Annotated in this window: 53 protein-coding genes and 1 pseudogene (1 of these 54 running past the window's edge); 47 read left to right on the forward strand and 7 right to left on the reverse strand. The window is 46.2% G+C overall.

Annotation, left to right across the window (positions count from 1 at the left end):
* Positions 1-321, forward strand: a 321-nt coding sequence (locus tag OXH39_21600; GenBank protein MCY3553063.1) for a hypothetical protein, incomplete at its 5' end; no start/stop codon positions are given.
* 198 nt (positions 322-519) lie between these two features.
* On the forward strand, positions 520-2,901 hold the full coding sequence (locus OXH39_21605) for an NACHT domain-containing protein (protein ID MCY3553064.1): 2,382 nt from the start codon (positions 520-522) through the stop codon (positions 2,899-2,901).
* Here OXH39_21605 and OXH39_21610 read toward each other — a convergent pair.
* The 5 genes and pseudogenes from OXH39_21610 to OXH39_21630 all read right to left on the reverse strand — a co-directional run bounded on the left by OXH39_21610 (position 2,898) and on the right by OXH39_21630 (position 9,257).
* Positions 2,898-4,280 carry a hypothetical protein gene (locus OXH39_21610; protein ID MCY3553065.1) on the reverse strand — a complete coding sequence of 461 codons (1,383 nt, stop codon included), beginning with the start codon at positions 4,278-4,280 and terminating at the stop codon, positions 2,898-2,900. The two genes, OXH39_21605 and OXH39_21610, sit on opposite strands and share 4 nt — an antisense overlap.
* Positions 4,281-4,928, reverse strand: coding sequence for a DUF4145 domain-containing protein (locus OXH39_21615; protein ID MCY3553066.1), 648 nt, complete (start codon positions 4,926-4,928; stop codon positions 4,281-4,283).
* 5 nt (positions 4,929-4,933) lie between these two features.
* Positions 4,934-6,943: pseudogene (locus OXH39_21620) on the reverse strand (N-6 DNA methylase).
* A gap of 93 nt (positions 6,944-7,036) precedes the next feature.
* Entirely contained in the window at positions 7,037-8,332 is a 1,296-nt protein-coding gene (locus tag OXH39_21625) for a DNA methyltransferase (protein ID MCY3553067.1), read from the reverse strand.
* Positions 8,333-8,522: 190 nt separating this feature from the next.
* Complete coding sequence (locus tag OXH39_21630) at positions 8,523-9,257, reverse strand: type II CAAX endopeptidase family protein (GenBank protein MCY3553068.1); 735 nt, start codon at positions 9,255-9,257, stop codon at positions 8,523-8,525.
* A gap of 33 nt (positions 9,258-9,290) precedes the next feature.
* On the opposite strand from OXH39_21630, the gene OXH39_21635 reads away from it, so the two are divergent.
* From OXH39_21635 to OXH39_21645, 3 genes are read left to right on the forward strand one after another with little or no spacing between them, the layout of a single operon-like run.
* Entirely contained in the window at positions 9,291-10,412 is a 1,122-nt protein-coding gene (locus OXH39_21635; GenBank protein MCY3553069.1) for a glycosyltransferase family 9 protein, read from the forward strand.
* Positions 10,406-11,893: a hypothetical protein gene (locus OXH39_21640; GenBank protein MCY3553070.1), complete on the forward strand. Its 1,488-nt coding sequence runs from the start codon at positions 10,406-10,408 to the stop codon at positions 11,891-11,893. Before OXH39_21635 ends, OXH39_21640 begins: the two co-directional genes overlap by 7 nt.
* Positions 11,883-12,557: a TVP38/TMEM64 family protein gene (locus OXH39_21645; GenBank protein MCY3553071.1), complete on the forward strand. Its 675-nt coding sequence runs from the start codon at positions 11,883-11,885 to the stop codon at positions 12,555-12,557. Before OXH39_21640 ends, OXH39_21645 begins: the two co-directional genes overlap by 11 nt.
* Position 12,558: 1 nt before the next feature.
* Here OXH39_21645 and OXH39_21650 read toward each other — a convergent pair whose 3' ends face one another.
* Both OXH39_21650 and OXH39_21655 read right to left on the reverse strand, forming a co-directional pair.
* Positions 12,559-13,890, reverse strand: a complete 1,332-nt coding sequence (locus OXH39_21650) for a hypothetical protein (GenBank protein ID MCY3553072.1) — start codon at positions 13,888-13,890, stop codon at positions 12,559-12,561.
* Positions 13,890-14,501, reverse strand: a complete 612-nt coding sequence (locus OXH39_21655; protein ID MCY3553073.1) for a hypothetical protein — start codon at positions 14,499-14,501, stop codon at positions 13,890-13,892. The genes OXH39_21650 and OXH39_21655 overlap by 1 nt, the downstream gene beginning before the upstream one ends.
* Positions 14,502-15,019: 518 nt before the next feature.
* Here OXH39_21655 and OXH39_21660 point away from each other — a divergent pair.
* The 42 genes from OXH39_21660 to OXH39_21865 form a co-directional block, all read left to right on the forward strand.
* Positions 15,020-15,469: a ribosome maturation factor RimP gene (locus OXH39_21660; protein ID MCY3553074.1), complete on the forward strand. Its 450-nt coding sequence runs from the start codon at positions 15,020-15,022 to the stop codon at positions 15,467-15,469.
* A 126-nt stretch (positions 15,470-15,595) separates the two neighbouring features.
* A complete protein-coding gene (gene nusA, locus OXH39_21665; GenBank protein ID MCY3553075.1) occupies positions 15,596-16,894 on the forward strand; it encodes a transcription termination factor NusA in 1,299 nt (432 codons plus the stop codon).
* 442 nt (positions 16,895-17,336) lie between these two features.
* Positions 17,337-19,376, forward strand: a complete 2,040-nt coding sequence (infB, locus tag OXH39_21670; protein ID MCY3553076.1) for a translation initiation factor IF-2 — start codon at positions 17,337-17,339, stop codon at positions 19,374-19,376.
* 107 nt (positions 19,377-19,483) lie between these two features.
* Positions 19,484-19,768 carry a DUF503 domain-containing protein gene (locus OXH39_21675; protein MCY3553077.1) on the forward strand — a complete coding sequence of 95 codons (285 nt, stop codon included), beginning with the start codon at positions 19,484-19,486 and terminating at the stop codon, positions 19,766-19,768.
* A 39-nt stretch (positions 19,769-19,807) separates the two neighbouring features.
* Positions 19,808-20,167 carry a 30S ribosome-binding factor RbfA gene (rbfA, locus tag OXH39_21680; protein MCY3553078.1) on the forward strand — a complete coding sequence of 120 codons (360 nt, stop codon included), beginning with the start codon at positions 19,808-19,810 and terminating at the stop codon, positions 20,165-20,167.
* A gap of 20 nt (positions 20,168-20,187) precedes the next feature.
* A complete protein-coding gene (locus OXH39_21685) occupies positions 20,188-21,219 on the forward strand; it encodes a bifunctional oligoribonuclease/PAP phosphatase NrnA (GenBank protein ID MCY3553079.1) in 1,032 nt (343 codons plus the stop codon).
* Entirely contained in the window at positions 21,204-22,196 is a 993-nt protein-coding gene (locus tag OXH39_21690; GenBank protein ID MCY3553080.1) for a bifunctional riboflavin kinase/FAD synthetase, read from the forward strand. Before OXH39_21685 ends, OXH39_21690 begins: the two co-directional genes overlap by 16 nt.
* 236 nt (positions 22,197-22,432) lie before the next feature.
* Positions 22,433-22,711, forward strand: coding sequence for a 30S ribosomal protein S15 (gene rpsO, locus OXH39_21695; protein MCY3553081.1), 279 nt, complete (start codon positions 22,433-22,435; stop codon positions 22,709-22,711).
* Between the two features lie 152 nt (positions 22,712-22,863).
* Positions 22,864-25,197, forward strand: coding sequence for a polyribonucleotide nucleotidyltransferase (gene pnp / locus OXH39_21700; protein ID MCY3553082.1), 2,334 nt, complete (start codon positions 22,864-22,866; stop codon positions 25,195-25,197).
* 451 nt (positions 25,198-25,648) lie between these two features.
* A complete protein-coding gene (locus tag OXH39_21705) occupies positions 25,649-25,903 on the forward strand; it encodes a hypothetical protein (protein MCY3553083.1) in 255 nt (84 codons plus the stop codon).
* Between the two features lie 94 nt (positions 25,904-25,997).
* Positions 25,998-26,513 carry a hypothetical protein gene (locus tag OXH39_21710; protein MCY3553084.1) on the forward strand — a complete coding sequence of 172 codons (516 nt, stop codon included), beginning with the start codon at positions 25,998-26,000 and terminating at the stop codon, positions 26,511-26,513.
* 29 nt (positions 26,514-26,542) lie between these two features.
* Positions 26,543-27,586, forward strand: coding sequence for a hypothetical protein (locus OXH39_21715; GenBank protein MCY3553085.1), 1,044 nt, complete (start codon positions 26,543-26,545; stop codon positions 27,584-27,586).
* A gap of 185 nt (positions 27,587-27,771) precedes the next feature.
* Positions 27,772-28,524 carry an amidohydrolase family protein gene (locus OXH39_21720; GenBank protein MCY3553086.1) on the forward strand — a complete coding sequence of 251 codons (753 nt, stop codon included), beginning with the start codon at positions 27,772-27,774 and terminating at the stop codon, positions 28,522-28,524.
* Positions 28,525-28,559: 35 nt separating this feature from the next.
* Positions 28,560-29,657, forward strand: a complete 1,098-nt coding sequence (gene gcvT / locus OXH39_21725; protein MCY3553087.1) for a glycine cleavage system aminomethyltransferase GcvT — start codon at positions 28,560-28,562, stop codon at positions 29,655-29,657.
* Positions 29,658-29,687: 30 nt separating this feature from the next.
* Entirely contained in the window at positions 29,688-30,029 is a 342-nt protein-coding gene (locus OXH39_21730) for a hypothetical protein (GenBank protein MCY3553088.1), read from the forward strand.
* An 18-nt stretch (positions 30,030-30,047) separates the two neighbouring features.
* Positions 30,048-30,347: a hypothetical protein gene (locus tag OXH39_21735; protein ID MCY3553089.1), complete on the forward strand. Its 300-nt coding sequence runs from the start codon at positions 30,048-30,050 to the stop codon at positions 30,345-30,347.
* Positions 30,348-30,430: 83 nt separating this feature from the next.
* Positions 30,431-30,817: a glycine cleavage system protein GcvH gene (gene gcvH / locus OXH39_21740; GenBank protein MCY3553090.1), complete on the forward strand. Its 387-nt coding sequence runs from the start codon at positions 30,431-30,433 to the stop codon at positions 30,815-30,817.
* The gene (gcvP, locus tag OXH39_21745) at positions 30,810-33,722 is read left to right on the forward strand and encodes an aminomethyl-transferring glycine dehydrogenase (protein ID MCY3553091.1); all 2,913 of its coding nucleotides are present in this window, start codon (positions 30,810-30,812) and stop codon (positions 33,720-33,722) included. Before gcvH ends, gcvP begins: the two co-directional genes overlap by 8 nt.
* Positions 33,723-33,762: 40 nt before the next feature.
* Positions 33,763-35,169, forward strand: a complete 1,407-nt coding sequence (trkA, locus tag OXH39_21750; GenBank protein MCY3553092.1) for a Trk system potassium transporter TrkA — start codon at positions 33,763-33,765, stop codon at positions 35,167-35,169.
* 141 nt (positions 35,170-35,310) lie between these two features.
* Positions 35,311-36,816 (forward strand): TrkH family potassium uptake protein, encoded by a 1,506-nt coding sequence (locus tag OXH39_21755; protein ID MCY3553093.1) that lies wholly within the window; start codon positions 35,311-35,313, stop codon positions 36,814-36,816.
* A 120-nt stretch (positions 36,817-36,936) separates the two neighbouring features.
* Positions 36,937-37,581 carry a pyridoxamine 5'-phosphate oxidase gene (pdxH, locus tag OXH39_21760; GenBank protein MCY3553094.1) on the forward strand — a complete coding sequence of 215 codons (645 nt, stop codon included), beginning with the start codon at positions 36,937-36,939 and terminating at the stop codon, positions 37,579-37,581.
* Between the two features lie 181 nt (positions 37,582-37,762).
* Entirely contained in the window at positions 37,763-38,443 is a 681-nt protein-coding gene (locus OXH39_21765; GenBank protein ID MCY3553095.1) for a DUF1080 domain-containing protein, read from the forward strand.
* Positions 38,444-38,674: 231 nt separating this feature from the next.
* On the forward strand, positions 38,675-39,043 hold the full coding sequence (locus OXH39_21770) for an NADH-quinone oxidoreductase subunit A (GenBank protein ID MCY3553096.1): 369 nt from the start codon (positions 38,675-38,677) through the stop codon (positions 39,041-39,043).
* Entirely contained in the window at positions 39,034-39,549 is a 516-nt protein-coding gene (locus OXH39_21775) for an NADH-quinone oxidoreductase subunit B (protein ID MCY3553097.1), read from the forward strand. Before OXH39_21770 ends, OXH39_21775 begins: the two co-directional genes overlap by 10 nt.
* A 29-nt stretch (positions 39,550-39,578) precedes the next feature.
* Entirely contained in the window at positions 39,579-40,124 is a 546-nt protein-coding gene (locus OXH39_21780) for an NADH-quinone oxidoreductase subunit C (GenBank protein MCY3553098.1), read from the forward strand.
* Positions 40,125-40,291: 167 nt separating this feature from the next.
* Positions 40,292-41,488 (forward strand): NADH dehydrogenase (quinone) subunit D, encoded by a 1,197-nt coding sequence (gene nuoD, locus OXH39_21785; protein MCY3553099.1) that lies wholly within the window; start codon positions 40,292-40,294, stop codon positions 41,486-41,488.
* A 37-nt stretch (positions 41,489-41,525) separates the two neighbouring features.
* Positions 41,526-41,870 (forward strand): VOC family protein, encoded by a 345-nt coding sequence (locus tag OXH39_21790; GenBank protein MCY3553100.1) that lies wholly within the window; start codon positions 41,526-41,528, stop codon positions 41,868-41,870.
* A gap of 61 nt (positions 41,871-41,931) precedes the next feature.
* Positions 41,932-42,303: a type II toxin-antitoxin system HicB family antitoxin gene (locus OXH39_21795; protein MCY3553101.1), complete on the forward strand. Its 372-nt coding sequence runs from the start codon at positions 41,932-41,934 to the stop codon at positions 42,301-42,303.
* Between the two features lie 157 nt (positions 42,304-42,460).
* Positions 42,461-42,985: an NAD(P)H-dependent oxidoreductase subunit E gene (locus tag OXH39_21800; GenBank protein MCY3553102.1), complete on the forward strand. Its 525-nt coding sequence runs from the start codon at positions 42,461-42,463 to the stop codon at positions 42,983-42,985.
* A 78-nt stretch (positions 42,986-43,063) separates the two neighbouring features.
* Positions 43,064-44,539, forward strand: a complete 1,476-nt coding sequence (nuoF, locus tag OXH39_21805) for an NADH-quinone oxidoreductase subunit NuoF (GenBank protein MCY3553103.1) — start codon at positions 43,064-43,066, stop codon at positions 44,537-44,539.
* Positions 44,540-44,571: 32 nt separating this feature from the next.
* Positions 44,572-44,874: a hypothetical protein gene (locus tag OXH39_21810; GenBank protein MCY3553104.1), complete on the forward strand. Its 303-nt coding sequence runs from the start codon at positions 44,572-44,574 to the stop codon at positions 44,872-44,874.
* Positions 44,875-44,970: 96 nt separating this feature from the next.
* Positions 44,971-46,620, forward strand: coding sequence for a molybdopterin-dependent oxidoreductase (locus OXH39_21815; GenBank protein MCY3553105.1), 1,650 nt, complete (start codon positions 44,971-44,973; stop codon positions 46,618-46,620).
* Between the two features lie 37 nt (positions 46,621-46,657).
* The gene (gene nuoH / locus OXH39_21820; protein ID MCY3553106.1) at positions 46,658-47,842 is read left to right on the forward strand and encodes an NADH-quinone oxidoreductase subunit NuoH; all 1,185 of its coding nucleotides are present in this window, start codon (positions 46,658-46,660) and stop codon (positions 47,840-47,842) included.
* Between the two features lie 11 nt (positions 47,843-47,853).
* Positions 47,854-48,381, forward strand: coding sequence for an NADH-quinone oxidoreductase subunit J (locus OXH39_21825; GenBank protein MCY3553107.1), 528 nt, complete (start codon positions 47,854-47,856; stop codon positions 48,379-48,381).
* A gap of 142 nt (positions 48,382-48,523) precedes the next feature.
* Positions 48,524-48,823, forward strand: a complete 300-nt coding sequence (gene nuoK, locus OXH39_21830) for an NADH-quinone oxidoreductase subunit NuoK (GenBank protein ID MCY3553108.1) — start codon at positions 48,524-48,526, stop codon at positions 48,821-48,823.
* Between the two features lie 110 nt (positions 48,824-48,933).
* The gene (nuoL, locus tag OXH39_21835; protein MCY3553109.1) at positions 48,934-50,823 is read left to right on the forward strand and encodes an NADH-quinone oxidoreductase subunit L; all 1,890 of its coding nucleotides are present in this window, start codon (positions 48,934-48,936) and stop codon (positions 50,821-50,823) included.
* 77 nt (positions 50,824-50,900) lie between these two features.
* On the forward strand, positions 50,901-51,329 hold the full coding sequence (locus OXH39_21840) for a DUF5069 domain-containing protein (protein MCY3553110.1): 429 nt from the start codon (positions 50,901-50,903) through the stop codon (positions 51,327-51,329).
* Positions 51,330-51,456: 127 nt separating this feature from the next.
* On the forward strand, positions 51,457-53,019 hold the full coding sequence (locus tag OXH39_21845) for an NADH-quinone oxidoreductase subunit M (protein ID MCY3553111.1): 1,563 nt from the start codon (positions 51,457-51,459) through the stop codon (positions 53,017-53,019).
* Between the two features lie 33 nt (positions 53,020-53,052).
* Entirely contained in the window at positions 53,053-54,543 is a 1,491-nt protein-coding gene (locus OXH39_21850) for a sodium:proton antiporter (GenBank protein MCY3553112.1), read from the forward strand.
* Positions 54,544-54,668: 125 nt separating this feature from the next.
* Positions 54,669-56,099: an NADH-quinone oxidoreductase subunit N gene (locus OXH39_21855; protein ID MCY3553113.1), complete on the forward strand. Its 1,431-nt coding sequence runs from the start codon at positions 54,669-54,671 to the stop codon at positions 56,097-56,099.
* Between the two features lie 174 nt (positions 56,100-56,273).
* Complete coding sequence (locus OXH39_21860) at positions 56,274-57,242, forward strand: Gfo/Idh/MocA family oxidoreductase (protein ID MCY3553114.1); 969 nt, start codon at positions 56,274-56,276, stop codon at positions 57,240-57,242.
* 184 nt (positions 57,243-57,426) lie between these two features.
* On the forward strand, positions 57,427-57,671 hold the beginning of the coding sequence (locus OXH39_21865; protein ID MCY3553115.1) for a heavy metal translocating P-type ATPase. Its footprint extends 1,981 nt past the window's final position; only the first 245 of its 2,226 coding nucleotides appear in the window; it begins with the start codon at positions 57,427-57,429; its stop codon lies off the right edge, out of view.

Below are 57,671 nucleotides of genomic sequence, written 5' to 3' on the forward strand. Positions count from 1 at the left end.
CCGATGAGAGAGATGGGGAACTGGCGCGAGTATTTTATTGGATACCTTGCCGCCGACCGCGAGGCAGCAATTGATTATCTGCAGTTGACATTGGAAGAATACCTTGCTGATGGCGACCTGCCTTTCTTTTGGAAGGGCATTCGGACTTTTGTAGAATCGCAAGGTGGCGTTTCCAAACTTTCCAAACGAACGGGTATTGAAACTGAAACACTTTCAAACATGCTCTCTAACGAAGGTGCACCGCGGTTAGATACGTTCCAAAACTTATTGACAGCACTTAAGCGTTGTCTGAAAAATAAGGATTATCCCAATTGTACTTGAGCATTGCACTTGGCTAAATCATAGAATCAAGGATTTTGAAACTCTTCCCCACAAAGGCAAAAGGGAGCGAATACGTTAGGCAAAAATGTTTGGCCCCACGAGTAGTTCTGTTAATAGAACACCCACCGGCATGCGCGCGATCTTTCACAGGTTTTTGTTCAACTAACACTGACACTAATTGGAGCAGAAGGGTAACCGATGTTTGTGAAAATTGGAGCATGGATTTTAACAAAAGCGATTCCAGTATTTTTAAAAGAAGTCGGGGAGTGCGTTAAGAAGGGATACCAAGATTCAAAAAGTGCCGCCCATGATTACGATACTCCCTACAAGGAACGTCACGATCAACCTCAGGTCTTTTGCGTTGGAATGGAAGCACAAAGATCGCTTGACAACTTTTATGTAGTCGTTCAGTTCCTAGATAAGAGGAGGGCAACAAGGCATAACTCTATCGAAGACGTTAAAAAAACACTCCGAGAGAAAGGTAAACAGTATTTCAATGCAACTTCAGATAAACGCCAGGGTGGGATGAGGATTGCCACTAACGAACAGTATCTGATGGTGCTTGGGGATCCCGGTGTCGGAAAATCGACCTTTCTCCGCAAGGTTGGACTTGAGGCACTGAAAGGAGAGGATGGGAACTTTGAACATCAATGTATTCCGGTTTTTCTTGAACTGAAAAGATTCACCAAGGATTCGATTGATATTGAGGAATGGATTACCGAGGAGTTTAAGATATGTGGTCATCCATATCCCGAGCAGTGGGCAAATTCTAAGTTGAAATCTGGTGAACTGCTAATACTTTTTGATGGTCTTGATGAGGTGCCGGAGTCGAACCTTAACAACGTCATCAATAAAATTAAGGATTTCGTCCATCAATATAGCCAAAACCGCTTTATTGCTTCCTGCCGGGTAGGAGCGTACAAAGGAGGACTTACAGGTTTCGCAGTAGTGGAGATAGCAGATTTTGATGATTCACAGATTCAGGCTTACATCAATAATTGGTTTGCATCAGCGTCCAATCAAAAGATGAAAACTGCTCAACGGTGTTGGCAAGCATTGAATGATCCAGAGCATCAAGCAACCAAAGCATTAGCACAGAATCCTTTGGCACTCGCGCTGCTGTGTCAGGTTTATGAAAAATCACAAGGTTTTTCATCAAGTCAAGCAAACCTGTATGAAGACATTTTTAACATTTTTCTGAAAAAATGGGCAGCAGAGAAAGGTGTTCATAGAGATCCACCAATGAGTCCGTATTTGGCCATCCCGACTGTAAAGGATCTACTTTCTGAAATTGCAGCAGAGAACTTTAAGGCAGACCGTCTAGTTTTCAGTGAAAACGAACTCATCAATCAGATTCAAGAATTCTACCAACAGAGGACCGATATATTCTCAGGATTTGATGCTTCTGAGATCTTAGATGCAATTCTTGTGGATCCAGGGCTTTTCGTTGAAAGTGCTAGGCGTATCTACACTTTCTTTCATTTAACATTTCAGGAGTATTTAACGGCAAATCATTTTGTCAAAACACAATCAATTCAGAATTTGGTATCCAATCATTTACATGACGAACGGTGGCGAGAAGTTTTCTTATTCGCTGCTGAACTGATGGCTGGTAAAGCAGGCAGCTTACTTGCGCTGATGGAAGCAGAAGCCTCTAAGTGCGTCAACACCAATGGACTCAGAATACTGTTCCAATGGGCAAAACGTATTACAAATCCTTCAGACAACCGATATGACAAAATTGCCAAACAAATTTTTGCGATCCGCCAATACTTTTCTCTATGGTTTTTGAATGAAACTTATAAGGCAGTCAACAGCGACATTACTCAACTCCCATGTCTCGGACAAAACTTTGATCAAGATCGATACCTAGACCTTTATGTAGACCGGGACCTTGACATGTATTTGTATCGCAAATATCCCAAAGGCTACCGAGATATCTACCAACGCCGAAAGCACTATCGCTATCAAGAATTCGATCGTTACCTCGACTTCTACCTGAACTTGAATCTGTACGCGGGTCACCAGCTCGACAGGGGGATCAACCAAGCCCTTGGATACGATCTGGACCGAGAACTTGATTCAGAAGACCATTGCTACCAAGAACTCAGTTGCTACTTCAACTACCATGAAAAAATTAACAACTATCTTGATCCCTACTTTTACCAAGATCCCTATCAATATATGGATATGGATTTCTATCGTCTTGTTTCCGATCGATTAAGAGATCGATTGGAAAGTGAATTGCGGGGACGAACAATGCTTCTCAGACGTATGAAACAGATGAAAATTTTCAAAAAGGCGAATTTACAGCGGATGATGGATCGGTTTAATTTACAAAGAGAGATCATCAAAGCAGTGAATAAAGGAGAAGATGTTGAACTGCCAGCGGAGTCTATTCACGACACATGGCTTTCCGTTTTCGGTATCACCAGCGACATGCTTTCGATTTCACACGAAGAATTAGAGAACTATCTTCAGTATCTCCGGGCAGTGGAACTCCTCCTTGCATGCAAAGAAGAGGCTGGTCGTGTTTCGCCTGAAGTATGGCAGAAAATTGAGAAGAAGCTGTTGGCTTAAGAAACAGATTCCAACCAGTCAATAGCCGTCTGTTCGTCTTGTTCAATGGCGATTTCGACTGCGCGTTTGGCATGTTCTAAGAGGTCTTTAGCGTGCTTGCGTAGATTAAAGGATTCGATGACTTTCTGTTGGATTTCAGACTGCTTATCGGCTGTGATGAATGGGACAACGATTCTACCGAATTCCCCTCTATTGATTGCGGTAAGGATTGTCCCGCTACACCCTTTTTTGAGTTGTAACTGACCGACGCTACTTTTCAAAAGCACCAATAAAGTTTCCGAATTAAGCGCATCCGAATTGATAGCATGAAACCCAGTTGAACAGAGGGCATTATCATATTCCTCTGTTACCAAGGCTATGCTTTCCAGTGAGCCTTCAATAGATGAAGCAATTACATCTCCTGTGTTTACCTTGCATCGCGCTCTACTTGGCAAGTCTTGTCCTTGCGCTACCATACAATCCTTTATTTCTCCACTGCCCCCAATATCGGCAAGTTCAATATAGTTGTATCCCGTTTCAGGTTCAGGTTTGAAACTGCTATCCTTTAAATGGACTTGATTCGCAATCACATCCCAACCCCCCGAATAATTTTTAATGGCACTGATAATGTCCTCGTATTTTGGCTGGAAGTAATCCGCGTCAATGCGTTCTGCACGTTGCATGTTTGCATAATCCGTGGTAAAAGCTAACGTGTGCTTGGGTTGCCAATCGGCGAGTCCGAGTTCACGCAGAAGAAGGGTTTGGGTCTCGGCATACCGCGTCTTTGATAATTCCGTTAGTTTTTTTGAACGGAGATAGGTTTTCTCTATCTCGGTTTGAAGGTGTTCCCAATTCGGAACAGGAATTTGATACAAAAAAGGCGGAGCAATATGAGGCTGTGCACTACCATATTTACCCCTTTCTATCAATGCTTTACCATACCTACCGTTGAGGAAAATAGCGAGAAAGAAAGGATTTAAGATGCTGCTTCGGACAATAAGGGTATCGGACATTGATATAGCAGGACTATCTTCAAGGTAGATAGCACATTGACCGACATTTGCACCTGATCGCATTATCAAAATGTCTTTATAATGTATAGTGTTTTCCTTTAAACGTTCTGCATCTTCTTCCGATATATAAACTGGATTCGCTGTCAAATCAATGGAGAGCGGACGCACATTTTGCCCTCTTAATAACAAAACGCCATCATCCACATAATTTCGCTTTATCTCTTTAGGATGTCTGATATTGGCTTGAAAATCAATGAGTTTGCGCGAACCAATTGCTTCAAGTCGGCGTTGCACCTGTAGATAATCAGGCCGAAAAAACTCTGCATCAAATCGCAGAGAATGGGAGGCATCCACTATGGATTGGTAATCAACGACAGAATACTGCATTTATTCAGTTTTACCATCCCTTTTTTCTATCGCTTCCTTAGATTCCTTGGGAAGCCGAGCATAAAGTGCCTCAGTCTGTTTAGGTCGTGTGATTAAGAACTCAGCAATTACATTGATTAAGTTAAAAAGTCCTTGAACATCGGTAGTGTCGTCAAATATGATCTTTCCATCGTGAGCAGCATTGTTGCCTATCACTCGGACAATGTCAAGTGATTGTTGAATTTCTTGCTTAATAATATCTTTTTCTACCAATTTTTTTATGTTGGTATTAAGATTCCCGGTCCTACCGAGGTGTTCGAGAAGCATTTCTACAGCCAACCTCAACAAAGCACAAGCGGCCCGGGGAGATTGATCGGCTATAGCGGCAGCTTCCTCATAAACTTGTTTTACATTGTCCGGTAAATCTCCATTTGCTTGCGGAGCAGAGTGCGTTGGAGGGTAGATAATTTTTTCTGCTAACCAAAAAGTTGCGCTCTCACAGTGTGAACAGATGGAGATTTCCACGTCCGCCTTTTCAATACGAATCCTTATCTCATCATCGTAGTCATCGTAACCTATAATAGGTATCCAACGTTGCGATGCATAGACCTGACAATAAGGACAATGGAATTGCTTACTTTGATAGTGTGGTGGATAATATTCAGACATGTTTACCTCCAGAAACTCAAATTTTCACGTTTTGCCCATTCAATAAAGGCTTCTGCGATACCGTCGCGGAGCTCCTCGTTGTGGTTGTGGAGGTCGTGATCGACAATCAGGTGCCCGTTTTTGTCCAATTTGTGCTGCCCATCGCTATTTTCAAGAAAAATATAATCGCCAGAATTATCTTTACCACCCTTCTCACTCACTGCCAAAAAGACAGAATAGTTGCCCACTTTTCGACAAAGGGGTCCCACACTTGGGTCATCGTTCCACTTTTGCACGAACAGAACGCTCGTTTTGGTACCAGTATGCGGTTTGAAGGTGTTCCCGTGCAAACTGACGATAGCCAAGATACGGGCGCGTTCCGCGATAAATTCACGGACGTATTTGTCAGATGTGTTGTTAAATCTGCCTTGCGGTAGTACAATCGCCATACGGCCACCGGGTTTGAGGAAGTCAAGGTTGCGTTCAATGAACAAAATATCTCGCCCAACTTTAGTGTGTGCTTTGCCGTTCTGCTTAAAGGTGAGGTTGTATTGATGAAGGATGCGACTCTCCTTGATGTCACCGGCAAAAGGTGGATTTGCCATCAGAATATCAAAACCATAAGACTTGTTCTCGTCTTGTTCCATCCTTAACGCTTTAAGGCGATCAAAACCATCGCCATAAGTGCGGACCCACCTGCTATTTCTCTCTGTATTGTCGTCCCACCGCTCATAGTCCAGTGTGTTGAGGTGCAAGACGTTGGTCTCACCGTCACCCGCAATCAGATTGAGGGTTCTCGCCACCCGGACGGTCTTTTCGTCGAAATCAATCCCAAATACCTTGAGGACATGCTCCTTGTCTGCTGCCGGGATTTCTGCATTGGTGAAGAGTGTCCCTGTCAGTTTGAAAACGGTATGCACCGGAAATCCGCAACTTCCAGCGGCGGTGTCAATCATATATTCCCCTGACTGAGGATTGAGCATCTTGACACACATATCTATAACATGGCGTGGTGTGAAGTATTGCCCCTTTTCGCCTTTCGCAGATTTACTCACCAGATACTCAAACGCTTCATCGACAATCTGCAAATTGGAGTTGAATAACTTTATATCCTGCAAACTGGACACACAGACTGATAGATGGCTGTCAGAAAGTTCAAACGCGGAATGTTCGGGAAAAACACCTCTCCACCGATCTCTTGCATCGTCAAAAAGTCGTTGAATTTTGGTTTTGAGTTGGGAGTCGGTTTGTCCTGTGTTTCTAAACTCCATCGCGCGAAAATCGTCATCTGGGATTTCTTCAACCGCTTTCTTCAAAACCTCATAATCTGGATTCTCAACGTCGTAAGATTGATCTGTTTCCTGAACAATCGTGCTGATTCTGTGTCGTAGGAGACGGTTGATAAACGTTTTATCTTCCTGACTCTTGAATTCGTCATAGAGTTTGGTGAAGATAAGTTTAAAAACCTCCTCAAAGACATCTACGCCTGCATTGGCGAGCACCTCATCCTCTAATTCCAAAATGACATCCTTTAAGGATTTATGCTCTGTGGCGAGTTTATCCTTAAGAATGAGATCTTTGAGCGTAAAACGTTCGTTGAGGATATCCGCCAAAGTCTGATCAGCGTTAGGAATATCGGTAATGTCTTCAAAGTAGTTTGGGTCTCTGCGGTGGTAGTGCGAAATCTGTTGTCCGTTTGTCCATACAGTAATGGGCGCGCCAGTGGCGTTGCAGTAAGAACGGAGTTGTGCCTTACCATCTTGGAGTTTTGGCTTTTTTACTTCAACGATAATATAAGGGGTATCGGCTCTGTCCTTGTCAAGGATAACAATGTCGGCGCGTTTCTTTTCTCTACCGAAGTTGACAAGATGCTCAAACCGCAAACGTTCTCGGGGATAATGATACCGGTTCAGGAGGCGTTCCACATACAGTTGGCGGATAAGTTCTTCAGGCTTTAGTTGGACTGCCTTCCCTCGAATAGGGCAATAGGTGATGGGTGTTTTTTTGCCCTCTATCCGTTGACGTAAGCTCTGAATTTCAGATGTGTCGAATAGGTCAAGATGGTAATTGCTGTCTTTGAGAATAATTTGAATGATGTCGGGTTGGGTCACAGATTGCTCCGTTTTGATTTATTTTTTCAGGACTAAAATCCAATCCGTGTGGATTCGTTCCTTTCTCGGCATTTTAAGGAAGTGTTTAATAATCTCTGAGCCGAAGTAAGTTTCGATCTCAAAACCAATATCTTCGGCAATTGGCATGAGATATTTCCAATTCTCAAATAGCTGCCCTCGGATACGATTATTACCAACGACGATGACGTATCTACCACCCTCTCGGAGAACCTTGTAGACTTCAGTAAGGTTTTTCCGCATATCGTCAAGATATTTAAAGGCAATGTAGGCACGCCTGGGATCATTCTCAAAAATGTTCGCTATAACCCTATCCGCCTCAGGTCCCCCGATTTCATGCCGGACTTTATAATGGACAGCTGAAACGCTTTCCGTCCCGACATTCTGCTTTTTCAAAGCCGTTAGAGAATCCTGCGCGAAACCTAACCAATACATCTCTAATTGGTGGGTTCTTGGATAGTCAACGGCATTGACATACGGTGGTGAGGTTACGGCGATGTCAAAGTAATTTGCTTTGTATTTGATATTCCGTGCGTCCATGTCGGCTGGAAAATCGGTGGTTATCCCTTTTGGATAATTTTGAGAGAATGCTATCATTTTTGGGACTTTGACGTGGAGTGCCTTCACGAATCGGTTGAGAGCATCAGAAGGGCGGACCAATTTTTTCAATTTTTTCCGAATCACCGTACGCGTACAATTGTCGTCGGCGTTGGAAACGGCACGGATGATAGACGAGAGGCAAACCTTAAAGAAGTCTTTAACTGCATCATAGGAATCAAGTTCTTGGATTCGCTTTTTTAAATAGGTTAGTTCCAAAAGAATTTCTTTGTTGAACCAATTATCTCTATAAGGGAAATCTGGTAGATCGGATTCAGCGACGAGCGAAGGGCGGTAATCAAGGATAGCCTCCAGAAGTATTTTTTGCGAGGACTTGAGTTCTTTTTCCACTAAAGGCGTTACTTTCACTTTTGAAATAAAACGTGAAAATGGATCCACATCAATTCCAACGGAGTGGCGCCTTGAGAGGAGTGCCTCAACATTTGTCGTGCCGCTTCCAGCAAATGGGTCGAGAATCCAATCGTTTTCTTGAGAATATCGTTTAATGAGCCAACGTGGTAATTCCGGGAAGAATTTGGCAGGGTACTTATGCAAACCGTGTGTCAGGAAGCTTTGGTCATGGCTGATGAATAGGAACCTATCGCCGTCCTTTGCTGGCAAGTCAATAGGGATGTCGCCGTCTACTCGAACAATGCTTTCGCCAAAGTTGTTTACAATTTTTTTAGTAATGTTTTTCATTATTTTTTCTGTGGTTTAGTGGTGGCCTTCTCAATAATCAAGAAGGTCTTGAAAAAGGCTTCTTGTGCTTTCGCTTATTTTTAGTTAGGGTAGAGAATAAGAAAATGACACAGAATATTTCCTATTTTGGACTGTTTTTATCAAACGTCATGAATTATAGCATAGTTGCTGACTGTTCGCAATGAAATTCTTAACCCAAAAACCGCGGCAAGATAACAGCCACCACATCCATTGTCATCGCGACAAGCCAGTGGATCGCCGCTCCATAGATAAATGAGCGAGTTTCCAGTGCCAGCACACCGAGCAAAACACCGGCAATGATTGAACCGAGTGCCTCCGGCAGTGGCTTGGAATAGTGCATCACAGCAAATGGAATCGTCTGTATCAAGATGCTGTAGTTCCCGAATTTCCGTTCCAATCCAAAGAGCATAAACCCACGGAAAAAGAATTCCCACGAGAACATGTAAACACCATAGGCGAGTTGGTACGGTAGGAATGTCTGCCAACTATTTGCGACTACCTTGCAGAGCGGATACTTTGCTACAAACGGTGGATACGCGATGACCGCGAGAATGACCACTGGAATCATCAGAATCCACGCGATACCCGTCACACGCCAGCCGAGTTTCTGGTTTCCGAGTTGGATTCCGTAGTTACCCAGTTTCTCTTTTGTTCCAAATTTCGCGACGAGGGCAGGCACGAGTAACAACGTGAATGCCGTGATTAGAAACCAGTAGTAGTATGGGTAGCTTTCTGCCAGAGGTCCAGTTCCAAGGTATTCTGCGAAGTGGCGTTTGAAAAAACTCCGTCGACTGTAATACCTATGCAGTGTTAGCAATAACGAAGAGGCAAGCAGGATAACAGTCGCCTGCTGTTCCCAACCGCGTAGATACTTTTCTTTTAAACTCTGAAGGTGGAAGATCATCTTGACATCCCGTCAGTTTTACGATATTATATCGTGACTCGCAAAAATTTACAATTGATGGATGAGAGCGTGTACTACGGCATTTTTCGGTGTTCTGTGAGCACTGTTGGTGTCAGTGGATATGGTAGAAGTTTCAGTATGCTACAACCTGAGCAGGTCGATCGCATCTTAATCATCAGGCTGGCACCGCTCGGCGAAACGGTTTTAACAACGCCTGTTATCCGTGCCTTACGTCAGCATTTCCGAGATGCCTATATTGCTTACATGGTGGCACCGACGCGAGAGGATTTGGTATCTGCAAATCCACATCTGAATGAGGTGCTTACCTATCAGGCTTCGATACCGAAGTTGATTTATCAACTTATTCAGCGTAAATTCCAAATAGCGATTGTGCTGCAACCGACGTTTCGTTTGGTTCTTCACACGTTTCTTGCGAGGATTCCGTTCCGTGTTGGATTTGAAACGAACACCGGCAGGAAGAAATTATTGAGTCTCGCAGTGCCGAATAACACAGCACAGCATGAAACACAACGCTATCTTGATGTGGTTCGCGCAATGGGCATTGATGTAACAGACGATGAGCCGGAAGTGTTTGTTGACAGTGCAGGGAGGTCGTGGGTGAATGACTTTCTTGCAAATCAGAGGCTTGGTGATAATAAGCCTATTATTGGTCTCAATCCCGGAGCCGCGACTGCTTATCGCCGTTGGCATGCAGCGAACTTTGCTACCCTCGGAGATCAACTCTACGAGGCGTACGGTGCGCATATCATCATCACAACCGGACCACGGGAGAGCGAGTTGGCAGCTCAGGTGGCGGAGCAGATGGCGTATTCGCCTATTATTGTCAATCAGGTAACCCCGATGCAACTTACGGCACTCCTGCAGCGGTGTGATCTCTATATCAGCAACGATACGGGACCGATGCATCTCAGTACCGCTGTGAAGACCCCAACGATTGCCCTGTTTGGCGCATCAAACCTGATTCAATGGGCACCGCCGTGGGGTAGACACGCAGTGGTTGCGCGCGAAGCGTGTGAGTTTATGAGAACATTATCTTCCAAGGAGTGGGACGACCACCCAGAGCGGGCACGCGAAAATCTTGAGACAATCACCCCGGATATGGTCATGAGGACGGTGGAGGAATTAACATGGTGAAGTCTGAACGGGACCAGATTGAGGATTTGGATGCACAATCCATCAGAAATTATCTTGTCTATATCCGCACCAGAATGTATCGGCAGACACTTTTGCAGACAATCACATCTGCTTTGTTCTGTGGGCTTATTCTGCTTACGATTCTGTTTTTTTTTGACCGAGTAATCTTACTGCCGATGCAGGTGTCAACTGTCAGTTGGCTTACCATGTTTGTGGCGGTAATTATAGGTATCTGCCTCAGTGTCAGACATCGGACGGATTTGCTATCTGTGGCGCGTACGGTTGATCAAAAAATGGAGCTTGATGAACGACTTAGCACAGCATTCGAGTTAATGCAAACCAATCCTCAAGGCGAGTTCGCGCAACTTCAAATCCAAGATACTGCGGAGGCAGTATTGACCTTAGACGTCGCAGAGATAAGTCCGTATGGTATTCCAAAGTTCTTGAAACTATTTCCAGTTCCACTTTTGCTGATTGGACTCTCTTTCACCGTTCCCACCTTTTATGAGGTGCCGAAACCACTGACGGAGGCACAGCAGCAGGCGTTGGATAGAACAACTCAACGTCTTGAAGGGAAACAGGTTGAAAATTCTACGCTACAGGCGCGAATCAGTGAAACAGTGAATAAGTTAAAAACCGCAACAGATCTTGACACAGCACAAAGACATCTCAGCAGCCTCAAAAAAGAAGTTCGCAAACAGCAATCAACGCAGAATACTATCACCGAAGCCACAGAAGCGAGCCAAAGTTTTCAAGGTATGGCTGCCGACCAGTTCGCAGCAGAACTGAAAGCACTCATTGAACAGGATGAGATACCACCAGAACTTCAAGCGGAACTTATGAATATTTTTGAACGTTTGGCTGAGAGACTACCGAAGGGTACCCTCAGCGATTCACTAAACCAGATTCAAGGGAAGGCAGTCACGCCAGAGACGTTGCGGGATATCATTGCTGCACTTGAGGATATGGAAAAATCGGTGGACTTGGCGCAATTGGAGGCGCAGCTCGCGGCAAGTCAGAAGGATTTAGCATTGGCAACTATTGCACCTGAAACCTCAGAAGGTGGTGTTGCCAATACCGATGGTGCACCTGGACAAGACGCAGGGACAAGCGAGGTGCAAGGTACTCGTGAAAATGCCTCAAATTCGGAAGCACAGACAACCGATGTGGGTGAAATGGGGAACGAAACAGACACTGAAAATTCTACAACACCGTTGACTGGTGAGGAAGCATCTGCCTCACCAATTGACGGAGAACAATTGACACTTACGGCAGAGACCTCTGGCACCGCTGAGAGTTTTTCTGGTGTCTTTACGGGTGAGACTCGTGACAATGCGCCTGTCTATTTACCTTTCAGCGATGTGGTCCTCAACGCTGAGCGTGCGTATGCTGAAGCCATAGAAAATAACCGTATTCCTGTCCGATATCAGGCACAGATTAAAGCCTATTTGGAGGCACTTTCCAGAGACAATGAAAAATAACATCATTAAAATTGTAGTTACTGTCGGCATCGTTGCGATCGTTTATCTCGTGTTGAGGCACTATGGCATAACAGACGATATTCGGTTGGAAAACGTACCAAAAATCAAAACATGGGTGGCGAGTTTTGGAAGGATAGCACCCTTCGTCTACATCGGACTCTACCTTGTATCTACTGTCTTTTTTCTCCCTGGCACTCCGGTAACCGTATTAGCGGGGTTCGTCTTTGGACCCTTGTGGGGTGTTTTCTACGCTTCTATAGCCTCTATTATCTCCGTCTCTGTTGCTTTTCTCATTGCACGCTATGTTGCCCGCGGCATTGTTGAGAATTGGGTCAAGGACAACGCACAATTCCGAAAAATAGATGAACAGGTTGAGGAACAGGGATGGCGCATCTTGATGTTTACACGTTTGGTCCCCATATTTCCGTTTAACCTTCAAAACTATGCTTATGGACTCACCAGTATTCGGTTCACCACTTATGTCCTTGTCTCCGCGATTTTTATGTTACCGGGAACGGCGGTGTTGGTCCAATTCGGGGGCGCGTTTGTCAGTGGTGAGGGCAATATTGGTAAGACGATCCTCTATCTCGGAATTGCTGGTGTGTTGATGCTCTTACTCTCGTTGATTCCGAGATTTCTACGAAAAAACCAAACGAAATTGTAGTTCAAAGCAAGCGATTAGACGATTGAATTAACGCTGCTACGGCAGCGAGTGCTTCCTCACGAGTTCGGATTTCGCCATCAAACTGACGTTCTTCAATCTGTTCTAAGAGATCGCCAATCTGTTTACCTTCTTTCAATTGGAAAATTTGAATCAAATCCTTTCCGGTGATGAGCCTACCCTGTTTACAGACCGGTAGGATATGTTTATAGTAAATGTTAGCGATCTCTTTGAGAAGTGCTGCATTGATTGAATCTGATGCTGCCGCATAGAGAAGCACACCACACCAATCCGACCTATAACTTCTGAGAAAGCGAATAATCTGTTTCTGTGTCAGATGTTGGCTTGCCTCTTTAAGTTGTTTGCCGCCCACGATGAGATGTCCTATGAACTGGGTCGCTTTTTGGCTCAGTCGGAGGCGTTTGCCAATATTACCTGGGTCATCTGCTAAAAGAAGACTGAGCTTAATCAGTGAACCACGGTTGACCCCCATGCCTAATTCCGCTTTGAGATAGCCATTAATTTCGTTGTAATAAGGGCTGAGTGCCTTCGGAATTGGGGTTTCCTCGAAAATCTCAAGTGGACTCCAAGATTTATTTATGTTCGGAACGACTTGTGTGAGTAGTTCGGCTGCTTCCATTTGCTGTAGATACAGATGTGCCCCCTTAACATTGAGAATTTTCATTAATTCATCACGGCATCGTTCCGCTGCTATGTTAGAAAGTAAGGAGCTGTGCTTTTTTACCAGATGTATTGCGTTTTGAGATATTTTGAAATCCAACTGCGCCGCGAATCTGTAAATTCGTAGAAGGCGGATCGGATCCTCGCGCACTACCTTCTCGCTCGGAAATTGGAGCAGCCCTGCCGCTAAGTCGTTCATACCACCACACGGGTCAATTACATGAAGCGGGTTTTGCTTACACGCACTGTTTGCAGCTGCCTCCGCATTTTCAAACGCAATAGCCATCGCGTTGATTGTCAGATCCCGCAAACATAGATCCTCGGTAAGCGATGCAGCGCGGAATTGTACGAAATCCATGCTGGGTTGTGGTGTCTGTGGAATGTCGTGCTGCTTGACAATCACGCGGGCAGTGGATGGGTTCTCTTCCAGCGCAATGCAGGTTGCTCCGATACTTGTCGCAAAGGCTTTGGCAAATTGGATTGCATCCGAAGCCAACGCAAAATCAACATCTGTTGTCTGCCGTCTCAACAATAAATCCCTCACGCTGCCACCAACAAAATACAGTTGCACGTCTCGTTCTTTTGCGAAAGTACTCAGTGCTTGTATGGTGTGATTGCTAAATAGTTCTTTGAGGAACTCTACTGTTGTCCGCATTAGTTTGTTTGCGCCTTTTTTCGTTGTGCTTTTCGGGAACGAAATAGGATACCATCGAGGTGGAGATGCGACGCATAGCCGATGAAACTTGCTACATAGAATGGCACCCCGCTCCGCAGGGTGTCCGTGAGTCCATCCCATTCTACCAATGCATTGAATAGGTCTACGAGATTACCATTTGTTGCCCATTCTGAATGTGCGGAATAAATCGGAATTAACAGAAACACGCTGGGGAGCAAAATCATCGTAATTCTGGCGTGTGTCCATCCACGATGTTTGCTCATAATCGGGAGCATCGCGAATAAACCTAATAACGCAGATTCCAGATACTTTTGCAGAAAAACGATCAGAACCAGATTCACTGCAAACAACACACTATAAAATATCTTTTGGCTCTTGCTTTTGATATCGACATCTGGCCACAATCCGAACAGCACTGCGACAGCAAAACAGCCGATGATTTTTAAAGGTGCTGCTATCGGTGGAATAGTCAGGTTCCACCCTTGCGCTACGCCATCATGAAAGATTGGAACGGCGAAGGTAGCGATAAGCGAGATGACGAAGAAGGTACTATAGGCGACTAATCCACCGATCCAGTGTTCACGAAACATGCTCATGAAAGATATTATAACGTAACTTATGCAAAAATAAAAATCACTTTCTGGACATCAGGCAGAGTGATTCAGTTTTCTTATGATTTTATGTCAGAAGTCGCGATCAGGAAATTGCTCCTACAGAAAGATTGAATACCATTGGAGTGTTATTATTTTAAAATTTGACTTTTCGTACACAGTATGATACAATTGTACTATATCCTGTTGGGTGCGGGCGTTTGAAGGATTGCAGTTTGTGTTTGTCATTGAGTTTTTTCAAACACGCTGATTTTTGCTCACAAAATTGAGTTGACTGACTAATTGGCTTGACTAAAAGAAGGAAAACGGGTATTATGTAACAATATGAGGTAGATGGGCGAGAATTAATACCCCTGTTGCTTTGACATCGGTAGTAGTCGTAAAGTGCAGTCCTTGGTTTACCTATTCCTCTCAACTGTGCGCTGCGACATTAAAATGAACCGCGAAGAACCTCTGCTGTTGGGATGTATCGCGTTTTTTTTATATTTTATATAAATATGACAACAGCTGAGAAAAACGCTATTATTGAGATGTTAGCACCAATGCTTGATTTGGATGGCATTGAGCTTGTAGATGTTGAAGTACATGCGCAGACATTGCGCCTCCTCATCCACAAACCCGATGGGCTTTCGGTGAGGGATTGCCAAATGGTGAATCAAACCGTACGTCCAGTTTTAGAAGTGCATGAGCATTTGGCAAGTTACGCACAGTTAGAGGTTGCTTCGCCGGGCATAGATAGACCTTTAAGAACTGCTAAAGATTTCCAGCGAAATTGCGGGCGAGCGGTTCAGATAGAAGTCATCTCAAAGGACGGAGGGAAGCGTGAGGTACAAGGCACCGTTGTAGAAGTACACTCTGGGAAGGTAGTCTTGGAGGTGTCTAACGGAAAGTCTATCTCCGTTAAGATTTCGCAAATTCTCAATGCACACATACAACTGATGTGGTAATCAGCAAGAGTCAAGGGTGTAGACTGCAAGCCGATATAAGAAAATTGGAAAGGAGCACGCGGACTGAACCGATACAGGCTGCTATTCGCTAGCCTGTATAGAAAGGTGCCGCGGATATCAATTATTATGTTAGAGAACCTCCAAAACGCTATTCGTCAAAATACAGCGCAGACGGATCTGCCAGAACAAGTCTTTGTTGAGGCGATAGAAGAGGCACTTCGCGCTGCTGCACGCCGAGTTTACGGTGCCGATGCCAACATTTCTGTTGAAGTTAATTTAGAAAAAGGGGATATACGTTGCTATGTTCCTAAAAAAGTCGTTAATATTATGCGCGATTTCTCCACAGAGATTCCGATTGAGGAAGCCGTGAAACTTCAGGAAGATGTTGAACTCGGTCAGATGCTAAAGGTCGAAATCAACCCGAGTGATTTTGGACGGATCCCCGCACAATTGGCAAAGCAAATCCTTTTCCAAAAAATAAAGCAGGCGGAACGAGAGAAAATCTATGAGGAATTTGCTGGACGAGAAGGTGAGGTTGTCACCGGTTATGTCCAGCGTTTTGAACGCGGTGGTATCGTCTTGGACCTTGAACAGACAGAGGCATTTTTACCACCGCGAGAGATACCGCGTTCACAAAATTACGAACGTGGTAAGCGGTTGCAGTGTTTAATTTTGTCGGTAAAAAGTGAAACGCGCGGTGCTCCTATCATCGTATCCCGAACACATCGCGATCTTGTCACAATGCTCTTTGAACAAGAGGTACCCGAAATCTATGAAGGGCAGGTCCGTGTTATGGCGGTTGCACGTGATCCGGGCAATCGCGCAAAAGTTGCTGTCTTAGCAACTGAAGAAGGTATTGATGCTATTGGGACGTGTGTTGGGGTCAAGGGAATTCGGGTCCAAACTATTACTGGTGAGCTTGATGGTGAAAGAATAGACGTGCTTGACTGGAGCGAGGATCCGAGTGTCTTCATCGCTAACGCTTTGGGGCATGTTTCTGTGCGTAGGGTGGAACTCAATGAGGAAGACAGAAGTGCTCGCGTGGTTGTACCGGACAATGAACTCTCCTTGGCGATCGGGCAACGCGGGCAGAATGCAAGGCTCGCTGCAAAATTAACGGGTTGGAAGGTTGACATAAAGGGTGAGTCCGAAACAACTGTTTCGATTGACGAACTTTTTAAACCTGTTGAGGAAGAAGAGAATCCTGATGTAGCAGCTGAGAGTCCACCGGATACCTCGGAAGAGGAGGCAGATGCAAGTACGCTTACGCAGGAATCTGAGGCAACAAATTCTGAACAGGTAGTAAGTTCAGCAGAGGATGACCAAGAAGATGCCGATACGGAGATTTTTGAAGCGGAAGCAGCGGACGTAACCAGTGAAAATGTGCCTGTCGTTGATGCCGACGAGGATTTTGAAACAGAGTGAGTTGGCACTGCTGAAGGTGATGATGCCGATGTTAAGTCTGAATAATCTTCAAAGGTGTCCCTTGTTGCCTCGGCTATCTGGATGTGACTATGAATAGGTTGATTGATTCGGAGCAAGTTGAAAAAAGTGGGTGAGGATGTTGAGGAATGTTATTCGCACTTGCATTGGGTGCCGTCAGAAGTTTCCACAGAAAACATTGATTCGATTCGTGTGTCAGCAGGACAAAGAATTGCAAATTGACTGTCGAAAACGGTTACATGGGCGTGGGGTTTACGTTTGCCTTTCTCAAGCCTGCATTCAGAAAGCGTTTAAGTCTCCCAGACGGATTAATTCTTTATTACGTGTGCAGCTGACGAATAAGGTTATAATGCGGTTTGAACAGGTGCTTCTTCAATGGACCCAGCAATCCGCACGCACAACAGAAGAGTAAGGAGGAATTACTATGAGGGAATCCGCACAAGAGCGGCAGAGGTCCCCTAAAGGTGACCGTAAAGAAAATAAAAGCCGGAATATACGGGTTTATGAATTAGCAAAGCAATACGACTTAACAAACAAAGAGTTGATCGCACTGCTTGAAGAGCATGGTGTTCGTGTTAAGAGTGGTATGAGTGGTCTTGATCCAGATACTGTCGCGCTTATTGAGTCGGAGTTGGTTGATGACCTCGTGGAGGACACTGTCTCTACAACCGAAGATTCCGTTGAAGATATCTCAAAGCCAGAAACTGACATGACCGATGGTTTGCAGATCCCGGAGGGGACAACTGTCGCTGATCTTGCTGCATCGCTTGAATTACAACCTTCAGCATTGATTATGCAACTTATGAAGTTAAAGGTGATAGCGAATATCAACCAACGGCTTGATTACGATACACTTGTAATGCTTGGGGATCACTTGAAGTTTGAAGCAGTTAAATTGAAAACACTTGAAGAAGAACTGTTAATCGATACACCAGATGCCCCGGAATCTTTACAACCTCGTGCTCCAGTTGTTACAATTATGGGCCACGTTGACCACGGTAAAACTTCTCTTCTGGATTCTATTCGTCAATCAAATATCAGTGAGTCTGAAGCGGGGAATATAACGCAGCATATCGGTGCTTATCACGTAACGTTGGAAAATGGAAGTGTTGTTTTTTTAGATACGCCCGGACACGCGGCTTTTACCGCGATGCGAGCACGTGGCGCACAAGTGACCGATATTGTGGTACTGATTGTCGCTGCTGATGACGGGGTTATGCCTCAGACAATTGAAGCGATCAGTCACGCAAAAGCTGCTAAGGTTCCAATCGTGGTCGCTATTAATAAAATAGATGTCCCCGGTGCCCGACCAGACTATGTCAAACAGCAATTGGCAGAGCAGGAACTCGTTCCAGAAGAATGGGGCGGACAAACAATTTGTGTTGAAACCTCCGCAACGGAAGGGACAGGCATTGACTTTTTGCTTGAAATGCTTCTTCTGGAAGCGGCTTTACTTGAACTCAAGGCGAACCCGAATAAACCAGCACGAGGTATTGTTATTGAGGCACAGGTTGATAAAGGACGTGGTGCTGTTTCGACCGTCCTCGTCCAGTCTGGGACATTGAGGGTTGGCGATGTGTTTGTTTCAGGTAGGTACTCTGGAAAAGTTAGGGCAATGATGGATGATCACGGGAAGCGGATGAAGGAAGCCGCTCCCTCGTGTCCTGTTGAGGTACTCGGTTTTACCGGCGTGCCAGAAGCTGGCGACAGATTCTATGTCGTTGAGTCCGATAAGGATGCCCGTGCAATCAGTGAAACTCGCCAAGACCAGTACCGCAATGAGCAGCTTGGCGCAAACAGCCACGTCAGTCTGGAAAACTTGTTCCAACAGATTCAGGAAGGTGAGATTAAAGAGTTAAACGTTGTTCTTAAAGGTGATGTGCAGGGTTCTGTGCAAGCAGTTGCCTCGTCACTGCTTGAGTTAAGTACGGATGAAGTTAAAATCAACATTATTCATCAAGCAGTCGGCGGAATTACCGAAACCGACATTTTGCTCGCTTCCGCATCTGATGCTATTGTTGTCGGTTTCAACGTTCATCCTACCACAGAAGCAGTGCAAGCTAAGGAAACCGAGGGAATTGATGTTCGGACCTACAACGTTATTTATAACCTCATTTCCTATATCCATTCTGCTATGGAGGGCTTGCTTGATCCTGAGGTGCGGGAAGTCGTTATCGGACGGGCAGAGGTGCGTGAGCTGTTTAGAGTGCCACGTCTCGGTTTAGTTGCTGGTAGTTACGTCAATTGGGGGCGGATTTCCTATAACCAACCCCTCCGTATCCTTCGCGATAATAGATTGATTCACGAAGGCAAAGTCAATTCGCTCCGACGGTTCAAGGACAATGTAAACGAGGTACAAGCGAATTATGAATGCGGGATCGGTATTGAGACATTTGACGATCTACAGATTGGTGATGTGCTTGAGTGTTATGTTCACGAGCAGGTGGCACGCTCACTTTCGTAGACTGTCTTTGTTTATTTGATAGCCTGTTGTCATAGCAGGTGCCGTTAATTTAAATTTTAAACGCCATAAAAGCGCGCCTACAATTAATTAACTGATTAACATTTTCTATGCACATCGGTGTTTGTAAAATCCGTCTCCGTATCCCGGATAGCCACTCGTTGAAAGCGAAACGCCGGGTTGTAAAAAGCCTTATCGCGAAGCTCAAAAATCGTTTCAATATTGCTATTGCCGAAGTTGAAGCGTTGGACGCACATCAAGTCGCGATATTAGCCGCCGTTTCAGTTTCCAATGACGTAGTGCATCTTAATAAAATTATCTCACATGTTGTCGCTTTCGTTGAGGCAAATATAGATGCTGAGTTAGTGGATTACGAAACGGAATTTTTCTTTTAATAAGTTCTCCCAGAACTTGCTGCTAAAGATAGGAACATCATGATAGATAATAGAAGGCAAGATCGAGTCGGAGCCCTCATCCAACGAGAGTTAAGCGAGATTATCCAACGTTCTGTCAAAGATCCGCGTATCACATTTTGTACTGTTACGCAGGCTTCTGTATCACCGGATCTAAAATATGTAGATGTAAAAGTCAGTGTTATCGGCGATGAGGCGCAGAAAAGTGAAACACTCGCTGGGCTAAAGAGTGCAGCGGGGTTTCTTCGACGCGAAATCGGGAACCGCCTGACGCTGCGCTATTCGCCTGAGCTTCGGTTTGCTATAGATGAATCCGCTGACTACCTCTTTAAAATAGATGGACTCCTCAAGTCTGTTAAGTCCGAGGACGAAACAACCTAAAACCATGCAGCGGACATTTCATGGACACCCAACAGATGGTTGATATGCAGAACTATAGCACTCTTTGTAATTTATTTGACCGGTATCATAACTTCGCGCTCTCGACACATATTAACCCTGATGGCGATGCAATCGGTTCCGAACTGGGTCTTTACTTGTTTCTCACGGGACTCGGAAAGTCTGTTAAAATGTTTAATACAGACGCGGTGCCCGCTAATTATAGATTTCTCCCGTTTTGGGATAGTATTGAGAGCACCCATTCTGTTGGAAGCTATTGTCCAGAGGTGTTGATCGTATTGGATGCCAGCACACTTGAGCGAATCGGCAAAGCACTGTCCAAAACCTTGCTGCCTACACACTGCCTCATTAACATTGACCATCACGCCACCGCAGAGACGTTCGGCGATATCAACCTCATTGTGCCCTCTGCCTCTTCCACCTCAGAGATTGTTTACAAACTCATTAAATACCATCAGACCCCAATAGACAAAGCGTGCGCGCTTTGTCTCTATACAGGGTTGATGTTTGATACTGGCTGTTTTCGCCATAGTAATACCACAGCCGAGACACATCAAATTGCCGCGGAATTAATTGAAATAGGCGGGTTCGCTCCAGATGAGGTCTATCGAAACGTCTATGAGCATGTCCCTGTTGCGAAGATACACCTCTTGAGTGAAGTCCTCCGCACATTGGAAGTGACGGATGATGGGAAGATAGCATCGGTGTATGTAACACAGACAATGTTTCGCAAAACTGGAACGACTGCTGACGCTGTCGAGGGTATTGTAAATCAAATTCAAGCGATTGCCGGTGTTGAAGTGGCACTCTGCGCGTCTGAAATGATGGATCGAAGTACGAAAGTAAGTCTGCGGAGTCAGGGGTGTGTTGATGTCAGTCAACTCGCTGCAGAGTTCGAGGGTGGAGGGCATGCGCGCGCCGCTGGCTGTCGCATTACTATGCCTTACCTCTTGGCGATTGCTGCCCTTATTCAAGCTGCACAACGCTATATCCATCCAAGTCACGCGGAACAAGCTGATTGCCAGAAGGATTGAACGCCGTGGAAAACGCCTGTAGTAGGAGCGATCTACAGGTCGCAACTACAATTTATAGTTTAGACGACATAGTTGAATTCGGCAGAGAAACCGTTGTTACTTTTGGTGTGTTTGATGGCATCCATGTTGGTCACCAAGCGGTTATTAACACCCTTCTTCAGCGGGCTGCGCAAGATAAGTTAATGAGCGTATTGGTTGGTTTCTACCCCCATCCGCTTGCCTTCCTTGCCCCAGAACGATGTCCCCCCGTTCTGACGCCTCTCTCTAAACGCGTTGAAGTCCTTCAACAGTTTCGCATTGACAAAATCATCATGCTTAGTTTTGATGCCCAAATTGCATCGATGTCTCCCGAATTCTTTGTGGAGCGGGTACTCTTAGAGAAATGCCGAGCCAGACATGTCGTCGTGGGGTATGCTTGTCAGTTTGGTAAAGACCGCGCCGGCAATGCGGAACGGTTAGCCGAGCTGAGTCGAGCGTATCCGTTCAATGTTTCCATTGTTCCTCCTACCGAAGTAAATGGGGCACCTGTTCATAGTACCCGTATCCGCGAAGCACTCGCGCGAGGGGATCTTAAGTGCAGTTCTCAGTTATTGGGGCGTCTCTATTCCTTAATGGGTAATGTTGTTCGCGGCGATGGGCGTGGCAGAACAATTGGATTTCCGACTGCCAATATAGACTTTCAGAATCAAGTCTGTCCTCCTAATGGTGTTTATGCTATCCGGGCAAAGTTAGAGGAACGATTGTTAGACGGCGTATTGAATGTCGGGACCCGCCCTACATTTAACGGCAGAGATGTTCAGGTAGAAGGACACTTCTTTAATTTTGATGAAATGATTTATGACGAACCTATAGAAATATTTTTCGTAGAGAAAATTAGAAGTGAGCGGAAGTTTCCGAATCCAGAACTTTTGATTCAACAGATACAACGCGACATTGCAAATGCTGTGGACATTCTTTCGGTGTCTACCTCTTTGTAGGAACTACCCTTTAAATCTAAATACTACTTGGCGACGTGAGTTTAATTTGAATTTTGGGTTGATTTGTGGTATTATATATGTATCAAATGTCGGGAAAATGGAAGCGATGTCCTGAATGTGGCTTAGCCTCCTTCTCATGCAGTGTTGTAGAATTTCGTTTATGGGATTATTTTCTCGAGTTTCGCAAGTTTCTAAACCTTGCTGTTAGTTGTACAACTTAAAGGAGGTGAACGCAATTGGCAATTGATGCAGCAGAGAAGAAGGAATTGATCCAACAGTACCAGATACACCAACAAGACACCGGTTCCCCGGAGGCTCAAGTGGCAATTTTGACTGCGCGTATTCAACAGTTAACTGAACACTTTCAGACGCACCGGAAAGACTACCATTCGCGTCATGGACTTTACCGACTCGTTGGCAAACAGCGCCGCCTGTTACGGTACCTTTACAAAAAAGACGTTACGCGCTATTACCGTTTAATTAATGAACTCGGAATTCGTGACACTATTGGATAGAGGAGCAGTTAGATTTTGTACTGGCACCAATCCAGTTTCTGTTTGGTGTCAAGCGGAAGATGAATAGACGCTAGCTATTCTTCAACCGTCTTTTTAGTGTTCATATTTAGTGACACGGCGAAAAAAATGGAAATATAGGAGTAGCATATAGAATGAAAGTTGAAATGCAACTTGGGAGCGAGAAGTTATCAATTGAGACCGGAAAAGTTGCGAAACAGGCAGACGGTGCCGTTTGGGTACAATACGGTGGAACGGTTGTCTTAGTCACGGTGGTAGCCGATGATGGCGATCATGACCTCGATTTCTTTCCGTTAACAGTAGATTATCGCGAGAGGGCTTACGCTACAGGACGTATACCGACAGTCTATGGTAGACGCGAACCACGTCCCGGAACATCAGAACAGTTGGTGGCTCGTTTAATAGACCACTGCATCCGTCCCCTCTTTCCAAAAGACTTTAAGGCTGAAGTCCAAATTTTATGTAACGTGTTTTCATCCGATGGCATTCATCCCGCGGATGTTCCGGCTCTTATTGGGACATCTGCCGCATTATCAATTTCTGATATACCCTTTAACGGACCTGTAGCTGCCGTTACTGTTGGAAAAGTTGAAGACCAGTTAATCATCAATCCAAGCTACGAAGAGTTACATGCCTCTGCGATGGAGTTGTTCGTCAGCGGTAAAGCAGACGCTGTAATGTCTGTTGAAGGCGGTGGGCATGAAATTCCTGAAGATGAAGTCATTGATACAATTATCACCGCCCACGAACAGATAAAAGAAATTATAAAACTTCAAGAAGGGCTAGCTGCGGGGTGCAGTAACACAAAACGAGACTATGCATCCAAGAGTGTTGAATCCGACCTCAGTAGCCGTGTCCGACATCTCGCTACGTCACGCATTCGAGAATCTATCGGGATGGCAGATAAGAAAGTGCGTGAAGATTATCTTGAACAGGTACAAGAAGAGGTCCTCTCCGAAATCCTTGAGGATATGCCTGAAGAGGTCGATCCGAACGCGACAAAAGATACTATCTCTATCTTGAGTGAAATTGAAAAAGAAGAGATGCGTGAAGCGATTCTTACCCAAGGGAAACGTGTTGATGGTCGCGGTGTAACCGACATTCGTTCCATTTCGGGAGAAGTCGGGTTGCTCCCGCATACCCACGGTTCCTCCCTATTTAGCAGAGGGCAGACACAGGCACTCTGTGTAACAACACTCGGCACATCTGGCGACGAAGACGTACAACGTGGGCTTGATGGCGAGGCAAGGCGTGCCTTCTTCCTACACTATAACTTCCCTCCGTTCAGCACTGGTGAGGTCAAACGTATGATGGGACCCGGGCGTCGAGAAATAGGACACGGTGCGCTTGCAGAAAAGGCACTTGAACCGGTTATCCCAAATAAAGACGAATTTCACTACACCATCCGAATCGTCTCTGAAATTTTGGAATCCAATGCATCATCTTCAATGGCAACCGTTTGTGGTGCAACTCTCGCACTATTAGATGCGGGGGTCCCCATTAAAAGACCTGTGGCTGGGATTGGTGTCGGTCTTATCAAGGAAGGTGAGCAGGAAGCGATCCTGACCGATATGCTCGGTACCGAAGATTTTCTCGGCGATATGGACTTCAAGGTCGCTGGGACTAGTGACGGTGTCACTGCCATACAGATGGATATCAAGATTGAAGGTGTCACACCTGAGTTGATGCGCCGTGCGATTCATCAGGCAAAAGAGGCACGTTTGTCGGTCATTGAACAGATGAACGCGGTCATCGCTGAGCCGCGTGCAGAACTTTCACCTTACGCGCCGCGAATTTACTCTCTCCAAATTGCACAGCAGAAAATCAAGGACCTCATTGGACCGCGTGGTAAAACTGTGCAAGGTATTCAGGAAGAGACAAGCACAACTATCAACATTGAAGATGATGGCACTGTGGAAATCGCCGCAACGAGCGCGGAAGATGTCAAACGTGCAGAGGAAAAAATTCGGGCGATCACTGCTATGCCTGAAATTGGCAAAGAGTACACTGGTAAAGTCGTCCGAACTGCACCTTTCGGAGCGTTTGTGGAGATATTGCCGGGTAAGGATGGACTTGTTCATATTTCGCAGATGGGCGACGGATATGTCCGCCGCGCTGAGGACGTTATGCAGGTTGGCGACGAAGTCACCGTCCGTATCCTTACGATTGACGAACAGGATCGCGTAGATCTAACGCTCGTTGCTGCAGGTGGCGTGCCGGTTGAGGAACTGAATATCGAGTCGTCGGATGAGGATCGCGAGTTCTCATCTGATTGGAATGCTGGTAGAGACTCCCGCGAGGGTGGACGTTCTAACAACTACCGTGAGAATCGAGACTCGCGCGAATACCGTGACAGGCGTTCCAATGACTCCCGCGAACGGCGTGGAAATCGGTATGATCAACGAGATAATTCTCGCGATTTCCGTGATCGACGTTCACCACGGATTCCCAAAGGACGCTCTCGATAGTAGGAACGCATCGTAACCAGCGATTTACAAAAGACATGAAATGGGGTGAAGGATAATTCCTTTGCCCTATTTTTATTTCGACTTACGCAAAATGAGCAGAAAAGGGACGCAAAAATGCTTTGCGGTGAAAGTATCTCGGTATTTTTAACCTCCTAAATCCGCTTTATCAGGGGACTTTATAGTAGAATCCGAAAATATGTTTACAGTTCGTCTGGAAACAAACCCTCCACCGCTGCTGGCGAGGATTGTATCCTCGCCCTTGTGTTGGTGTATAAATCATTACGGGTTTTACTATAAAAGGAAATGCGTAAGTCCTATTAAAATTTTGCATGTTATCTGTTTTTGTGCTATAATTTTGAATATTGAGAAGTCAGCGAATCTCTAATAAAAGTAGTAGGGCGAACCTCTATGAATAAAGTAAAATATACCAGTGAAATGAGGAGTTAAACTGATGAAATCACGACGTATTATTGCCAGACAAGCCTTTAATAAAGGGGATCTGCTCGATCAAAGATGGCTAACCTATTTACTCGCTATTGTTCTTATACTCCTTGTTCTTATTTTCGTTGTTCTATTGACCCCTGAATATAAGCAATATGTTGTTGATACCGTCAGATCTATATTTTATGGTGGGAAGCAGGAAGCACCACGTCCGAAGGCTGCTCCGGTAAAGTTTCAAGTGCCTGTGCTGTTAGATGGATTCTAAACGGAGCACACGAAATGAGCGCGGCGAGAAGCGCGAAGCCTAACCTTAGAATACCAGCTGGATTACGTTTTCCTATGAAATTTGGGAGAAGAAAATGTCTAAAACGATGTTCATGTTAGCACTACCGATATGGCTGAGTTTAATCTCTGGATGCGGTTATGTTTCCAAGTCAGAGTACTTGGAACATATCAACACCATTCGTATTCCACCTATTGATATTCTGGATGCAGATTTCGCTTACGATGAGACATCACAGAGGGGCTATGATGAAGTCATTCATGAGAAATTAATTCAACGCTTTAATCGGAAATGGCGAGACGGAAACGATGCTGAATTTACGATGCGAATACAGGATTACGAACTAAGGGAGCACGGATTTGGACCGAACGGTGAACCCGAATTGTTGCGTATGAGCCTACAGATAGAATATCAGTTTATAGACCGGGTTCGCAATACTATAATTGATGAAAGTGATAACTACATCCAGGTCCATGATTTCTATATTGTACCAAATCGGTCTGAACCTATGGAAAGCGTTCCACAGGCAAAAAATCTTATTGTAGACGAATTGATAGAAGACCTTTACAATCAACTTGCTGAACAGTGGTAACAGGACGCATCACGGGAGCTTGCACGCGAATGAAACGCAAGGCAGGACGTATTCTTCATAAACTCTACTATTGCTTGTTCGGTATGCCGCTTTTCTTAAGTTTGATGTTAATTTCGTGTAGTGGGCAACAGGGGGACTGGACAGTAGTTCAACAGGAAGGTGAGTATATCTACGGTGTCTGGCACAGTGCTACAGTGAAGAAAGCAGAGCAGACGATGTTGAAGGTTGTCAAAAACATTAAGAGCGCGTCGATACTGTCGGAGGAACCGCCAACGATAGAAGAAATAGAGCAAGCAGCTATTTCGCCGGAGCATCTCTTGCCGGGTGATGGTGAATTCTTGGATTGGGTACAGTCGCGTGCACCATCAACATATCAGGGTAAAACCCTCTATCGGGATAGAGCCGCCTCACCTGATCTTTACCACGCTTACGGTTTCCAACGACAAGCGGAGGTGGAATATCAGGCACCTCAATTCGGTTCAAAACCGCTGATACTGCTTGAAATCTTCGATATGGGCATGCCAGAAAATGCCTTCGGAATATACAACTTTCACACTTATCCGCAAGCCAAGTTTGAATGGGTGGGCAGCAAGGCGATGCTTTCAGGCGGGTATCTCCGGTTTTCAAAAGGGAGGTATTTCGTTCAGATTGAGGGCTATGAGTTCGCAACGGGTATTCGTGAAGCGATGATTGCAATTGCAAAGGCTGTTGCTTCAGAAATTAAAGACCCTCCCCCAGAACCACGAATCCTTACGCTACTCCCACGCAATAAGGTGAGTGGAAGTGTCAAATTGTTCCGCTCAAATTGGGCACTGCGCCAAATCTATAGTACATTACCTGTCAATGTGCCACAATTAAGTGATCCAGCACTCGGTATCTCCGCTCGCTATCGGGATAACGCTGATTCGGCGAATTGGCTGGATGCCCAGATTGTTTTTATTATCCGTTTTTCTGATACCTCTGCGGCGGAATCTGCCTACACGCTTTACCGGGATGCTGTCCTCAAGGACGCGGTACCTTTTGAAGCAGGAACCAGTGGAGCGATTCTTACCAACCAAGGGGATGCTCGGTAACAGAGATAAAAGGAGGTCAGTTGTCGGTTATCGGTAAGGATGGGCGTTTGTAACAATCTATCCTATTTTAGAATATTCTATTCTTACCGTCAATTGTTAACTCAGGACCCCTTAACTCTCACTGCGAGGCAAACTGATAAATCTCACTGCGATGCAAACCGATAACTATTAAAAGGAGCTTTCTCATGCGAGGCGATTTTGAAGCCTATCTCAACGATTCTTTCCGTGATGAAAATGGCAAACTTGATTTAACGGCATTGTTGGCGTTGGAAGACGAAGCCGACATGGATGTTGCTGTTATCATGCCGAATACCCAACCGCTTCCCCAAAACGATGAGCTTGCCGATGCGATTCGTGGCAATTCGCGCGCCCTTGGTTGCGCACTTGTACATCCGACAGAACCAGAGCCTACTGAACAGGTCAGATTGGCTGCCGAGGCGTGGGGGATGCGTGGGATTAAACTGATGCCCGCTGTCCACAACTACAATGTCGATGACCCAATCGTGCGTCCCGTTGTTGAAGCCGCCCGCGACTATGGTCTTATCGTCTCAATTCATTCAGGACCTAACAATTGTCATCCCAACCGGATCGGCACTGTCGCAAGTTGGGTACCAGAGACCCCTATTATCATGGATCACATGGGGTTTCCTGACGATTTAGACGCGGGTATCTCTGTCGCAAAAGCGAATAAGAATGTTTCGCTCGGAACCACTATCTTAAGATTTCATCGCCGTTGGGGGACCGATCCGGACACCGTTGTGCCAACTGAAGTGAAAACGGCAGTTGACGAACTCGGACCCGAGCAGATCGTCTTCGGTTCTAATTTGCCTGAATACCGTCCTATTCAGGTTATCAACGCCCTCAAACGATTGGAACTCGGCGATGATGCGGAGGCACTGATCTTCGGTGGAAATCTCGCGCGCATTTATGGGCTTTAAATACGCGCAATCTTCGGCGTGTTTGGTGACTACAAATGAAGAGAACACCCCTTTATCAGGTTCATGAATCCCTTAATGCGAAATTCACCGAATTCGGTGGCTGGGAGATGCCGCTTCAATATAGTAGTATTGTTAAGGAGCATCTATCTGTTCGGACGAATGTGGGCTTATTTGACCTGTCGCACATGGGAGAGATTGAAGTTTCTGGGCAGGGTGCGAACGAATTGGTACAGAAACTCAGCACGAACGATGTCGGACGTTTAACTGATGGTCGTGTGTTGTATACGCTATTCTGTAATGAAACGGGCGGAATCGTTGATGATCTTCTCATCTATCGGTACACTGATAACCATTATATGCTGGTGGTCAATGCTGCCAATATTGACAAGGATTTGACATGGGTAGAAACCCACAACAACACAGGCACGGACATAAAAAATATAAGTGAGGACACGGCTCTCATCGCACTACAAGGTCCAAAGTCAATAGACATTCTGAATCCTTTCGTTCCCGAACGGGATGTTTCTGAAATTTCGTTTTTTCGCTTTGTCGTAGATGAAGTTGCTGGTATCCGTACCACCATTTCACGAACTGGGTATACGGGGGAAGTCGGTTTTGAGTTATACGTTGATGCAAGCGAGGCGGAGGATTTGTGGAATGTGCTCTACCCTGTTGTGATAGAAGTAGATGGACAACCGGTAGGACTGGGCGCGCGCGACACCCTACGACTTGAAGCCGGACTTCGCCTCTACGGCATGGACATGAACGAAGACACAAACCCGTTTGAAGTTGGCCTCGGTAAGTTTGTCAAATCCAAAGGGCGACAGTTTGTTGGAAAAGACGCACTCCTGGCCGCAAAAAAGAAGGGTATCGCGAAACAGATGGTAGGATTTCAGATGCTTGACCGTGCTGTGGCGCGTGCGGGTTATGCTGTTTATCAAGGGGGTGAATGTATAGGCAGCGTAACCAGCGGAGCACCTTCACCGAGTCTCAAATATGGTATCGGGTTCGCTTCTATCAAAAGTAGTAGGCACACGCCGTTGTGCCGGAACAGAAATGAAAATATTGACATAAAAATTCGAGGTAAACTCCACTCCGCCAAAATTGTGGAAGTGCCCTTTATCAAGAACTAACGATGCCTTAATTCAGGCGCGGAGTATTTTATGGAAAACCAGAACATTGATGAAATGTATCTTAACGAAAGAATTGAATCTATCGGGACGCAAGTCCAGGAGCCTAATGAAGCGGTCAGTGAGGTCGAATGGCGTTTGAATAACCAGATTCGGGTAGTTAAAGAGGACCTCAAGCAGGACATCAAAGATGTCAAGGAGGACCTTAAGGAGGACATCAGGGAAGTCAAAACCGACCTTGAGAACGACATTAACGGCGTTAAGAGGGACCTCAAGAGCGACATCTCAGACTTAAAGGGATTTATAACTATACTCGTTACGATTGCTGGCTTCATCATCAGTGGCGTTATAACAGTTGTTGTTAAGTTTCTATAGTTAGCAAGGAGGTTGGCAATGTCAGAGAAACTGAGTGGTAAGGAAAAATATACACCTACCTGTTTAGAATGGCTCGTAGTCATGTTAAATTCTACTTTTCATTTCTATGATATAAATCGTGATGGGTTTGAGTTAGTATATTTACCCACGGAAGATGGCGAGAGTATTCAAATGATAGTTACCCATTACGCGCATGTGAATGGAGCCCGCATGAGCAAAGCCGTTGAGTCTGGACAGAGAATAGCTCTTTCACTCGCTGAATCTTATAATTGGAATTCGTGGGTCAACATTGAAGTAGATTTTAGAGAAATAAGGTGAACCACAAAGGTTTACAATATGACAGAGGCAAGAGTCGAACCCAGAAAGTTAAATTACAGCATAACACAGAAAGTAAGGCAAAAATGATTCCACAAAACTTAAAATACATGGAAAGCCATGAATGGGCTAAGCAAGAAGGTGACATTGTCACTATCGGTATCAGCGACTATGCCCAATCCGAAATTCAGGATATCGTCTATGTTGAATTGCCGGAAGTTGGTACTGAGCTCACACAGAAAACGGAGTTCGGCGTGATAGAATCTGTCAAAGCAGCGTTTGACCTATATGCGCCTGTTAGTGGTGAGGTGATTGATGTCAACGAATCCCTCCTTGATGCCCCGGAACAGGTTAATGAATCCCCTTACGATGAGGGATGGTTTCTGAAAATCAAAATGACCGATCCCAATGAACTTGATGGCCTTCTTGATGCCGATGGTTATCAAGCACATATTGAGGCAGAGCATGCCTGAAAAAGAAAAAGACAAAAGCTACTTTTCAGATCGACATATCGGTCCCCGCTCGGAAGATATTGAACTGATGTTGACAACGCTCGGCTATTCTTCAATGGCAGATTTCATTGAGGATGTTGTGCCAGCGGATATTCGTTTGTCGTCAACCTTGAATCTAAGTGGAAATTCCAGTGGTTTAGGACGTGGTTTGCAAGCCCATATTGCAAAATCAGAATCGGAAGTACTTGCGGTGCTGAAAGAACTTGCTTCCCAGAATCAAGTCTTCCGCTCCTTTATCGGGATGGGCTACTATAATTGTTTTGTGCCGCCAGTCATCCAACGTAACATTTTGGAAAATCCGGGCTGGTATACGCAATATACACCGTATCAGGCTGAGATTTCACAAGGACGTTTGGAGGCATTGCTCAATTTCCAAACAATGGTTATCGATTTGACCGGTTTACCCATTGCGAACGCTTCACTCCTTGACGAGGCAACAGCTGCTGCGGAAGCAATGGGAATGTGTTTTGCAAATGTGCCGCGGAAGATCACTCGAAACTTTTTTGTATCAGAAACCTGTCATCCACAAACAATCGCTGTTCTACAAACACGCGCTGAACCCCTCGGTATTGAATTACAAATCGGTGACCATCGTGATGTCAATTTTGACACACCCATCTTAGGTGCCATCGTGCAATATCCCGCCACAGATGGTGCGATTTACGACTATCATCAATTCGCTGAACAGGTACACGCTGCTGGTGGTTTATTTATTGCTGCAACAGATCTGTTGGCACTAACACTCCTACGTCCACCCGGTGAGTTTGGTGTGGACATTGCTATCGGTAGTGCACAGCGGTTTGGTGTGCCCCTTGGATATGGCGGTCCTCACGCAGCTTTTCTTTCCACACATGAGGAGCTTAAACGTAGTATCCCCGGACGGATTGCTGGCGTATCTCACGATGCAAACGGCAAGCCTGCTATTCGCTTAGCACTCCAGACGCGGGAACAGCACATCCGGCGTGAAAAGGCAACGAGCAACATCTGCACTGCACAAGTACTGCTCGCTGTGATGGCAGGGATGTACGCTGTCTATCACGGACCCACAGGACTTAGGCAGATTGCGGAACGTGTACATTCACTTACCTATCGGTTACGGGCAGAACTTGAAAAACTTGGCTATACCACCGGAGAAGCCCCAAGTTTTGATACCTTCTCTGTTACTGTCCCAACGGAAGTAACAGGCGAATTGCACGCTTCTGCACGAGCGAGACGGATAAACCTTCGGGAAATTGATGCAACACATATCGGCGTTTCCTTAGATGAAACAACAACATCTGCGGATGTTGAAGAACTTCAGCAGATTTTCGCGGAAAACAGCAAGGAAGGCACAAAGCACACGTCGCCTCTTCCGCCCTTCCAGTCTTCCCCTTCTATCCCTGTAGAATTTCAGCGTGAAACGCCCTATCTGACGCATCCTGTTTTCAATAGTTACCATTCTGAAACTGAGATGCTCCGCTATATCCATAGACTCCAAATCAAAGACCTCTCCCTTGTGAACGCGATGATTCCGCTCGGTTCTTGTACGATGAAACTCAACGCTACAACGGAGATGGTGCCGGTGACATGGAGCGAATTCGGGGATCTACACCCATTCGCGCCGCAGGAGCAAGCGGAAGGTTACCGACATCTATTTTCGCAATTGGAGGAGTGGTTGGCTGAGATAACGGGTTACAGTGGTATCTCACTGCAGCCGAACGCAGGTTCACAGGGCGAATATGCCGGGCTGTTAGTCATCCGTAAATACCACGAGAGTCGCAGTGAAGCGCATCGTAACGTCTGTTTGATCCCGACTTCTGCACACGGTACAAATCCCGCGAGTGCTGTGATGGCAGGCATGAAAGTCGTTGTCGTGGCGTGCGATCTGGAGGGAAATATTGACCTTGACGATCTCCGAGAGAAAGCAGATACACACTGTGACAATCTTGCTGCTGCCATGATTACATACCCTTCAACGCACGGTGTATTTGAAGAGAAAATTCGGGAGATTTGCGACATTGTTCATCAATCCGGTGGACAAGTCTACATGGACGGTGCGAATCTAAATGCCCTTGTTGGTATCGCACAACCAGCGGGTGTCGGAGCAGATGTCTGCCATTTAAACCTCCACAAAACCTTCTGCATCCCTCACGGCGGTGGTGGACCGGGGATGGGACCCATTGGGGTCAAGGCGCACCTCACGGATTTTTTACCGACACATCCACTCGTCAATGTTGGTGGCAGTGCCGGGATTGGTGCTGTGTCTGCAGCACCGTGGGGAAGTCCCGGAATTTTACCGATCTCTTGGGCGTATATAGCGATGATGGGAGCAGAGGGACTTACGTCGGCAACAAAAGTCGCGATTCTTAACGCCAACTATATCGCGAAGAAACTCGCCCCGCACTATCCTGTGCTTTATACAGGGAAACAGGGCTTAGTCGCACATGAATGTATCATTGATTTGCGTGCCTTCAAAAAGAGTGCTGACATAGATGTAACGGATGTTGCAAAGCGATTGATGGATTACGGATTCCACGCACCGACGGTTTCTTGGCCCGTGCCGGGCGCGATGATGATTGAACCGACAGAAAGCGAATCAAGAGCCGAGTTAGATCGGTTCTGTGACGCGCTCATCTCAATACGTGAAGAAATAGCGGAGATTGAGGCAGGCATCGCTGATCAGGTAGACAATGTGCTGAAAAATGCACCTCACACGGTAGAAATGGCTACACAATCTGAATGGTGTCATCCGTATCCGCGCGAAAAAGCGGCGTTTCCCAAACCGTGGGTGCGCGATGCTAAATTTTGGCCCGCTGTGGCACGTATTAACGAAGTCTATGGGGACAGAAATCTTATGTGTGCTTGCCCACCGCTCGACGAATATTAACGCAAACCGATACTAACTGGCAACTGACAACTATAAAAACATGAAAGCAATAATTATAGGCGCAGGAGAGGTTGGGTTTCATATTGCCAAGCTCCTCACTGTCCAAGATAACGATGTTGTTCTCATTGATGAATCCGATGCCGCCTGCAACCGAGTCAATGAACAGTTGGACTTGCAGACGTTGCGTGGACCAGGGGCATCGCCACGTCTCCTGAAAACCGCCGGGATTGACGAAGCCGATCTCCTCATTGCCGTTACCAATAGTGATGAGATTAATATGCTCGCTTGTCAAATAGCTGACAGGTACAGCGTTAACACAAAAATCGCTCGTGTTTCAAATCCTGACTACTTCTCCATGGAAAGTGGGCTGACCCCCAACGATTTCGGTATCAATCTTCTGGTTAATCCGGAGCATCTCTGTGTTGCTGAATTTGTTAGACTTCTACAAATACCTGAAGCGAGAGAGATCGTCGAATTTGAGGATGGTAAAGTCCAACTCGTTTCCTTTCGAGCGAAACAGTCAAACCCTTTAATAGGAAGATCGCTTGCTGAATTAGATGCAAGTGGGCTTCTCACGGATACCCGCTTTGCTGCAATTAGTCGCCGGGGTCGTTCCAATAACGGAGACCCTACTCAGAACGGGAACAGGCATATTATCATTCCAAGGGGTGATGATGCTTTACGACAGGGTGATGAGGTTTTTGTCATCGGTAGTTCGTTGGCAGTTGAACAATTGCTACGCATCAGTGGTATCACGTTCAATCAGCAGCTTGACCGCGTTATCATTATTGGTGCAAGTCCTATCGGTATTGAGCTTGCCCGTGTGCTTGAAGAAAACGATACCAACGTCAAACTCATTGAGGAGGATCAAGCGAAAGCCCGACAAGCATCCCAAATGCTAAAGCGGACGACCGTTTTACAGGGCAATTACCTCCAATTTAGGCTCCTTGAAGAAGCTGGTGTGGATGGGGTCAACGGATTCGTTTCCGTTACGGGGGACGATGAAAACGATATTATGGCATGTATGACGGCGAAGGAACAAGGTGCTCAACGTGTGCTCGCGCTCGTTCAACAGCCGCGTTATCTCCCCTTGTTAGCGCGTATTCCGAGGCTTGATGGGGCAGTGAGTCGGCATCTCACTGTTGTGAGTAATATCCTACGACTCATCCGCCGCGGTAACATAGTGTCCGTTGCTTCGCTTCATGGAATAGAGGCAGAAGTCATTGAGATCGTTGCTGGTGTCAACTCTAAAATTGTTCACAAAGAACTTACCACCTTTAAAACAACATTTCCTGAGAACGCCTTCATCGGTGCCGTTATTCGGCGGGAAAGACTCATTATTCCGACCGGACAATCTGTTATCCAACCTGCGGATCGCGTGATTGTTTTCAGTATGCCTGGGGCGATTCCGGTTGTCGAAGACTTATTCGCTGAACGGAGAAACTAAAGGGCTATCAGTTGTCAGTTGTCAGAGGAATGGTTATCAGTTTTCAGTTAAGAGGTTTTGGAAGTATCCCACCCCTCTTGTAACTGACAACTGAAAGGTTTTTCGCAGAAAAACCGTACTGATAACTGACAACTAAAAAACATGAGTCTTAAATTAATCTTTTATACCCTCGGTAATTTACTTATCTGTCTCGCGGGGAGCATGTTATTCCCTTTGGCTGTGGCTATCTATTACCGGGCAACCGCAGGTGAAACCCAGAACGATTTGATGGCATTTGTCATCTCGGCGATAATCACTCTGATTATCGGTTTAATTCTCCGCTTCAGTATTCGATCTCGACAAGAAGAACTCGGTATCCGCGAGGGGTTTGCTGTTGTTGCATTAGGATGGGTAACAGTCGCACTCTTTGGTACGCTTCCATACCTATTTGCTGGCGTATTTCACATTGATGGACGCTCGCCGTGGACAGTGTTCTCTTTCTGCTATTTTGAATCTATGGCGGGATTTTCAACAACCGGTGCGACTGTCTTGACGGAGATTGAACATCTTTCACACGCCGTACTCTTCTGGCGGAGTTTCTCCCATTGGCTCGGTGGAATGGGAATTGTTGTTCTTGCTGTTGCTATTCTTCCGATGCTCGGTATCGGTGGTATGCAGCTTTTTCGCGCCGAAGCACCCGGACCGCAAACGGATCGGCTCACACCCCGCATCGCGCAGACGGCTAAGCTGCTCTGGGGTGTTTATCTACTTTTCTCTTTTCTTGAAACTGTACTCTTGATGCTGGGCGGTATGACGCTCTTTGATGCACTCTGCCACACCTTCGGAACTATGGCAACCGGTGGGTTCTCTACAAAAAATGCCAGTATCGGTCACTACGATAGTGTCTATATTGATATGGTGATCTGCTGTTTCATGTTCTTCGCAGGCACCAATTTCGCGCTCCACTATCGTGTACTCCGAGGTGATGTCAAAAGTTATTTCCGAGATACAGAATTTAAGTTCTACTGCCTTGTTATCGCAGTGAGTATCACCTTAATTTCATGGAACACCATCAGGTTTCAGGTTGATGAACAGGTGCCTTACGATTCAATGTGGACATCGCTCCGTTATGCTACATTCCAGGTAATGTCTATCATCACAACGACGGGCTATGGCACTGCCGATTTTGAACAGTGGCCCGCACTTTCCCAATTTATCTTGGTGACACTTATGTTTTACGGTGGCTGTGCAGGTTCCACCGGCGGCGGCATGAAACAGGTGCGGTTCCTCCTCCTTATCAAGCAGAGCGGGGCAGAAATTAAACGTCTCATCTTCCCACATGCTGTACTCCCTATTCGTGTTAACGATCGCGCAGTTCCGCCCGAAGTTATGACGAACGTCCTCGGTTTTTTCTTCTTTTTTATCGGAATTTTCGCGATTGTAACCTGCCTCATGGCAACCTTGGGGCTTGACCTCGTGAGTGCTGCGGGAGCAACGATCGCTACGATGGGTAACATCGGCCCCGGTCTCGGCAGCGTGGGACCGGCTGATAATTACGCGCATATTCACACGACTGGAAAATATGTCCTATCTTTCTGCATGTTACTCGGACGCTTAGAACTCTATACAGTACTTATCCTCTTTTCACCGAATTTCTGGAAAGGATAAGTATTTTATTGTAACAGTTATCGGTCTTCGGCTATCGGTTAAAGAGAAGTCTGATTTACCCAAAAATCTCTTAACTGATAACCGATAACTGATAACTGACAACTGACAACTATTTTAATTATGAACACAGATGAACTCCGCAGAGAATACAGAGTCCACAAAGAACATCTTCTTGAGCAGAACGTCGCATCCGATCCGTTTGAACAGTTTGAAAGGTGGTTTGCAGATGCGGTCGACGCTAAACTTGATCTACCAGATGCGATGACATTAGCAACCGCTACACCGCAAGGGGTTCCCTCTGCCCGAATGGTCGTACTCAGAGGCTTTGATGTGAGAGGGTTCTGTTTCTACACCGATTATGGGAGCCAAAAGGGAAAGGAACTGGCTGAGAATCCCAATGCAGCGGTGGTCTTCTATTGGCGTGAACTTGACCGACAGGTTCGGAGTACCGGCATCATTGAAAAGATGACCTCGGCAGAATCGGATGCCTATTTTGCCAGTCGTCCTGTTGAGAGTCAACTCGCCGTCCAGACAGAACGCCAAAGTATCGTTGTTGACAGTCGAGAACACCTCACGGAAGGTTTCCAACGCGCAGAGCAGACATATCCATCTGATACTATTCCACGTCCGCCTCATTGGGGTGGATATCGACTTGTGCCCAATATGCTTGAATTTTGGCAGGGGTGTCCAAACCGCCTCCACGATCGGCTCTGCTATACACTGCAACCCGATGGAACATGGGAGATGACGCGGCTTTCCCCGTAAATTTACTGTTTTGTTAGAGGCATCAAAAATTCTCGAAAATTACTTGACATCCGCTCCAGATTCCTATTACACTATGGGCACTTGCGAAGAACATTAAAAAAGAAAGGAGACTCCTGATGAAATTCACGCTGATTGTAGCAGCACTTTTCTACTCTCCTTCTCTGCAGGGGCAGGCACATTTTTGGAAACCTTTGATGATGGGGATTTCGACGGATGGCAGGAACTTGCTAAGTGGGATGAGATACCTGGTTCTTGGGAGGTTGTTAATGGTGGACTTCATGGGACAGGTCATGATGGATTTCTGCGTTTCCTCACAACCGGGGATGACACATGGATGGATTACACAGTCGAGTTTGATGTTAGACCTCTTAAAAAACACGGTCGTCCGACTATCGCAATTGCAGCGCGGGTTAAGGAGAAATGGTTGGTGCGTTGCTCTATTTCGGATCCAGTAGTTGTATTGCCCGGTGGTGCCAATGCCCCCGCAAGAGGATGGGTGTTTTGTGGAGCTGGCAGCTTGCGTCGGGGAACGTTTAATGGACTTTTCTTTAGTCCTCATCCACTCTTAAAATTAAACAGATGGGCACATCTAAAGTTAAGCGTTGAAGGCGATATTTTCACCTTCTGGATTAATGATGAGCAGGTTATGGAACCTACAGAACTCCGTATTTTCAGAAACCGTGAAGGCTTTGCGGACTTTCCCGATTTTCAGACCGGGGGTGTCGGTTTTGGTGTCTCGAATTATACGGCACGTTTTGATAATATCACTGTCACCGGTGATAGCATTCCAAACAGCGGTGCATTCGACGTAACGCCTCAAGGGAAACTCGCTGCAACGTGGGCACAATTGAAGCAATTCTAAATATGTATTTTACCTATTTCAAGTCTATACTGAAAATCTTAGTCTCAAAATTGACACTACAACAGACCGAGCGAGAAATTTGTTTATCTTGTATTTTTTTTCAAAAAAACTTGACAATGTTTTTGAAATATGAGAAACTATTAAGCATACTTAGAAGCGTCTAAATTAATCTTCACTTTGGCGAATGCAAGCCATATTAATAACGTATGAGGACAAAATAGATTAAAAACAATGCTAATAGAGTATCTTCCGATCTTGTTGTTAGGACTATTCGCAGTCCTCTTTGCGGGTATTAATCTCGCCCTGACCCATATTCTTGGACCCAAACGCCCGAACCGTGTCAAACTCTCCGTTTACGAATCCGGCGTTCAACCAATTGGCGATGCAAGGCAACGGTTTACCATCCGGTTTGACCTCATCGCGATGCTCTTTATCATCTTTGATATTGAAGTGGTTTTCCTCTACCCGTGGGCGGTGGTCTTTAAGAAATTCTCTGAGACGAGCGGTTTATTTATTTTAATTGAAATGCTGGTGTTTATCGGTATTCTTCTTCTGGGCTATATCTATGCTTGGAGGAAAGGAGGCTTAACATGGGATTAGATTTTGTTGGACAAGGTGCCGGACAGACGGATGGTAACATCATCACCACGACTATTGATAAGGTCGTCAACTGGGGACGAAAGAACTCGTTGTGGCCGATGCCCTTCGGGACAGCGTGCTGTGCAATCGAGATGATGGCGACCTTGGCTTCTAAATTTGACCTCTCTCGGTTCGGTTCTGAGGCGATCCGCTTTTCACCGCGCCAATCCGATCTACTCATCGTTTCCGGCAGAATCTCCATCAAAATGATGCCGGTGCTGAAACGTATCTATGACCAGATGCCGGATCCGAAATGGGTAATTTCGATGGGAGCATGCGCTTCCTGCGGTGGGGTGTTCGATACCTATACTCTTATCCAAGGTGTCGATCAGTTTATTCCTGTGGATGTATACATTCCTGGATGTCCACCACGCCCCGAAGACCTCATTGATGCGGTGCTACAGGTGCAGCAGAAAATCACCAGTGGTGCCTCACCTAAAGGCGTAGAGCATCTCCTTGAAACTTGAAAATGAAATAGGAACAGCAGAGGCACTTTATGAATGAAGAAAAAGAAGTTGAAGAACAATCAAAACCGCTTGTCCTTGAAAAATTAGAGGAACATCACGCGGATGCACTCTTAGCACAGGACGAAGCGCGCGGCACCGTCGTTGTTATACGTAAAGAACAGGCTTACGCGGTTTTGGAATATCTAAAAACAGATCCTGAACTCGCCTATACCTTTCTTGTTGATGTTACTGCTCTTGACAATTCACAGATGGAATCCGAGTTGATACAGTTTGACTACGCGAGGTTCATGGTTGTCTATCAGCTCTATTCCTATCAGGGACAGGGGCGTGTTCGAGTAAAGGTGCCTGTGCATGAAAACGACCTGAACGTCACATCTGTTACTGGGTTGTGGCAGGGCGCGAATTGGTTGGAGCGTGAGACCTACGACATGTTCGGTATCAATTTTGAGGGGCATCCCGATCTCCGTCGAATTTTAATGCCTGACGATTTTGAGGGACACCCACTTCGGAAAGATTATCCGCTCCGTGGACGTGGCGAGCGTGAACGCTTTAATTTTGATAAGCAGAATGTGTAGATTTAATAGTTATCAGTTTTCAGTTACAAGAGGTTTTTGATAAAGTCATATTCCTCTTTTTTAAAAATTAGTCGTTACAAGAGTCCACTGATACATCAGTAAACTCTTTAACTGACAACCGACAACTGATAACCGAAAACCGATAACTATAAAAAAAGGAGTATTCTATGCAAGGTGGGCTGGAACGAGCGACAGGCGAGAAGATGATTCTCAGCTTCGGTCCGCAACATCCTGCGACACACGGTACCCTTCGTATTGTGTTAGAACTTGATGGCGAATCCGTTTTGAAAGCGACACCACATGCTGGCTACCTGCATACCGGATTCGAGAAACTCGGTGAACATCTGGATTACAACCAGTACATTGTTGTGACAGATCGGATGAACTATTTGTCGCCACTGTCGAACAATTTCGGATATGTACTTGCCGTCGAACAGCTGCTCGGCATTGAAGTCACAAAACGGTGTCAATATATTCGTATTTTAATGGCGGAACTCTCGCGACTTGCTGATCATCTATTATGGTTGGGAACCGCTGCACTCGATTTAGGGGCATTTTCAGTATTCCTCTATAGTTTCCGCGAACGTGAAAAGTTGTATAGCATCTTTGAAAAGACAACCGGAGCAAGGTTGACGACGAGTTACACCCGCGTAGGGGGTGTTCTCCGAGATTTGTATGATGGGTGTGAAGAAGATATCCGTCAATTCATCGGCAACTTCCCAAAAGCACTAAAAGAGACCCATACCCTGCTCACACGGAATCGGATCTGGATGGATCGCACGAAAGGTGTTGGAGCCATTTCAGCTGATGATGCTATTGGTTATGGATTAACGGGTCCTTGCCTCCGCGCCACTGGCATAGCACATGATATACGTAAGGCTGAACCATATTCCAGTTACGAGGAAGTCACCTTTGATGTACCAGTTGGAACTAACGGTGATGCCTATGATCGTTACCTCGTTCGGATGGAGGAGATGATTCAGAGTTGTGGTATCGTTACCCAAGTTTTGGATAATATGCCTGACGGACCGGTCAATCTTGAAGATAACAAGGTTACAATGCCGGACAAGTCCGATGCCTATGGGCATATTGAGGGATTAATCCATCACTTTAAGATTGTTATGGATGGGCACGGCGTGCAACCGCCACAAGGCGAACACTATTGTGCAACCGAATCACCGAACGGCGAACTTGGTTTTTATATAGTCAGCGATGGCAGCGGCACCGCTTATCGTATCCGTATCCGTCCGCCGAGTTTCCTGCACTTCCAGGCACTGCCGCGTATGTTAGAGGGTGGAATGGTTTCTGACACTGTAGCAGTGTTGGGGAGTCTCAATGTCATCGCGGGTGAATTAGATCGGTAACTTTGTCAGAGTCTACTGTCTGTTTTAGGAGGTGTCAATGGAACTCAAAGGCATTATGCTTTTCGTCAAAGACATGAAGACTGTCATCGCGTTTTATAGGGATGTCATCGGATTGACTCCTGACGAAGATCAACCGTTCCCGGAACACCGCTTTTTTCGCTTTAACGCAGGTGCTTGCACGTTGTGTCTCCATAGTGCCAGCAAACCCAACGAAGGGAGACAAAAACTGATGTTCCACGTTGAAAGCGTGAGTGCCGTTCATCAGCACATAAAATCGAAAGGGAAGCGATTACGGAAACTTGAAAAGAACGACGATGGGCATGCCATTTTCGATATCCGCGATCCAGAAGGCAACCGTATTCAGTTTTACGGCAATTATTGATTTTGGAAGTTTTCACAAAGACAGATAAAGTAATTTTGATGGGAGTGGACTTAATAAATTCATGAAACTAAAAGTCATTATCCATAAAGCTGAAGAAGGCGGATATTGGGCGGAAGTGCCATCACTTGCTGGTTGTGCTACACAAGGTGACACTTTTGAAGAATTACTTGAAAACATCTATAAAGCAATTGAAGGGTATTTATCCGTAGATGTTAACTTAGAAACCCAATTTGCGCTTTGCATCGAAAACAAAAGTTGTGAAGACATAGAGAAGCGAAAATTCTACCGAATTCTGCCTGATGAAAAAGCGACCCGTGAAGGCTATCTGCGAGTCATTGATGAATCTCAGGAAGACTACTTGTATCCCGAATCTTATTTTATTTCTCTTGAACTACCTCGCAAAGTACAGGAGGCATTCGTAGCGGCAGTCTAATGGAAGGGTTTTTGATAAACCTAATATCTCTCTTCTCAGCCTAAGACCGCAAGCCCGAAACGAAGTGGAGGGGTTTTTGATTGGGTGTTTCTTCAGCTCTTGAGCGAAAGCGTCAAAGCACAAACCACGTCCTTTAACCGCAAGGAAAGTTAAAAATATGTCAGATGAACTCATTCAAATCGAAACGCCTTTCGCGTTTAACGAAGAAAATCAGCGTGAATTCGACGAATTGATAGGGCGGTATCCTATTAAGGAGGCGGCGATGCTGCCGACGCTCCATCTCGCGCAGAATCAGGCAGGCTATATCACTCCTGCAGTCATGAAGTATGTCGCAGAGCAACTTGAGGTCTCCGTGATGAAGGTCAAGGATGTTGTCACTTTCTATCCGATGTTCTTTGAAGAACCGGTGGGACAGTACGTGATTCGGGTATGCCATACGCTACCTTGTGCGTTGCGAGACTGTAAAGTTGTTTTGGACCATCTTAAGACGAAACTGAACACAGATGTCGCTTCCGAAACCAACCTCGCGAAAGGTACAACAGCTGACGGTAAGTTCACGCTCATGAAAGTAGAATGCCTCGCTTCGTGCGATGTTGCGCCCGTCATTATGGTGAATGGCGATTTACATAAAAATTTAACCCCGGAAAAAGTTGATGAGCTTTTAGCGACGCTTGCGAGCTAAAACTTGCTATACTAAAGTAGCGACGCTTGCAAGCTAAAACTTGCTATACTAAAGTAGACAATTTGTAGAGGAGAAGGTATGGTTGAAGAAAGACGGATTCTCTACGAGCATCTGGATGTACCTGATATTAACACGTTCGATGTCTTTCGGCAATATGACGGCTACACCCGTTTTGAGAAAGCAATTGCGGAATATCAACCTGAAGAGATCGCTAAAATGGTGTTGGATTCAGGCTTGAAAGGCAGAGGCGGTGCCGGTTTTTCTACTGGGGAAAAATGGAGTTTTGTCCCAAGGGATATAAAGCCCTGCTACCTCTGTTGCAACGCCGATGAAAGCGAACCAGGGACATTCAGTAACCGTTACGTCTTGGAGAAAAATCCACACCTATTGATTGAAGGTATCCTGATCTGCTGCTATGCGATGGGCATTGAGACAACTTACGTCTACATTCGGGGTGAATTTACGCTCGGTAAAAAGATGTTGGATGCTGCCATCAAGGAGGCTTATGAAAAAGGTTACCTCGGCAAAAATATTCGTGGCACGGGACTCAACATTGACATCTATACACACCCGGGAGCCGGTGCCTATATCTGTGGCGAGGAGACGGGATTAATTGAATCGCTTGAGGGCAAACGCGGACAGCCTCGAAACAAACCGCCGTTCCCTGCTGTCGAAGGTGTGTTCAGAAAACCCACCGTCGTGCAGAATGTTGAGACGTTATGCAACCTACCTTTCATTATCGGTAATGGTGTTGAATGGTACACACAGATGGGCCCGACGTATGCCGATACGCGGTTTGATCCACCGAAACCTGATGCCAATACCGGCACAAAACTCTATTGCATTAGTGGTGATGTCAATGAACCGGGTGTTTATGAACTTGATCTCGGCTTGACGTGTACAGAACTCATTGAGGTTGCAGGTGGTTTACGTGGCGAAGAGGTGAAAGCCGTCATCCCGGGTGGCAGTTCCGCACCGATTTTGACGCACTATGAGTTAGACACGCGGCTCGATTTTACCTCACTTACACTCGCCAAGTCGATGCTCGGTTCCGGTGGTATCATCGTCATGAACGAGACCCGCAATATCGTGGATTGTTTGCTCAACATCATGAAGTTCTATGCCCATGAATCGTGCGGACAGTGCACGCCGTGCCGTTGGGGTACACCGTGGGTGCGCGATATTGTTCAACGGATTGCCGATGGAAACGGACGAAAAGACACTATCACACGACCCAAATTCGGTGTCGCTGAAGGCGGCAGATGGGGCGATACCGGCGAAACGGAAGAGATTTACGAAGACTTGGATCTGCTGGAGAGTGTCGCCAATAACATTGCGAATGTGGACACGATGACATGGAATACGATATGTGTCTTTGGCATTGCTGTCTCGTGGCCAGCCGTGAGTTATATGCGCAAATTCCGGCCCGAATTTGAAGCCGCCATTCGTGAAAGTAAACTTGTTACCTTGCCTGTTGCCGAGGCGACAGTCCCACCGGAGGAAAACTACGCATATCAGCAGCGGTTTGTTCCAAAAGAGTTCGCTGACCTATAGGGCATAACTGGCGATAGCCGAAAGGAACACCTATGATGAAAACCTTGTTTTTTGCCATTGTGGGCCTTTTATGCCTGAGCACTGTCACTACCGCCGAACTGAGTGTTGAGGGTTTAGAGAAGATCCGGCAAATTGTTAACGAAGCCGAGGTGCGTTTAGAAAAGCGCATCACTGAACGCTTCACAGAGCAGAGCAAAAGGTTAGACTTTCTGGGAACATTGGTAATAACACTCATCGGCGCGCTTATAGCCTTTGTAGGTGTCCCATTAGCCCTCATTGCGTATCAGCAGAACAGACGCACACAACAAGAGGATACCATAAAGCACAAGCCATAGAGATCCAGGTATTGCGCGAGAAAATTGAGACACTTGAAAAATTGTTAAGTTGACGTAAGCGTAATTTCCCTGGTAGGAATACATTGGAGTAAATTTATGGCACTAATTAAATTGAATGACCTTGAGATAGAGGTTGAAGATGGAACGAATGTAGTCGAGGCAGCAAGGCAACACGGCATTGAGGTGCCTCACTACTGTTATCACCCTGGATTGACCCGTCCTGCGAATTGTAGGATGTGCCTCGTTGAACCACACGAATTCTTTCCACCTGCTGGCGCGATTGTTCCGGCACGACAACTCGCGACAGGATGCACAATGGTGCTGAGAACAGCACCTCCCGAAAGGAAACTTGACGGAAAGTACGACTCCATTGTCTATACAGATAGTCCGCGCGTCAAAAAGGCACGCGAGGACATACTGGAATTTCTGCTCGTGCATCATCCACTTGACTGTCCCGTCTGTGATCAGGCTGGTGAATGCGACCTGCAAGACTATAGTTATCGGCATGGACATGATAAAAGCCGGTATATTGAGGTCAAAAATGTTCCACCCAAGAAAGACTTGGGACCGGATGTGCTCCTTTACTCAACGCGCTGTGTCGTCTGTACCCGGTGTATCCGATTTGCGGAAGAGGTTTCAGGAACTGGTGAATTAGGCTTAATTAACCGCGGTTCCCATGATGAAATTGATATTCCGAGAAGCCACGAAGGCGTTCCTTTGCAGGTATTAGATAACAAGTTGGCGGGAAATGTCGTTGACATTTGCCCCGTCGGGGCATTGATTAGCAAAGATTTCCTGTTCAAGTCTCGTCCGTGGTTTATGGAGAAGGCGAACAGTGTCTGTTCAGGATGTAGTGTCGGCTGTAATATTACTGTAGAATATAAAGCCGATGGCGTATATAGACTCAAGCCGCGTTTCCACGAGGATATTAACCAGCATTGGATGTGTGACGATGGTCGTCTCGGTTACCACTATGTGAACAGTGATGACCGTCTCCAACTCCCGCTTAAACGGGTAGATGACGAACTCTCTCCGACACATTGGGCAGATGCCATAGCAACAATCACAGAAAAATTGTCCGAAGTGGAAGCTGAGGATATCGTGGTTATTGGCTCTGCACAAGGCACGAATGAGGATAACTACGTTCTGCAGCAGTTTGCTCACGATGTACTGAAGACAACGCAATTGGGACTCTTTGGGCAGTCGCCGGGTGAAGAACATAAATTCCCACAATTTACAATTGAAGCGGACAAGAATCCGAATACCGCTGGTGCGCGAACCATACTCGGTTCCGCGAACGGGAACGTCGTTTTAGAAGGCGACGCGCTTTGGGAGAAGGTATCGGATGCCAAAGTGGTTTACCTTGTTAGCGGCGCGTCTGAACGTATCCTTGAGGATGCCGAAAAAGCTGCATTAGAGAGTGTCGATTTTCTTATCGTGCAGGACGTTTTACCATCAGAGGTGACGCAATTAGCAGATGTGGTGTTGCCCGGAACGACCTTCGCGGAGAAAGATGGCACTTTCACCAATTCGACGGGTTGGGTACAACGGATTCGCAAAACAATTGATCCACCGGGTGAAGCGCGTGTAGATTGGGAGATTACACAGCAGCTTGCCAAGCAGTTGGGTGGTGAGATGAACTACCACTTTGCTGGTGAGATTGCGCTCGCGATTGCTGAAAATGTGCCAGGCTATACTGACGCAACACATCAGAAAATTGGGGATGCGGGAATTAAGTTAACCTAAGTCTGTAGTCTTTTGGAACTATCAAGAAGGAGAAAATATGCCTCTTCTCGTTTTAATCCTCAGTTCAGCTGTCAAAATCGTCATCATTGTCCATCTGCTGCTTATCGGTGTGATGGCAATGATATGGTCGGAACGCCGGGTGAGCGGATGGATGCAGGATCGGTTGGGACCGAATCGTGTTGGACCGCAAGGGCTGCTCCAACCTATCGCAGACGGGCTTAAATTCCTGTTTAAAGAGGATCTTATCCCGGATCACGTAGATAAGCCGCTTTACGTGCTTGCGCCAGCAATGTTGTTAGTCCCCGCACTTGTTACGGTGGCAGTTGTGCCATTTGGGAATGCTATCACGCTATTTGGGTATGAGATACCTCTCCAGATCGCGGACATCAACATCGGCATTCTGTACGTCTTAGCGATAACGTCGCTTGGAGTCTACGGCGTTGTGCTTGGGGCGTGGGCATCGAATAATAAGTACTCGCTTTTGGGTGGTTTGCGTTCGTCCGCGCAGATGATTAGTTACGAGTTGACACTCGGATTGGCGATTATTGGTGTATTGATGCTGACAAGTTCGCTCAGCCTTCGGACAATCGCGATAGAACAAGGGGCGTATCCTTGGCAGTGGAACTTCCTAATTCACTTCCCGGCGTTTCTTGCGTTCACGACTGCGATGTATGCGGAAACGAACCGGTTACCGTTTGACCTTGCAGAAGCCGAACAGGAACTCGTCGCGGGGTATCACACCGAATACAGCAGCATGAAATTCGCGATGTTTTTCATGGCGGAATATATGAACATGATTGTCGGTTCCGCTGTGACAGTAACGCTCTTTTTAGGCGGATGGCATTTCTTCGGCTTGGAAAACGTCGGAGGTCCTGTGTGGAGTGGACTTATCTCGTTCGGTATCTTCTTTGCCAAGACAGCGATTTTCCTGTTCGTGTTTATTTGGGTCCGCTGGACACTGCCTCGGTTCCGCTACGATCAGCTCATGAACTTAGGTTGGAAATTCTTGTTACCTGTTGCCTTGAGTTCAATTGTCGTAACCGGTACCTTATGGATAACGACTGGCTCTCGTCTGATGGTGGGTATTGGCAACGTGGTTGCGGCGTTCATCGTTGTGTCAATAGTGGCAGGGCTGCTTGTCATGAACAAGACACCTGAACCAGCAATACAGGATAGCAATCAGCAAATTACCCCCAGCAGCGCACTGGACGCTATAGAATAGGAGGCGTGTGAATGAATCCAGAACAGATACTATTTATTCTCTTTGGAGCGGTCGCGCTGATTGGTGCGATTGCTGTTATTTCGTTTCGACATCCAATTTATAGCGCGCTTTCGCTGATTGTAACGTTCTTCGCGCAAGCAGGGCTTTTCGTCCTGTTGGGTGCACATTTCGTTGCGGCTGTCCAAGTAATCGTCTATGCCGGCGCAATCATGGTCCTGTTCCTCTTTGTGATTATGCTCCTGAACCTCGGCACACTCTCGGCGAAAGGGGCTATTGGACGGAAACTCAAAGGTTTCGCGATAATCTTAGGTATTCTCTTGGCTGCTGAGGGCATCTATATCGCAATGAATGCGATCAACGATACCGCGGTTGCATCTGCACAGACTGCTACGGAATCGGTAACGACGACCACTTATGACATTGGCGAACTTTTGTTCAGCAAGTATCTCTTGCCATTTGAGGTTACCTCGCTTATTTTGTTGGCGGCATTGATTGGTGTTATCGTCTTGGTAAAACGCGAAAGTCAAGAAGAAAATTAAAGTCGGTAATCACCAGTCGGTAGATGAGGTGTTATCTTTATAACATCAAGAACATAGCCTGTAATGTAATGGAAGGCGGGTCTACGGCGGTAGCTGTTGAAGTTCCAAGTCCCTTGACCGAACCGCAAGGAAAATTAAAAATATGTCATTAGAGTATTATCTCATATTGAGCGCACTCTTGTTTACAATCGGAGTAATCGGAGTCCTCATCCGCAGGAACGCTATTATCATCTTTATGTGTATTGAGTTGATGCTGAATGCGGCGAACCTCGCCTTTGTAGCAATCGGCCGGAGCCTCGGTGAGGCAACTGGACAGGTGTTCGTTTTCTTCGTGATGACCGTTGCTGCCGCTGAGGTCGCAATTGGGCTCGCAATCATTGTAAGCGTTTTCAAACATCGACAGACAATTAACGTAGATGAGGTTAATTCGTTAAAAGGCTAAAGTTAGCAGTCGGTAGTCAGCCATCGGCTTTCGATATGTGGTAGGTGCGTATCGTTTGCACGCTACAAGCGATTCTTTACTGATAGCCGATAGCCATAAAAGGATAAAATATGTCACAAGAACTAATTGTTGTCCTGTTAGTTGCCCCGCTTGTTGGGTTTCTGATTAATGGGTTATTTGGAAAATGGCTAAAAAGTAACGAGAAACTGAGCGGATGGATAGGTGCGCTTGCAGTGCTTGTCTCCTTAGTCTGTTCGATTATAGCCTTTACCAGTTTGAACGGCGGTGCTGCCCCGTTTGATGAAGTGCTTTATGAATGGATTACGGGCGAGTCGTTCGCTTTCAATATCGGCTTTCGCGTCGACGCGTTGACAGCAGTCATGTTGTTGGTCATTACGGGTGTCGGTTTCCTCATCCATGTCTATTCAATCGGTTACATGCACGGCGATGAAGGATATACCCGCTATTTTGCCTACCTAAATCTGTTTGTTTTCGCAATGTTAATTCTCGTCCTCGGCAACAACTACCTGATGATGTTTGTCGGATGGGAAGGCGTTGGTCTCTGCTCTTATTTACTGATTGGGTTCTGGTATGACAAGCAATCAGCAACGGATGCTGGGAAAAAGGCTTTTATTGTGAACCGGATTGGTGATTTCGGTTTCCTGCTGGGGATGTTTACGCTGTTTGCAGCCTTCGGAACCCTCGATTTCGGGGCAATGTTTGAAGCCGCTGAAGCAGATAATTTTCAGAAAGTCTTTGGAGCCAGTACCCTCGTGGTCGCAACATTGCTACTCTTCGTCGGCGCGATTGGTAAATCAGCGCAGATACCGCTCTATGTATGGCTACCGGACGCAATGGAAGGTCCAACGCCCGTTAGTGCGTTGATTCACGCTGCGACAATGGTAACCGCAGGGGTGTATATGATAGCACGCTCGGCTGTGCTTTACGACATCGCGCATACCGGTGAGGTTGTCGCATGGATTGGTGTCCTGACTGCGTTCCTCGCTGCAACGATAGCACTTGCACAAAACGATATTAAACGCATCCTCGCCTATTCCACCGTGAGTCAGCTCGGTTATATGTTCGTTGGCGTTGGGGTTGGTGCTTATGCGTCAGGTGTGTTCCACTTGGTAACGCATGCCTTCTTTAAAGGATTGATGTTCCTTACCGCCGGTAGTGTAATGCACGCGATGGCGAATGAACTGGATATGCGGAAGATGGGCGGCTTGAAGGCGAAGATGCCGATAACGCATTGGACATTTTTGATCGGCGCACTTGCCATCGCAGGATTTCCGTTTCTTAGCGGTTTCTGGAGCAAGGATGAAATCCTACACAGTGCATGGAGCAGCTCTCCCATAATTTACGTTATCGGGTTAGTGACAGCGTTCCTAACAGCGTTTTATATGTTCCGCTTAATCTTTGTGACATTTTATGGTGAATCTCGCGTTGAATCCGAAGTTGAATCGCATCTGCACGAATCACCGCCAGTCATGTGGCTGCCGTTGGCGATCTTAGCGATTCCTTCTGCTTTGATCGGTTTGCTATTGGGCTGGGGCGGACATGGAAGTTGGTTCCATCATTTCACGAAGAGCGTTTTTCCAGAGGCACATCATGATGCATCGGGGAATGTTATCTTGTTTATGGTAATTTCATCGGTCGTTGGTTTGGCAGGTATTGCGTTTGCATGGATGCGTTATAGCAAACGGGTGCCGTCTGATGAACCTACCAATGCGATACATAAATTTGTTGCAAATAAGTACTACGTTGATGAGGTTTATAACTCGCTTATTGTGCAACCGATCAAGAATGCTTCTCACTATCTATTGTGGCGGATTGTAGATAACGGCGTTATCGACGGAATTGTCAATGGCGTGGCTGCTATCATTCGGGTGATTGGTGGAACATTACGACGACTCCAGACAGGACTCGTCCAGGCTTACATCGTGTCAATGGTTTTAGGAATTGTGTTATTCCTTGCCTACTATCTATTTTTTGCTTAGGCTGACTGGATTTTGATGTGGCGCGAGGTATTCCTACCTTGCAATCCTTTTTTAGGCAGTGCTAACGGAGAATGAAGATGGGAAAGAGCACTTTTCGACCGCGGGATATAATCAACAAAGAGGTTGCCGGTATCTGCGGTGTTGCAAGGTTAACAGATAAAGCACGAGCCGCACATGCTGGTGAAATCGGAAATTATAAGTACGGTGCTGAATCCACACAGGATACAGGAATTTTGTCCTTTCTCGGTATTTCAGCGGAGGCTTTTCAGGAAGCCGCTGTGCATATTGACAATGATGTCAAGCTTGGAGCATGGATTTTGGATAACTCCAAGAAGTCATCTGAGGAAATATCGGCGTTCAATCGTAAGATGAAAACTTGGTGGCAGAACAACATGCCGAGTGACGACTTTTCAAAACGTCGCCGCAAATTAGCTGAAAAAGATGAAGACCGTTGGCTTTTTTGGTTCTTCCCTTCGGCGTGGCTCTGGAAACGTTTTTTTAAATAGTAACTTATTTCTTCGAGAGAGAAGATCCCGGTTGGCGTACGCCAAGTTGGGGTAAACTGTTACATACAGAGGCTCTTAACCGACGATTGACAACCGATAACCGATAACCATTAAAACGGAGGTTTCCTTGTTACTTTCAATAGTCATTTTTTTACCATTACTTGGCGTGATAGCAATCGCATTGCTCAGGGGACTCGGCGCAACCGCTGTGAAAGGCATCGCGCTTGTCATTGGGCTTCTGACGTTTGTTATCTCGTTGGGGCTTTATACCGGGTTTGACGCAACCACTGCAACATTCCAGAATGTCACTCAAGAAGAATGGATCCCCGGTTTAGGCACAAAATACCACATCGGTATAGATGGTATTTCGTTGTGGTTAGTGTTGTTGACAACGTTCCTGACCCCAGTGTGTATCCTTGCCGCATGGAATTCTGTGGAAAAAGGGTTGAGCGGTTTTATGATGTCGCTTCTCGCACTTGAAACCGGGATGTTGGGTGTCTTCTGTGCTTTGGATCTGTTCCTCTTTTTCGTCTTTTGGGAGGCGATGCTAATCCCGATGTACTTCCTCATCGGTATCTGGGGTGGGGAACGTCGGATTTATGCCACCGTGAAGTTCGTCCTTTATACGATGGCAGGCAGCGCGCTTATGCTCGTCGGCATTTTGGTGCTGTACTTCCAAAACGGGAACAGTTTTGACTTCACAACGCTCAGCGGTCCATTTGAACATTCGCATCTGTTATTCCTCGCGTTTTTTATCGCGTTTGCGATTAAGGTGCCCCTCTTTCCGTTCCATACGTGGCTCCCAGATGCCCACGTTGAAGCACCTACGGTCGGGAGTGTAATCCTTGCCGGAGTCCTACTGAAGATGGGAACTTATGGAATCGTCCGATTTTGCCTACCGCTCTTTCCCGATGCCGCTACGCAATTCACACCTTTGATTGTAACCCTCGCTGTCATCGGCATCATCTATGGAGCGTTGGTAGCCATGGTGCAACCAGATCTGAAAAAGCTGGTGGCATACTCCAGTGTGAGTCACCTCGGTTTTGTTGTATTGGGACTCTTTTCAAAGAGTGCTGCAGCAATTCAGGGAAGCGTGTTGCAAATGATTAATCACGGCTTAAGTACAGGGGCGTTGTTCCTCTTAGTCGGGATGATTTATGAACGACGGCACAGTAGGATGATTGTTGATTTCGGTGGCTTGTCAAAACGGATGCCGATTTTTGCTGTAATTTTTATGATTGTAACGTTGTCATCCATTGGACTACCGGGTTTGAACGGGTTCGTTGGCGAATATATGATATTGTTCGGAAGTTTTGATCAGGGTGCTTTCTCTAAAGTATACGTCGTCTTCGCAACCGCAGGTGTGATCCTGGCAGCCGTATATATGCTGTGGATGTTCCAACGGGTGATGTTCGGAACACTTGATAAAACTAATGCAGAGTTGCCTGACTTGAACGCGCGCGAAGTTGTTGTGATGCTTCCACTACTTCTGTTCATCGTCTGGATCGGTGTTTATCCAAAGCCTTTTCTGAGTAAGATGGAGAAATCGGTAGGTCTTGTTGTGACAAAAGTGCAGACCGAACCTGCTATGGGTCGCGCTGAAAAACAGATGCTCGGAGACCCTCAACTCGTACTACAAGAGACGCAGCGCGCACAACGTGAAGATATTGAAAAGGAGGCACGGCAGTAGGCGCGATCTCCGTATCGCGACTCTCGATTATAAATGAAGTTTAAACTTGCATCTTGTCTTATTCTCTGTGTAATTTTCGGACTTGTATTAGCTGTTTCAATGGAAGCCTTGGGCGCAGATGACCCGCATGGCGGCGAAGGTGCACATCATGGTCATGGCGTAGACGGCGCAAAATTGCCTATCTGGAGTATTATTCCTTTCGTTGGTATTTTGCTATCGATTGCAATTTTCCCACTTGTGTTAGACTCACACTTTCTCGTTCATCACGGTGGGAAAATGTCGTTGGTCTGGGCATCAGTCTTCGCGATCCCCTATCTTGTTGCTTTTCGAGGAGAAGCTTTTTACGACATCCTGCACATCTATCTATTAGACTATATCCCATTCATCCTTCTTTTGTGGGGTTTGTTCACAGTTGCGGGTGGGATTCTCGTGCGTGGCACGTTGCGTGGCACACCGGTCCTCAATACGTTCTTACTGTTAATCGGCACAGTGATCGCATCATGGGTCGGAACTACAGGCGCATCAATGCTCCTGATCCGTCCTTTAATCCGAGCAAATGCATACCGAAAGAATAAGGTTCATCTAATTGTCTTTTTCATCTTTCTCGTAAGTAACATCGGTGGTTCTTTAACACCAATAGGAGACCCCCCTCTATTCCTCGGGTTTCTCCGCGGCGTGCCGTTCTTCTGGACAACTACGGCATTATTCCCGCACATGTTACTTATAAGCGTAGTGTTACTTATTCTGTTCTTTATATTTGACACTTTGATGTTTAAACGCGAAGGAGGCGTGGTACCAGACGATGGAACCAATGAACCTGTTCGCGTAGAGGGACTTTTCAACCTCGTCTTCCTGTTCGGGATCATTGCTGCTGTTCTCATGAGCGGTACTTTCAAGTGGGGCGAGGTCAACATCCTTGGCGTTCATGTATATTGGCAAAATATTGCGCGTGAAGCCTTGATTGTTATTATGGGGTTACTGTCACTTAAATATACACCCTTCAGTGGTGAATTACGTCAATCCAACGAATTTTCATGGGAGCCGATTGAAGAGGTTGCCAAGGTGTTTGCTGGTATCTTTATGACCATTATTCCAGCATTGGCAATCCTGAAAGCAGGGGAGAACGGCGCGCTGGCAGGTTTAATTGGTGCTATGCAACAACCGTACCACTATTTCTGGATTACTGGTGTTTTGTCCAGTTTCTTGGACAATGCCCCAACATATTTGACATTCTTCAATACCGCACTTGGAAAATTACACCTTACTGAAACAGTTGTACCGCAAATTCTGACAGGTCAATTGACGGAACCACAACACCTTGAGTTTATCAAATTGCTAACGGCTATCTCTGTCGGAGCAGTTTTCATGGGCGCGAATACCTATATCGGCAATGCCCCGAATTTCATGGTCAAAGCAATCGCGGAACAAAGCGGTATCCGCATGCCAAGCTTTTTCGGGTATATGCTCTGGTCAGTGGTGATCTTATTCCCGCTCTTTGTGGTTGTAACATTTGTGTTCCTGTAATGGCAGTCGGCAGTCAGCAGTCGGCTTTCAGTGTTTGGCAGTTGCGTATTACTTCACTGCCCTAATTACTCTTTACTGACAACCGATAGCCGATAGCCGATAGCCACAAAAAAAGGAGATTTTAAATGCCGGTAATTAACTGGGGATTGCTGATGCCGGAACTGGTTATCGCTTTAACGCTGCTCATTGTCCTCGTTTTTGACCTGTTTGACTCGATCTCAAAAGCAGTCCTTGGCTGGATGACGATCGTTGGGGCTGGGATCGCGCTGTGGGTTTCTATACAGATGCACCACGCTGGCACGGTCGGCACCCAATTCAATGAAATGTTTAAAGTAGATAATTTCTCGCTCTTCTTCAACATCATCTTCCTCGTCTCCACGATTTTGGTTGCGTTGATTTCGATGAGTTATTTGGACAGAAATGACAGGAAGCAGGGACCTTATTATCTACTTATTTTGCTGGCAACGCTGGGTATGATGTTAATGGCTGCTGGCAACGAACTGATTATCGTCTTCCTCGGCTTGGAACTGATGTCGTTGTCGCTGTATGTGTTGGCGGGTTATTTTCGGGAAAGTCCCGCTTCGAGCGAAGCTGGGATGAAGTACTTATTGCTCGGTGCATTTGCGAGTGCGTTTTTCTTGTACGGAATTGCGCTAATTTATGGCGGTGCTGGCACAACAAGTGTACCCGCAATTGCTGAGGCAATTGCAGCCCCGAATAAATCGCCTCTGTTGTTAGCAGGGATGTTCTTGCTCATCGTTGGGTTTGGGTTTAAAGTTGCGATTGTTCCATTCCATCAGTGGGCACCTGATGTTTACGAAGGCGCGCCGACAACAATAGCGGCGTTTATCTCCGCCGGACCGAAGGCGGCTGGATTTGCAGCGTTCCTCAGAATTTTCATGGAAGCACTACCGAACCTACAAGTGGAGTGGGGAAGCGTTCTCATTGTATTGGCGATGTTGACAATGACCGTTGGCAATGTTATTGCAATTGCCCAAACGAACATCAAACGGATGCTCGCGTATTCCAGTATTGCGCATGCTGGTTATGTCTTAATTGGATTGGCGGCTGCAAATAACGATGGGATCTCCAGTGCGATGCTTTATCTGCTCATTTATTGTGTGATGAACATTGGTGCATTCGGTGCGGTTATCTTGGCGAAAACGGAAGATGGTGAGAGTCTAATGATTTCTGATTACGCTGGACTTGGACTCCGAAAGCCGCTACTCGCGATGTTTATGACGGTAATGCTTTTATCGCTCGCCGGTTTTCCACCAACTGCCGGATTTGTTGGGAAATTATATATCTTCAAATCCGCGGTTCAAGCGGGGCATATCTGGCTCGTCATTATCGGTGCTATAAACACCGCAATATCGGCGTTCTATTACCTGCGCGTCGTCGTAACGATGTATATGCGTGAGCCGGAAGAGGAACTGACGTTCACCTCGTATCCGAGCACACTTGTTGTGGGGTTAGTCCTCGCAGCGATTGGTGTGCTGCTTATCGGTATTCTACCATCGCTCATGCTCACACCAGCACAGAATTCTGTTTTTTAATGGCTTTCAACCATCGGCAGTCAGCCTGCGGACTGAAAACCGATGGATATTAAACTGAGGTGCGGAAGGATAGAAAATGAACCTCCAGTCTTCCACACTTCCATTCTTCCATTGTGCTAATAACAAAGTGAGTAATTTTGCATAAGTCTTAAGGAAAACGAAAAAGAGGACGCTATGTCAGATGTTAGATTAGGCTTTATCGGCACAGGTGGCAACATGAATCGCCATCTGCGCGAATTAACCGAGATAGGCGGCTCAACATTCGTCGCCTTCTGTGATATTGTAGTTGAGAAAGCGGAACAGGCTGTCACGCAGTACGGCGGTAAAGCCTACGCCGACTATAACCAGATGCTCGCACATGAGGAATTGGATGCTGTTTATATCTCAATTCCGCCTTTTGCCCACGGGGCACCTGAGCGTGCTGTTGTTGCTGCCGGACTACCGATGTTTGTGGAAAAACCTGTCCACATGGATACCGATGATGCGAAGGACATTGCAGCGGAAATAGAAGAAAAAGGTATCATAACCGCTGCCGGATACCAGGAACGTTATCTTGACATCATCGACAAAGCGCAGGAACTCCTTGCTTCCCGACGCGTCGGATTCTTCATGGGCTACTGGATGGGCGGCATGCCCGGTGGATGGTGGCGCGAGAAAGCGAAATCTGGTGGACAGCTCATGGAGCAGACGACACACGAATTTGATATGGCGCGGTACCTCTTCGGCGAAGTCAAAACCGTTTATGCCGTCGCACGCTACGATTTAATTCCAGATACCGATTACGATATTGAGGAAGCGTCTGCGGTCTCTTTACAATTTGAAAGTGGTGTTTTCGGCATTATGTTCTCCGCTTGCTTCACAACGAATGGAATGCGGCGTTCTGGGTTAGACATCTTTTGTGAGGACGGTTCGCTTGAATACCATCTCCGTAGTGCCCTTGTGCTCTCTACTGCCGATGAGAAAACCACGTGGAACCCGCAAAACAATTGTACGATTGATATGGATAGTACCTTTATTGAGGCAGTTCGCACCGGAGATGGCAGTGCAATCCGATCCCCCTACGCTGATGCCGCGAAAACTGCTATTTTATCTATCGCTGCCAATGAATCTCTGGAAACTGGCCTACCTGTGCATCTAACATAGCAGATTGTGTCCGAATTATATTTTCAGGGCAGGTATGCGTACCTGCCCTATGAGAGCAATCCCTACATTCCGATAAAAACAGCCTTCCTAACATATATCGTTATTCAGTACACCCCATTTTGATAAAAGATTTTGACGACATCATACACTTCTTTAAACTGACAACTGATAACCGGTAACTATTATGGAACAACAAATTAACCTCCCTATCACCGGAATGCACTGCGAAAACTGTACAAGTACTATCACACGGCATCTTAAAAAGATGGATGGTATCCTTGCCGCAGAGGTTAGCCTCGCCACCGAATATGCAGCGGTTACCTTCGATACATCCACACTCAGCGAGGAAACCATCGTTGATAAGATCCGAGATCTCGGTTTTGACGTTGTCGGTGAGGACGAAGAGGACGAAGCTCGCGCTGAGGAATC

This window comes from Candidatus Poribacteria bacterium, from assembly GCA_026702755.1.
Classification (GTDB): domain Bacteria; phylum Poribacteria; class WGA-4E; order WGA-4E; family WGA-3G; genus WGA-3G.

Excerpts from the sequence above, each read along its gene's own strand:
- OXH39_21605 (MCY3553064.1), top strand. The coding sequence starts at position 520 with ATGTTTGTGAAAATTGGAGCATGGATTTTAACAAAAGCGATTCCAGTA.
- OXH39_21610 (MCY3553065.1), bottom strand. The coding sequence starts at position 4,280 with ATGCAGTATTCTGTCGTTGATTACCAATCCATAGTGGATGCCTCCCAT.
- OXH39_21615 (MCY3553066.1), bottom strand. The coding sequence starts at position 4,928 with ATGTCTGAATATTATCCACCACACTATCAAAGTAAGCAATTCCATTGT.
- OXH39_21625 (MCY3553067.1), bottom strand. The coding sequence starts at position 8,332 with ATGAAAAACATTACTAAAAAAATTGTAAACAACTTTGGCGAAAGCATT.
- OXH39_21630 (MCY3553068.1), bottom strand. The coding sequence starts at position 9,257 with ATGATCTTCCACCTTCAGAGTTTAAAAGAAAAGTATCTACGCGGTTGG.
- OXH39_21640 (MCY3553070.1), top strand. The coding sequence starts at position 10,406 with ATGGTGAAGTCTGAACGGGACCAGATTGAGGATTTGGATGCACAATCC.
- OXH39_21645 (MCY3553071.1), top strand. The coding sequence starts at position 11,883 with ATGAAAAATAACATCATTAAAATTGTAGTTACTGTCGGCATCGTTGCG.
- OXH39_21650 (MCY3553072.1), bottom strand. The coding sequence starts at position 13,890 with ATGCGGACAACAGTAGAGTTCCTCAAAGAACTATTTAGCAATCACACC.
- OXH39_21655 (MCY3553073.1), bottom strand. The coding sequence starts at position 14,501 with ATGTTTCGTGAACACTGGATCGGTGGATTAGTCGCCTATAGTACCTTC.
- OXH39_21660 (MCY3553074.1), top strand. The coding sequence starts at position 15,020 with ATGACAACAGCTGAGAAAAACGCTATTATTGAGATGTTAGCACCAATG.
- nusA (MCY3553075.1), top strand. The coding sequence starts at position 15,596 with ATGTTAGAGAACCTCCAAAACGCTATTCGTCAAAATACAGCGCAGACG.
- infB (MCY3553076.1), top strand. The coding sequence starts at position 17,337 with ATGAGGGAATCCGCACAAGAGCGGCAGAGGTCCCCTAAAGGTGACCGT.
- OXH39_21675 (MCY3553077.1), top strand. The coding sequence starts at position 19,484 with ATGCACATCGGTGTTTGTAAAATCCGTCTCCGTATCCCGGATAGCCAC.
- rbfA (MCY3553078.1), top strand. The coding sequence starts at position 19,808 with ATGATAGATAATAGAAGGCAAGATCGAGTCGGAGCCCTCATCCAACGA.
- OXH39_21685 (MCY3553079.1), top strand. The coding sequence starts at position 20,188 with ATGGACACCCAACAGATGGTTGATATGCAGAACTATAGCACTCTTTGT.
- pnp (MCY3553082.1), top strand. The coding sequence starts at position 22,864 with ATGAAAGTTGAAATGCAACTTGGGAGCGAGAAGTTATCAATTGAGACC.
- OXH39_21705 (MCY3553083.1), top strand. The coding sequence starts at position 25,649 with ATGAAATCACGACGTATTATTGCCAGACAAGCCTTTAATAAAGGGGAT.
- OXH39_21710 (MCY3553084.1), top strand. The coding sequence starts at position 25,998 with ATGTCTAAAACGATGTTCATGTTAGCACTACCGATATGGCTGAGTTTA.
- OXH39_21715 (MCY3553085.1), top strand. The coding sequence starts at position 26,543 with ATGAAACGCAAGGCAGGACGTATTCTTCATAAACTCTACTATTGCTTG.
- OXH39_21720 (MCY3553086.1), top strand. The coding sequence starts at position 27,772 with ATGCGAGGCGATTTTGAAGCCTATCTCAACGATTCTTTCCGTGATGAA.
- gcvT (MCY3553087.1), top strand. The coding sequence starts at position 28,560 with ATGAAGAGAACACCCCTTTATCAGGTTCATGAATCCCTTAATGCGAAA.
- OXH39_21730 (MCY3553088.1), top strand. The coding sequence starts at position 29,688 with ATGGAAAACCAGAACATTGATGAAATGTATCTTAACGAAAGAATTGAA.
- OXH39_21735 (MCY3553089.1), top strand. The coding sequence starts at position 30,048 with ATGTCAGAGAAACTGAGTGGTAAGGAAAAATATACACCTACCTGTTTA.
- gcvH (MCY3553090.1), top strand. The coding sequence starts at position 30,431 with ATGATTCCACAAAACTTAAAATACATGGAAAGCCATGAATGGGCTAAG.
- gcvP (MCY3553091.1), top strand. The coding sequence starts at position 30,810 with ATGCCTGAAAAAGAAAAAGACAAAAGCTACTTTTCAGATCGACATATC.
- trkA (MCY3553092.1), top strand. The coding sequence starts at position 33,763 with ATGAAAGCAATAATTATAGGCGCAGGAGAGGTTGGGTTTCATATTGCC.
- OXH39_21755 (MCY3553093.1), top strand. The coding sequence starts at position 35,311 with ATGAGTCTTAAATTAATCTTTTATACCCTCGGTAATTTACTTATCTGT.
- pdxH (MCY3553094.1), top strand. The coding sequence starts at position 36,937 with ATGAACACAGATGAACTCCGCAGAGAATACAGAGTCCACAAAGAACAT.
- OXH39_21770 (MCY3553096.1), top strand. The coding sequence starts at position 38,675 with ATGCTAATAGAGTATCTTCCGATCTTGTTGTTAGGACTATTCGCAGTC.
- OXH39_21775 (MCY3553097.1), top strand. The coding sequence starts at position 39,034 with ATGGGATTAGATTTTGTTGGACAAGGTGCCGGACAGACGGATGGTAAC.
- OXH39_21780 (MCY3553098.1), top strand. The coding sequence starts at position 39,579 with ATGAATGAAGAAAAAGAAGTTGAAGAACAATCAAAACCGCTTGTCCTT.
- nuoD (MCY3553099.1), top strand. The coding sequence starts at position 40,292 with ATGCAAGGTGGGCTGGAACGAGCGACAGGCGAGAAGATGATTCTCAGC.
- OXH39_21790 (MCY3553100.1), top strand. The coding sequence starts at position 41,526 with ATGGAACTCAAAGGCATTATGCTTTTCGTCAAAGACATGAAGACTGTC.
- OXH39_21795 (MCY3553101.1), top strand. The coding sequence starts at position 41,932 with ATGAAACTAAAAGTCATTATCCATAAAGCTGAAGAAGGCGGATATTGG.
- OXH39_21800 (MCY3553102.1), top strand. The coding sequence starts at position 42,461 with ATGTCAGATGAACTCATTCAAATCGAAACGCCTTTCGCGTTTAACGAA.
- nuoF (MCY3553103.1), top strand. The coding sequence starts at position 43,064 with ATGGTTGAAGAAAGACGGATTCTCTACGAGCATCTGGATGTACCTGAT.
- OXH39_21810 (MCY3553104.1), top strand. The coding sequence starts at position 44,572 with ATGATGAAAACCTTGTTTTTTGCCATTGTGGGCCTTTTATGCCTGAGC.
- OXH39_21815 (MCY3553105.1), top strand. The coding sequence starts at position 44,971 with ATGGCACTAATTAAATTGAATGACCTTGAGATAGAGGTTGAAGATGGA.
- nuoH (MCY3553106.1), top strand. The coding sequence starts at position 46,658 with ATGCCTCTTCTCGTTTTAATCCTCAGTTCAGCTGTCAAAATCGTCATC.
- OXH39_21825 (MCY3553107.1), top strand. The coding sequence starts at position 47,854 with ATGAATCCAGAACAGATACTATTTATTCTCTTTGGAGCGGTCGCGCTG.
- nuoK (MCY3553108.1), top strand. The coding sequence starts at position 48,524 with ATGTCATTAGAGTATTATCTCATATTGAGCGCACTCTTGTTTACAATC.
- nuoL (MCY3553109.1), top strand. The coding sequence starts at position 48,934 with ATGTCACAAGAACTAATTGTTGTCCTGTTAGTTGCCCCGCTTGTTGGG.
- OXH39_21840 (MCY3553110.1), top strand. The coding sequence starts at position 50,901 with ATGGGAAAGAGCACTTTTCGACCGCGGGATATAATCAACAAAGAGGTT.
- OXH39_21850 (MCY3553112.1), top strand. The coding sequence starts at position 53,053 with ATGAAGTTTAAACTTGCATCTTGTCTTATTCTCTGTGTAATTTTCGGA.
- OXH39_21855 (MCY3553113.1), top strand. The coding sequence starts at position 54,669 with ATGCCGGTAATTAACTGGGGATTGCTGATGCCGGAACTGGTTATCGCT.
- OXH39_21860 (MCY3553114.1), top strand. The coding sequence starts at position 56,274 with ATGTCAGATGTTAGATTAGGCTTTATCGGCACAGGTGGCAACATGAAT.